We start from the raw sequence: 55543 nt of genomic DNA on the forward strand, positions 1-55543 counted from the left end.
TCCTCGGCATGGGCGAGTCGCTGGACGATCGCGCCGGCCTGCTGATCCAGCTGGCCAACCTGCCGGAACACCCCGAGTCGGTGCCGATCAACATGCTGGTGAAGGTCAAGGGCACGCCTCTGGCCGAGGAACAGGACGTCGACCCGTTCGACTTCATCCGAACCCTGGCGGTGGCGCGGATCATGATGCCCCAGTCCCACGTGCGGCTGTCCGCCGGGCGTGAGCAGATGAACGACCAGATGCAGGCCCTGGCCTTCATGGCCGGCGCCAACTCGATCTTCTACGGCGAGAAGCTGCTGACCACCGCCAACCCCCAGGCGGACAAGGACATGCAGCTGTTCGCCCGCCTCGGCATCAAGCCCGAGGAGCGCGAGGAACACGCCGACGAGGTGCACCAGGCCGCCATCGAGCAGGCCCTGGTGGAGCAGCGCGACTCGCAGCTGTTCTACAACGCTGCCTCGGCCTGACGTTCGCCCGGTGGCGGGTGCTTGCGCCCGCCACCCCATTCCCCGTAAGGCAGGTGCGCCGCCGTAGGTCGCCTGCCCGCTGCCGGTGAGCCATTGCGATGCCTTTCGATCTCGCCTCCCGCCTTGCCGCCCGCCATGCGGAAAACCTCTACCGCCAACGTCCGCTGCTGGAAACGCCCCAGGGGCCCGAGGTGGTGGTGGATGGCCGGCCGATGCTGGCCTTCTGTTCCAACGACTACCTGGGCCTGGCCGACCACCCCGAGGTGAAGGCCGCCTTCATGCGCGGTGTCGAGCGCTGGGGCGCGGGCGGCGGCGCCTCGCACCTGGTGATCGGCCACAGCGGCCCGCACCACGATCTGGAACTGGCCCTGGCCGAGTTCACCGGGCGGCCACGGGCGCTGCTGTTCTCCACCGGCTACATGGCCAACCTGGGCGCCGTGACCGCGTTGGTGGGCAAGGGCGACACCGTGCTGGAGGACCGCCTCAACCACGCGTCGCTGCTGGACGCCGGGCTGCTCTCCGGGGCGCGCTTCTCCCGCTACCTGCACAACGACGTCGCCAGCCTGGAAGGCCGGCTGGACAAGGCCGAGGGCAACACCCTGGTGGTGACCGACGGCGTGTTCAGCATGGACGGTGACCTGGCCGACCTGCCCGGCCTGTGTGCCGCGGCCCGCGCCCGGGGCGCCTGGGTGATGGTGGACGACGCCCACGGCTTCGGGCCTCTTGGCGCCCAGGGCGGCGGCATCGTCGAGCACTTCGGCCTGGGCCTGGAGGACGTGCCCGTGCTGGTGGGCACCCTGGGCAAGGGCTTCGGCACCGCCGGTGCCTTCGTGGCCGGCAGCGACGACCTGATCGAGAGCCTGATCCAGTTCGCCCGGCCCTACATCTACACCACCAGCCAGCCGCCGGCGGTGGCCTGCGCGACCCTGAAGAGCCTGGAACTGCTGCAGCGCGAGCATTGGCGCCGCGAGCAGCTGGATGCGCTGATCCGCCGCTTCCGCGAGGGCGCCGCCGAGATCGGCCTGGACCTGATGGATAGCCCCACGCCGATCCAGCCGATCCTGGTGGGTGACAGCGCCTGTGCGCTGCGGCTGTCGGCCCTGCTGCGCGAGCGCGGGCTGCTGGTCGGGGCGATCCGCCCGCCCACGGTGCCGGTCGGTGCCGCGCGCCTGCGGGTGACGCTCAGTGCCGCCCACAGCGAGGCGCAGGTGGAACGACTGCTGGTGGCGTTGTCCGAAAGCTGGAAGCTGCTGGCCGAAGAAGGACAACCCGATGCGTGACCGACTGATTCTCATCCCCGGCTGGGCCCTGGGCTCGGCTGCACTCGAACCCCTGCGCGACGCCCTGGCCGAGCGCGCCCCGCACCTGGCGGTGCAGATCCAGCCGTTGCCGGAACTGGACGACCCGGCCGCCTGGCTCGACGAGCTGGATGCGCGCCTGCCCGGTGACAGCTGGTTGGCGGGCTGGTCCCTGGGCGGCATGCTGGCCGCCGAACTGGCCGCGCGGCGGGATACGCACTGCCGGGGCCTGATCGGGCTGGCCGCCAATGCCTGCTTCCGCGCCCGCGACGATTGGCCGAGCGCCATGCGCGCCGATGTGTTCGGCGACTTCCAGGAAGCTTTCGGGCTCGACCCGGAGCTGACCCTCAAGCGCTTCCGCCTGCTGGTCAGCCAGGGCGCGCGGGACCCGCGCACTTTGGCGCGGCAGCTGCAGGTGACGCAGCCGGCCACCGAGCCGACGATCCTCGCGGCCGGCCTGCAGCTGCTGGCCGAGCTGGATACCCGCGTGGCCCTGGGCCGCTTCACCGGGCCGCAGCTGCACCTGTTCGCCGGGCGCGACACCCTGGTGCCCGCCTCGGCGGCCGATGCCCTGCTGGAGGAGTTGCCGGACGTGGAGGTGTCGGTGATCCCCGAGGCCAGCCACGGTTTGCCGGTGGAGTGCGCGGATGCCGTTGCGGCGGCGATGCTGGCGTTCATGTTCGAAGGTGACGATGTCTGAATTCCCCGTACCACCCGTGCCCGGCCTGCCGGACAAGCGCCAGGTGGCGGCGTCCTTCTCCCGCGCCGCCGCCAGCTACGACGCTGTGGCCGGCCTGCAGCGCCAGGTCGGTGCCGACCTGCTGGCGAGCCTGCCGGATGGCTTTGAACCGCAGCGCTGGCTCGACCTGGGCTGCGGGACGGGGCACTTCTCCCGCCAATTGGCGGAGCGCTTCCCCCGTGCCCTGGGCCTGGCCCTGGACCTGGCCGAGGGCATGCTCCAGCACGCTCGCCCGTTGGGCGGGGCGGCGCATTTCATCGCCGGTGACGCCGAGCACCTGCCGTTGGCCGACGCCAGCCTGGACCTGGTGTTCAGCAGCCTCGCCGTGCAGTGGTGCGAGGACTTCCCGGCGGTGCTGGCGGAGGCACGGCGGGTGCTTCGCCCCGGTGGCCTGCTGGTGTTCAGCAGCCTCTGCGTCGGCACCTTGCAGGAGTTGCGCGATAGCTGGCGCGAGGTGGACGGTTTCACCCACGTGAACCGCTTCCGCGCCTTCACCCACTACCAGGCGCTGTGCGCCGACAGCGGGTTGCAGGTGCTGCAACTGGAGCGCCGCCCCCACGTGCTGCACTTCCCCGACCTGCGCCAGCTGACCCACGAGCTGAAGGCGCTGGGGGCTCACAACCTCAACCCCGGGCGCCCCGGCGGCCTGACCGGGCGAGCCCGCATGCGGGCGCTGGTCGATGCCTACGAACAGCGGCGCGAGGCCCTGGGGTTGCCGGCGACCTACCAGGTCGTCCATGGCCTGCTACGCAAGGAGACCTGAATGGGCGCTGCCTTTTTCGTCACCGGGACCGACACCGAGATCGGCAAGACCACCATCGCCTGTGGCCTGCTCCAGGCCGCCCGCAATGCCGGGCTGAGCACCGCCGCCGCCAAGCCGGTGGCTTCAGGCTGCGAGCGGACCGCCGAGGGGCTGCGCAACAGCGATGCCCTCAGCCTGCTGGCGGGCTGCAGCCTGCCGCTGCGTTATGAGGAGGTGAATCCCTTCGCCTTCGAACCGGCCATCGCACCGCATCTGGCGGCACGTGAGGCGGGGGTGCAGCTGGATGTCGAAGCGCTGGCAGGGCCGGTCAACGCGGTGCTGGCGCGCAACGCCGACTTCACTTTGGTGGAGGGGGCCGGTGGCTGGCGCGTGCCCCTGGCGGGTGGAGAGAACCTCTCTGACCTGGCGGTGCGCCTGGGCCTGCCGGTCATCCTGGTGGTGGGCGTGCGCCTGGGGTGCATCAACCACGCCGTACTGAGTGCCGAGGCGATCCAGCGGGACGGCCTGGTGCTGGCGGGCTGGGTGGCCAACATCGTCGACCCGGCCACTTCGCGGCTGGAGGAAAACCTCGCAACCCTCGCCGAGCGCCTGCCGGCGCCGTGCCTTGGGCGCGTGCCGCGCCTTGAGGTGCCGTCAGCCGAGGCCGTCGCCGCGCATCTGGACCTGCATCCGCTGAAGCTGCCGCTATAAGCCGTCGGTCGTCCATCGCGTTTTGTTTGTACGTTTTTTAAGCGGCATCTGCTTCAATTACGACGTGGTTCCCCTGGTTCGAGGTTGACGATGGAAATCTCAGGCAGTGCATTCAGCTACGGGCTCAACGCCCTGCAGTCCGGTCAGCAGCGTATCAACAAGGCCGCGTCGGATATCGCCAGCGCGCCGGTCCAGCGTTCGACCGATGCCCAGGCTGCGCGTACCGATGGTGATTCGGATGACCGCAGCAACGCCGACCTGGCTTCCAACCTGGTGGACCTGGACGTCGGCAAGTACCAGGCCCTGGCAGGTGCCAAGGTCGTGAAAACAGCCGACGACGTGCTCGGCACGCTGGTCGACACCAAGGCCTGATCCCCGCTCTCTCTCCCATCTTCGCGGCAGAGGCCGGTGAGCGGGCTCAGGCGCGGAGGGCCTTATGCGGATCGGCAGTCTCGCTCTCGATCCCCTCGTCAGCATCACGCGCTCCCGTCCGTCGGCAGCGGCGGCGGGTGGTTCCTCATCGACTGCCCTCGAAACCCCCGGCCGTTCTTCTGGCACTTCTTCACGTTCGTCTGAGCAGGGTTCATCCAGCAAAAGCACTGAGCTGAGCCAGGAAGACCAGCAGCGCGTCGCCGAGCTGGTCAGTACCGATCGCAAGGTCCGTGCCCACGAGCAGGCACATGCCTCGGTTGGTGGCCGCTATGCCAGCGCCCCCAGCTATGACTTCGAACGCGGCCCCGACGGCCTCGACTATGCGGTCAGTGGTGAGGTCAGCATCGATGCCAGCCCGGTGGCCAATGACCCCGAGGCCACCCTCGTCAAGATGGATATCGTGCAGCGCGCGGCTCTCGCACCTGCCGACCCGTCCGCACAGGACCGCCAGGTGGCGGCACGGGCTGCCGGCCATGCCGCCGAGGCTCGGGTTGAACTCGCCCGGCTGCGCCTGGAAGAGGCAAATGGTGGGCGCGATGCCAACGCGACGCAGCCCTCCAGCACGGCCAATGCCCCCAGCGACCTGAGTCTCTACGCACAAATTGCCCAACCGGAACAGGCACCGCCCCTGCTGGATACCCGCGCCTGACGGCACCGCGTGGATGCTTGACAAGGGTCTGTGCGAAACGTATGTTTCAAACACCTGTTTGATTGCGGGCGGCACCCTGCAGCCGGCAACGACTACCGTGAAGTTGTAAGCGACCGATTCACCGGTCACCTAACTAGGAACCACCGTAGAGGTTTACCGCTATGCCTGATTACAAGGCCCCCTTGCGTGATATCCGCTTCGTTCGCGATGAACTGCTTGGCTACGAAGCGCACTATCAGAGCCTGCCTGGCTGCCAGGACGCCACCCCGGACATGGTCGACGCCATCCTCGAGGAAGGCGCCAAGTTCTGTGAGCAGGTGATCGCTCCGCTGAACCGCGTCGGTGATACCGAAGGCTGCACCTGGTCCGCCGAGGGCGTTAAGACCCCGACCGGTTTCAAGGAAGCCTACAAGCAGTTCGTCGAAGGCGGCTGGCCGAGCCTGGCCCACAACGTCGAGCACGGTGGCCAAGGCCTGCCGGAGTCCCTGGGCCTGGCCATCAGCGAGATGGTCGGTGAAGCCAACTGGGCGTGGGGCATGTACCCCGGCCTGTCCCACGGCGCGATGAACACCATCGAGCAGCACGGCACCGACGAGCAGAAGCATACCTACCTGACCAAGCTGGTTTCCGGTGAGTGGACCGGCACCATGTGCCTGACCGAGCCGCACTGCGGCACCGACCTGGGCATGCTGCGCACCAAGGCCGAGCCCCAGGCCGATGGCACCTACAAGGTGTCCGGCACCAAGATCTTCATCTCCGCTGGCGAACACGACATGGCCGACAACATCGTCCACATCGTGCTGGCCCGCCTGCCCGATGCCCCTGCGGGCACCAAGGGCATCTCCCTGTTCATCGTGCCGAAGTTCATGCCGACCGCCGAAGGCGGCGTCGGTGCGCGCAACGCCGTGACCTGTGGCTCCATCGAGCACAAGATGGGCATCCACGGCAACGCCACCTGCGTGATGAACTTCGACGGCGCCACCGGCTTCCTGATCGGCCCGGCGAACAAGGGCCTGAACTGCATGTTCACCTTCATGAACACCGCTCGCCTGGGGACCGCGCTGCAAGGCCTGGCCCACGCCGAGATCGGTTTCCAGGGTGGCATCAAGTACGCCCGCGAGCGTCTGCAGATGCGTTCCCTGACCGGCCCGAAAGCGCCGGACAAGGCCGCTGACCCGATCATCGTCCACCCGGACGTGCGTCGCATGCTGCTGACCATGAAGGCCTTCGCCGAAGGCAACCGCGCCATGGTGTACTTCACCGCCAAGCAGGTGGACATCGTCAAGTACAGCCAGGACGAGGAAGAGAAGAAAGCCGCTGATTCCCTGCTGGCCTTCCTGACCCCCATCGCCAAGGCCTTCATGACCGAAGTCGGCTTCGAAGCCGCCTCCCACGGCATGCAGATCTACGGTGGCCACGGCTTCATCAGCGAGTGGGGCATGGAGCAGAACCTGCGTGACTGCCGCATCTCCATGATGTACGAGGGCACCACCGGCGTTCAGGCACTCGACCTGCTGGGCCGCAAGATCCTCATGACCCAGGGCGAAGCGCTGAAGGGCTTCACCAAGATCGTCCACAAGTTCTGCCAGGCCAACGAGAGCAACGAAGCCGTCAAGGAATTCGTCGAGCCGCTGGCCAAGCTGAACAAGGAGTGGGGCGAGGTCACCATGAAGGTCGGCATGGCCGCCATGAAGGACCGCGAGGAAGTCGGTGCCGCCTCGGTGGACTACCTGATGTACTCCGGCTACGCCTGCCTGGCCTACTTCTGGGCCGACATGGCTCGCCTGGCTGCCGAGAAGCTGGCTGCCGGCGAAGGCGACGCCGCCTTCTACAAGGCCAAGCTGCAGACCGCGCGCTTCTACTTCAAGCGCATCCTGCCGCGTACCCGCACCCACGTGGAAACCATGCTGTCCGGCGCCAGCAACCTCATGGACCTGGCCGAAGAAGACTTCGCCCTGGGCTACTGAGTTCTGCGCGTCTAGAAGGAGCCCGCCTTTCGGCGGGCTTCTTCATTTCCGGTCCCCTGCCGGGCACCGTGCGTCGTCCGGCTGAGTGCCAGTGATCGGCGGAAGTGCCATCATATGGCCTGCTTTCCAACCTGTCGGACCCAGACGCGTGCGGACACTCCCGTCATTCCGCTTCAGCCATTTCCTGCCGCCGCTGGCCCTGGTGCTCGGCGGTGCGGTGGCGGGGACCCTGGCGGACATGAACGAGTTCTTCGTCTCCCTGTTCAACGTCCTGCCCACCCTGCTGCTGTTGCTCGGTGGCTCGTTCTGCGCCGCCTATGGGCGCCTTCGCCAGCTCTTCCTGCTGGCCTCGATCTACATCGGCTACTACCTGCTGGACACCCAGGTCGACTACTTCCAGGCCGAGCGCGTGGTGCGGGAGGATGCGGCCCTGGTCTTCCACCTCACCAGCCTGGTGCTGCCGCTGCTGTTCGGCCTGTTCGGCTGCTGGCAGGAGCGCACCCACCTGCTGCAGGACTTCGTCGCCCGCAGCGCCGTCCTGCTGGCCACCCTCGGCGTGGTCATGGCCTTGGGGCGGAGCTACCCCGAGGCGATGCTGGCCTTCGTCACCCCTGTGCGCTGGCCGCTGCTGCACGGCAGCTGGATGAGCCTGGTGCAGCTCTCCTACTTCGCCTTCGTCATCGCCCTGCTGGCCCTCGGCATCGCCTACCTGCGCCAGCCCCGGCCGCAGCATGCCGCCCAGGTGATCGCCCTGGCGGGGCTCTGGTGGATGCTGCCGAAGGTGTTCATCCTGCCCCACGCCCTGCATGCGATGACCAGCCTGACCATGCTCGCCCTGACCGCCTCGGTGGCCCACGAGGCCTACCAGATGGCCTTCCGCGACGAACTGACCGGCCTGCCGGGGCGTCGCGCGCTCAACGAACGGCTGCAGCGGCTGGGGCGCAACTACGTGCTGGCCATGACCGACGTGGACCACTTCAAGAAGTTCAACGACACCTACGGCCACGACGTCGGCGACCAGGTGCTGCGCATGGTCGCCAGCCAACTGCGGCGGGTCGGCGGGGGCGGCAAGGCCTACCGCTACGGCGGCGAGGAATTCACCATTGTCTTCGCCGGCAAGAGCATGGAGGAATGCCAGCCCCACCTGGAGGCCGTGCGCGAGGCCATCGAGCGTTATGCCCTGCACCTGCGTGACCGCGACAGCCGGCCGAAGAACGACCAGCAGGGCCGTGCCAAGCGCGGTGCGGCAGCGGCCCAGAGTGTCTCGGTGACCATCAGCATCGGCGTGGCCGAACGCGACGCCGAGCAACGCACCCCGGAAGAGGTGATCAAGGCCGCCGACCAGGCGCTTTACAGCGCCAAGAGCGCCGGGCGCAACCGCGTCTTCCTCCACGGCCAGGCGCGTCGGGGCGCCGTGCGGGTACGCCAGCCAGCCACCTGAACGGCCGGTTATGGCGCTGCATTCAGCGCCCGCAGCGTCGTTGTCGAGGGGGCGCCCAGCCATTAGGGTCCGCAGGATTGGCGCCGAGCCTGGCGCAGCCAAGGAGACCCTGCCATGCCCGAGTACAAGGCCCCCCTGCGCGACATGCGCTTCCTCACCGACGAGCTGTTCGACTTCCCCGCCACCTACACCGCCATCGGCGCCAGCGATGCCAGCCCCGACATGGTCGCCGCGATCCTCGAAGAGGGCGCCAAGTTCTGCGAGCAGGTGCTCTCGCCGCTGAACCGTTCCGGTGACGAAGAGGAATGCCAGTGGAAGGATGGCGTGGTCACCACGCCCAAGGGCTTCAAGGAAGCCTTCGCCCAGTACGTCGAGGGCGGTTGGAACGGTCTCTCCGCCGATCCCACCTACGGTGGCCAGGGCCTGCCGCACTCCCTCGGGCTGATCGTCAGCGAGATGGTCGCCTCCGCCAACCAGTCCTGGGCCATGTATCCCGGCCTGACCCATGGCGCCATGTCCGCCATCCATGCCCACGGCAGTGAAGAACAGAAACAGACCTACCTGACCCGCCTCACCGAAGGCCGCTGGACCGGCACCATGTGCCTCACCGAGCCCCACTGCGGCACCGACCTCGGCATCATCAAGACCCGCGCCGTGCCCCAGGCCGATGGCAGCTATGCCATCTCCGGCACCAAGATCTTCATCTCCGCCGGCGAGCACGACATGAGCGAGAACATCGTTCACCTCGTCCTGGCCAAGCTGCCCGACGCCCCCGCCGGCACCAAGGGCATCTCCCTGTTCATCGTGCCCAAGTTCCTGCCTCAAGGAGACGGCATCGGCGAGCGCAACGCCGTGTCCTGCGGCTCCATCGAACACAAGATGGGCATCAAGGCCTCCGCCACCTGCGTGATGAACTTCGACAGCGCCACCGGCTTCCTCATCGGCGAGGCCAACAAGGGCCTGAACTGCATGTTCACCATGATGAACCACGCCCGACTGGGCACCGGCATGCAGGGCCTCTGCCTCGGCGAGGCCAGCTACCAGGGCGCCGTGCGCTACGCCACCGAGCGCCTGCAGATGCGCGCCCTGACCGGGCCCAAGGCGCCGGACAAGCCCGCCGACCCGATCATCGTCCACCCGGACGTACGCCGCATGCTGCTGACCATGCGCGCCTTCAACGAGGGCAACCGCGCCCTGGCCTACTTCACGGCCCAGCAACTGGACATCGCCCACGGCGCCGAAAGCGCCGAAGAGCGCGAGCAGGCCGAGAACCTGCTGGCCTTCCTCACCCCCATCTGCAAGGCCTTCATGACCGAGACCGGCCTCGAAGTCACCAACCTCGGCATGCAGGTGTTCGGCGGTCACGGCTACATCCGCGAGTGGGGCATGGAGCAACTGGTGCGCGACTGCCGCATCGCCCCCATCTACGAGGGCACCAACGGCATCCAGGCCCTCGACCTGCTGGGTCGCAAGGTCCTGGGCAGCCAGGGCAAGCTGCTGATGGGCTTCACCAAGCGTGTCCACCAGTTCTGCCAGGCCCAGGCCGAGCACCCGCAACTCAAGGTCCAGGTGGCGCAACTGGCCGACCTCAATCGCCAATGGGGCGAACTGACCCAACGCATCGGCATGGCGGCGATGAAGAACCCCGACGAAGTCGGCGCCGCCTCCGTGGACTACCTGATGTACAGCGGCTACATCGTGCTGGCCTACTTCTGGCTGCAGATGGCGGTGGTCGCTCGCCAGCAGCTGGACGCCGGTACTGGCGAAGCCGCCTTCTACGAAGCGAAGCTGCTCACCTGCGACTTCTACTTCAAGCGCCTGCTGCCCCGCACCGCCGCCCACAAGGCCGCCGCGGAAGCCGGCAGCGACTGCCTGATGGCCCTCTCCGCCGAGCAGTTCGCCCTCTGACGGCCTATCGTCAGAACGACCGGGCCCGCCACGTGCGGGCCTTTTCACAAGGGTCAAGTTGTGTGACTCGTGCATTTTATTCGGTCACACACTGACCCTATGTGTCTGTCGAGTTGTTCGGATACACTGCCGGCCTGTTCCGTGAAACCGGCCTGACCGGCCACCTGAGAGTTCCTGCGAGGTTTGCACATGGCTGACTACAAAGCGCCCCTGCGCGATATGCGCTTCGTCCTCAATGAAGTCTTCGACGTCGCCAAGCTCTGGTCCGAAATGCCAGCCCTGGCCGAGGTGGTCGATGCCGATACCGCGTCGGCGATCCTGGAAGAGGCCGGCAAGGTCACCAGCGGCGTCATCGCACCGCTGAACCGTTCCGGCGACGAAGAAGGTTGCCAGTGGAACGACGGCCGCGTGAGCACCCCGGCCGGCTTCCCCGAGGCCTACCGCACCTACGCCGAAGGCGGCTGGGTCGGCGTCGGTGGCGACCCGGTGTTCGGCGGCATGGGCATGCCCAAGGTCATCTCCGCCCAGGTGGAAGAGATGGTGAACTCCGCCAACCTGTCCTTCGGCCTCTACCCGATGCTGACCGCCGGTGCCTGCCTCTCCATCAACGCCCACGCCAGCGAAGAGCTGAAGCAGAAGTACCTGCCGAACATGTACGCCGGCACCTGGGCAGGCTCCATGTGCCTCACCGAGCCCCATGCCGGAACCGACCTCGGCATCATCCGCACCAAGGCCGAACCCCAGGCCGACGGCAGCTTCAAGATCACCGGCACCAAGATCTTCATCACCGGTGGCGAGCACGACCTGACCGAGAACATCATCCACCTGGTGCTCGCCAAGCTCCCCGACGCACCGGCCGGTCCCAAGGGCATCTCCCTGTTCCTGGTGCCCAAGGTGCTGGTGAACGAAGATGGCTCCCTGGGCGAGAAGAACAGCCTGTCCTGCGGCTCCATCGAGCACAAGATGGGTATCAAGGCCTCCGCCACCTGCGTGATGAACTTCGACGGCGCCACCGGCTGGATCGTCGATGCACCGAACAAGGGCCTGGCCGCGATGTTCACCATGATGAACTACGAGCGCCTGGGCGTCGGCATCCAGGGCCTGGCCACCGGCGAGCGTTCCTACCAGAGCGCCATCGAGTACGCCCGCGAGCGTATCCAGAGCCGCGCCCCGACCGGCCCGGTCGCCAAGGACAAGGCCGCCGACCCGATCATCGTCCACCCGGACGTGCGCCGCATGCTGCTGACCATGAAGGCCTTCAACGAAGGCGGCCGTGCATTCTCCAGCTACGTGGCCCTGCAACTGGACACCGCCAAGTACAGCGAGGACCCGGTGGTGCGCAAGCGCGCCGAGGAGTTGGTCGCTCTGCTCACCCCGGTGGCCAAGGCCTTCCTGACCGACCTCGGCCTGGAAACCACCGTCCACGGCCAGCAGGTCTTCGGCGGCCACGGCTTCATTCGCGAATGGGGTCAGGAGCAACTGGTACGCGACTGCCGCATCACCCAGATCTATGAAGGCACCAACGGCATCCAGGCCCTGGACCTCGCCGGCCGCAAGGTGGTGGGTAGCGGCGGCGCGTTCTACAAGCACTTCGCCGACGAGGTGAAGGCCTTCGCCAGCGGCGCTTCGGCCGAGCTGGCCGAGTTCACCGAGCCGCTGAAGGCTGCCGTTGCCAACCTGGACGACCTCACCGCCTGGCTGCTGAAGCGTGCCAAGGCCAACCCCAACGAGATCGGCGCCGCCTCCGTGGAGTACCTCCAGGTCTTCGGCTATACCGCCTATGCCTACATGTGGGCACTGATGGCCCGCGCCTCCCTCGGCAAGGAAGGCCAGGACGAGTTCTACGCCAGCAAGCTCGGCACCGCGCGCTTCTACTTCGCCCGCCTGCTGCCGCGCATCCACTCCCTGACCGCCTCGGTCAAGGCCGGCAGCGACTCGCTCTACCTGCTGGACGCCGCGCAGTTCTAAGGCGCAGCGTGAATGAAGAAGCCCCGCCTTGGCGGGGCTTTTTCATATCCGCGCCAAGGGGCGCCTGATCCATTCCGGCAGCAACGGTCCCCGGCGCCGGAAGGCCGCCTCCAGCTCCTCCAGCCCAATGCAGCGCGCCGTGGCCGTCGGTGCCAGGGCGGCCCGCAAGGCGCGCCCGGCTCTCAGGGGCAAGGCACCGGGTGCTTCCAGTCGCCGGTGGCGGTGCTGCTCCAGGGCCTGGCGGGCGTCCAGCCGGCCATAGGGGTGGCGCCCCGTCGCCAGTTCGTAGAGCACGCAGGCCAGTGCGTAGAGGTCACTGGCGGGGCTCGGCCTGTCGCCGTCGAGCAGCTCCAGGGCGGCGTAGCGGGGCGTCCAGGCGCCGATCCGTTCCCGGGCCAGGGTGGGCAGGCCGCCGTCGGCGTGGGCCAGGCCGAAGTCGAACAATCGTGGCCCCGCGTCGGTGAGTATCACGTTGCTCGGCTTCAGGTCGCCGTGCACCACACCGCAGCGGTGAGCGTGGGCGACGGCGCCGAGCAGCGGCACTGCGATCTCCCGCAGCTCCGACCAAGGCAGCCCGGTCGGACGGTCGCAGAGCAGGTGATCCAGGGGTAGCCCTTTGAGCAGCTCCTGGGTGATGAAGGCACGCCGGCAGGCGGTGTCCACCTCGAAGGCATGCAGGCGGACGATGGCCGGATGACGCAGGCGTACCGCCAGGGCGTACTCGCTGTAGAGCAGCGCGCTGGCATCGGGGATGGTGGCGAACTCCTCGTTCAGCAGCTTCACCGCCACCCAGGGCGACGGTTCGCCGAACTGTTCCCACAGCAGGTCCCGTGCCCGGTGCACCGAGCCCATGCCGCCGATGCCCAGCAGGCGCTCCAGGCGGTAGCGTCCGTTGAGCACGGTCGGCAGTTCGCCGAGGTCGGCCGCCGGCGCGCTGCTGGCACAGGCGAAACTCTCGTGCGATGCCGGCGTGGTAGGTGGACGTGGCTTGCGGCGGCGTCTGGCTTTGCTCATCGGCGCGCCACCACGGCGGTGAGGTTGTCCGGGGCCGCCCCCTGCAGGGCCTGCTCGAAGAGCTGCTCCAGGGTGGCGATAGGCGAGGCGAGGCTGAGTGCCTGGCTCAGGGCCACCTCGTCCAGCTCGCGGTACAGCCCGTCGCTGCAGAGCAGGAAGGTGTCGCCGGGGTGCAGTTCCAGTTCCAGCACATCCAGGGCGAAGTCGCCGTCACCGCCCAGGGCGCGGGTCAGGGCATGGGCGGAGGGGTGGCGGCCGGCCTGCTCCGGGCTCATGCCCCGGTCCTCGATCAGCTCCCGCAGCAGCGAGTGGTCGCGGGTGAGCTGGTAGAGGCAGCCCCAGCGCCACAGGTAGCAGCGGCTGTCCCCGGCCCACACGCAGGCGGCGCGGCTGCCCTCCACCAGCAGGGCGGCCACCGTGCTGCCCATGATCCGCCGCTGGCCGTCGGTGACGGTGAGTTCGTCTGCCAGCCTGCGGTTCAGCCAGTGCAGGTGGCGGCGCAGGTGCTGCAAGCGGTTGGCGAAGTCCCCTGTGGCAGGCAGCTCGGCCAGGCTTTCCACCACCAGGCGGCTGGCGCGGTCACCGGCGTGGTGGCCGCCCATGCCGTCGGCCACCACCCACAGGCCCTGGCCCGGGTTGTCCAGGAAGGCGTCCTCGTTGCGCGCCCGCACCTTGCCAGGGTGGGTGCGGGCGGCGCTGGTCCAGGCGGCGCCCGGCATCAGAGGCTCACCGGCAGGCGGAAGGCACGCAGCATGCCGAGGTCGAAGGGGTTCGGCGAACGCTGGCTCTGCACCAGGTAGTGAGCCCGCAGGCCGTCGACTTCCGCCTTGAGCATCAGCACGTCGCGGCCGCTGTGGTATTCGGCCTGCATCTGATCGAACAGGCGGAACAGCGACCAGGGGCCGGTGTTGCGCTCGACGCCGATGCGACGCCCGCTGAGCTCCTCCAGCACCAGGCTGCTGCGCCCTTCCTCGGCCTCCGTGGGCCACTTGAAGGACATGGGCACGATGGGCCCATGGCGGTACTCCATCAGCCGGTCGCCGAAGCGGAACTCCGCACGGCTCAGGGCCGGGTCGATGGAGTAGGGCTCCAGGCGGAAGCGCACCTGCGGCTCGTTGGGGTTGTCGGCGAAGAAGCTCAGGCGGATGGCCTGGGCGTTGGCCATCTGGTCGAGGAAGCCACGGGCGATGGGCAGGCTGCCGCCGTCCACCGAGCGCACGCGGTACTCGCCGGGCGTGCCGATCACGAAGGGCTTGAGGTAGGTGTCGAAGAAGCGCTCCGCCAGGCCCTGGGTCTTGAAGAACTCGCGGAAGTCGCTCAGCGCGACGTCGCTGTGGCTGCGCGGGTTGAACGGGTAGCGCTTGTCCAGGGCCTTCAGGTAGAAGCCGTACAACTCGCTCTGGTAGCGCTGGTTGAGGTACTGGTGGGCACCGCTGAGGATCAGGTGCCAGCTTTCCCCCGCCATCATCGCCAGCCAGCCGCCGATCGGCTGGGGCAGCCGTGAGGCGCTGCTGCGCAGGTTGGCCAGGGCGTCGCTCTGGCCGCCCATGCGGTTGCGCGCGAGGTCGAAGGCGGCCTGCTCCGGCTGGCTGGAGCGGGCCAGCGTGGCCAATTGCAGCTGCAGTTCGTTGAGCGCACGCATGACCGGGACCAGGTCGGCTGCGGCGCCGCCATTGTCGTCCAGCAGCAGGTGCAGGGCTTCGAAGCGGCGCTCCATGGTCAGCCGCGCAGTGTCCGGCAGGTTGCTGGCCAGGGCATCCCGGGCTTTCTCCGCGACGGCGGCGACCTTGCCCAGAGCGCCATCGGCCTTGGCGCCTTCGGCGGGTGCCTCGGGGGTGGCGTCGGCGATGCCCGGCAGGCGGGTGTGCTCGCGCACCTCCACCAGCAATTGCAGCAGCGGCGAGTTGGCTGCGGTCAGCCCGGCCAGTTGCTCGGCACCCTGGTAGGTGTCCAGCAGGGGCTCCAGCTTCAGGCGGTTGATCGCCTCGCTCCAGTGGTTGGCGTAGTCGCGGAAGTACAGCTGCTGCAGCTCGACCATCAGGCGGCCGAGGTCCTGCACGCTGAGGTTGCCGCCTTCGCCCATCACCCAGTTGTCCCGCAGCAGCTCACGCACGGTGGGCAGGCCCTTGGCGGAGAAGAACTGCTGGTAGCCCTGGCGGGTGTAGAAGCCCGGGATGCGGTAGTCGGTGCCGGAGAACAGCGCGCCCTGTGGCCCCAGGCGCTGGGCGAAGCTGTACTCCGGCAGGCTGCGGGCCTGGTCGCGGAGTACTCGGTAGACCACGGCGGCCAGGGATTCGCTGCGCAGGCGCTGGCGGGCCTGGGCCACCAGGGGCTCGTTCAGCGGGTGGACGAAGGGGCGCGCCAGCAGGCGGTCGAGGTGCTCGGTCAGCGCGGCCTGGGTTGCGGCATCGCCGCCGTAGCGCAGCGACCATTCGGCCTGCAGCTGGCTCTTGAGGAAGGCCGCGTCGCGCCGTTCCGGCAGGTTCAGCATGAGGTAGGCGCGCAGGCTGGCCAGCAGGCGCTCGCGGTTGCCCAGGCTGGCGCGTACCTGGCCCTCCAGGCTGGTGGCGATGCGCGGCAGCAACTGCTGCTCCAGGGCGCGGCCGTAGGCGTCGTCGAGCACGGGCTGGCTGCGTCCGCCCTGGTAGAGGCCGTTGTGCTCCAGCAGTGAACGCTCGGCGGCGCTGGGGAATACGCGGGTGGCGGCGAAGCTGTGGTCCAGCAGCGTGAGGGCTGCGCGGGCGTCTTCGCGAGGGTCGAGCAGGGCCTGTTGGGTCTCGATCACCCGACCATGGTCGCGCACGGCTTCCAGGCGCTGGTGGTTGCTGCTGAAGCCCGCCGCCCAGGCCAGGCCGAACAGCGCCACGCAGCCGAACGCGCCGGCGTAGAGCCCGCGCTGACCCCAATCGATGCGGCGCTTTTCGCGTGGATCGAGCCCGGCCAGGTCGGCCTCCGGGAAGATCACCTGGCTGAACAGCTGGTGGATGAAGCGCGCACGCCCCCCGCGCAGGGTGGGCAGGGCACTGCTGCGCAGGCCCAGGTTGGCGCCGACCCGGGCGGTGCTTTCGTCCAGCTCCTGGAGCAGGTGCGGCGCGCTGGTGAAGTAGAAACCGCGCAGCAGGCTGGCGCGCTGGTAGCGGTTGCCGGTGAAGGCCATGTCGATGAACACGCACAGCGGTTCGCCGATCCGCCCGAGCTGGGTGGGGAAGTCGAGGATGCGCCCCCGCCGGCCGGTGTCCCGCTCCTGGTGCATGCGGGTGATGACCTGGCTGGTGAGGCGCCGCAGCAGGGCTTCGAACTCCTGGCGCACCACCTGGCCGCTGGTGCCGTTCTGCCCCTCGCGGAAGGTGGCGCCGAGGACCTGGTCGCTCTCCTCGCGGGACAGGTGATCGAAGAACTCGTCGAAGCCGGGCAGGGTATCGGCCTTGCCGAGGACCAGGTAGACGGGCACTTCCGCATGCAGGCGCTGGTGGATCTCCTGCAGGCGCTTGCGGACCTGCCGCGCCAGGGCGTCCAGGGCCTGCTCATCGCCGCTCGCCAGCAGGTCGAGGGGCAGGTTGACGATCACGCCATTGAGCGGGCGGGTGCGACGGCGCTTGCGCAGCAGGGCCAGCAGGCTGTTCCAGGCGCCGCCGTCCACCTCCGGATCACCCTGGGTGAGGTAGCGCCCGGGGCTGTCGATCAGCACGCCCTGCTCGGCGAAGTACCACTCGCAATAGCGGGTGCCGTGGGTGTCGCGGGTGAGGGTGCGGTCGTTCTGGTTGAGCGGCAGGTCCAGCCCGGAGAAGTCCAGCAGGGTGGTCTTGCCGCTGCCCTGGGGGCCCAGCACCAGGTACCAGGGCAGGTCCCGGCGGCGCTGTTCGCCCTGGCCCTTGTACAGGCTGGAGCGCTGCACGGTGCGCAGTGCGTCCTTGAAGCGGGCGGCGAGTTCGCGCTGTTCCTCGCTGGCCTCCTCCTCACGGCGCAGTTGCTCCTGGCCGTCTTCGGTGGCCTGTTGCGCCTCGCGCTTGCGGTTACCTCGCCAGGTGCTGAAGACGATGAACAGCCCCCAGCCGAGGAACAGTACGGCGATGCTCAGCAACCGGCTGCCGGCGTCTTCCCACGGCTTGTGGTCGGCGATGCCGAGCAACGGGCCGGCGAACCACACCAGCAGGGCCAGCATCAGCACCAGCAGCAGGCTCCAGACCCAGGTCCGGCGCAGCACGGCGCCGAGCTTCTTGAAGAAATCTTTCATGACACGGTCCCTGTGTTACGGCGTGAGGTCCAGTGGGCCGGAGGCGGCCGGGAGGAAGGGCTGCAGCACGGCTTCGCGCTGATCGTCGAGCACCCAGGCGAAGCCGGCGTAGATGGCCAGCAGGCAGGCCAGGGTGAGGGCTGCCACCAGCCAGGCCGGGACGCTGCGTACCAGGCCGCGCCCGGGCTCCTGCAGGCCCTGCCATTGGGGCGACAGCTCGCGGGGCACGTCGCCGCGCAGGTGGCGGATCTGCCGGTAGAGGCTGTCGCGGATGGCCTCCAGTTCGAGCATGCCGCGGGCCGCCACCCGGTACTTGCCCTCGAAGCCCAGGGCCAGGCAGAGGTACATCAGCTCCAGCATGGCCAGGTGCTTGACCGGGTTGCGGGTCAGGCGGTCCAGCAACTGGAAGAACTTCTCGCCGCCGAAGGTTTCGTTGTGGAACTGGCTGAGCAGGCTCATCTGTGCCCAGGTGCTCTGGTCGCCCCAGGCAGTGGTGACCACGGCTTCATCCAGCACGGTGCAGAGCACGTAGCGGGCGGCCATCACATCGCCGTTCTCCAGGCCTTCCTGCAGGGCGTGCTGCTCGAACTGGCGGACGCCGTCGGCCAGCGCCTGGTTGAGGACGGCGAGGTCCTCCCCCTGCTGGCTGTGCTTGAGCCGCACGATCTCCGACAGCAGGCTGGCGGCGGCGGAGACCAGCGGGTTGAGGCTGATGTTGAAGGCCTCGGCCGGTCGCAGCCGGGCGGCATGCACCATGCGGCTTTCCAGCTGTTCGAGGCGCGGGGCGTCGGCCAGGTCGGTGAGGGGGCCGCGATGGGGGGCGTCGCTGCGGCGGTCGAGCAGGACGGTGCGGTCGTCCTGTGGATAGTCCATTTCCTTGTGCATGCGCTCAGTTCCTGATGGCCCAGAACTTCAGGTCCAACCCGGCGAATTCGCCGGATACGTGGAAGGCGAAGCCGCCGGAACGCTCCAGCTGGCTGCGCTCCTCCGCGGTGATTTCCAGGACGAAGTAGGTCTTGTTGGCGTGGAAGGGGATCTGCCGGGGTGCCACGGGCAGCGGGCGCACGCGGATGCCGGGCAGGTGCAGGTTGACCAGTTGGCGGATCTGCTCCACCGCGCCGGCCTTGAGGTGCGAGGGCAGGTTCTGGCGCAGTTCCTCGGGCTCGCATTGCGCGCTGGCGGCGAGCACGAAGGAGGAGGTGGAGAGCAGCGTGTGGTCCTTCAGCGGCGACACGAGGATGCCGTACTGGCGCTGCTGCAGGGCCAGTTCGATGGCGTGCTGCTCCAGCACCATGGACAGCGCCTGGCGCAGGGCATCCATCAGGGCGCGGAAGCTGGCGCCCTGGTCGTTGTGCTGGTAGCGGCTGTCGAGGCGGGCACGCTTGCTGTCGCTGGAGAAGGTGGTGATTTCGCCCAGCATGGCCAGCAGGGTGCGGTACAGCTCCTCCGGGTGCACGTGCTCCTGGTCGAGGTAGTGCCGGAGCAGCAGGTCGGTGCGGTTGATCAGCTGCAGCATCATGAAGTCACCGACCTCGGCACCGGCCACCTGGCCGTTGGAGCGTATGCGCTCGGCGAGGGTGTCGCCCCGGTGGCCGAGCATGCCGATGACTTCCTTCAGGCAGGACAGCAGGTAGGCGGAACCGGTCAGGTGCAGGTGGCTGGGGATGAAGGCTGGGTCCAGGGTGATGCGCCCTTCCGGGGAGGTGTCGAGCACGTCGCAGAGCTTCAGCCGTACGTAGGCTTCGTCGTTGCGCTGCTCGCCGAGGAGCAGGCGGAAGTCGGGGCGGGCGCAGGTGATCTGGGTGCTGGAGTCCTCGCCGGCGTTGGAGTCGGCCACGTCGAGGTCATGGCCGGTGTAGCGCGCCAGCACGTCGGCCTGGTCGCTGCGGCGGGCCTCGATGTGGTTGCCGGTGACCAGGGGCAGGGCCAGGTACACCGGGGTCTGGTTGGTGTTGGGCGGGATGTCCAGTGCCAGCGGTTCGCTGCGGCTGCGCAGGTCGAACAGGCTGCCGTCGGGCATCACGCCGGCGGCCTGGCTCAGCACCAGCTTGCCGGTGGCGAGGAACTGCGGGTCGATCTCCAGGTGGAAGAAGCCCCAGCAGTAGCGGCTGAGCAGGCGTGTGCGCTGGCGGATCTGGTTGTCGTGGTAGCGGTCGTTCTGCTGGAAATGCTGGGGGCGCAGGAGCATGCCTTCGCGCCAGATGACCTTGTGGGTGTGCATGTCAGCGCACCTCGCGGTTGGGCAGGTCGTGGGGTTCGAACAGGCCGCTGCGCTCCAGGTGCAGGGTGATCCGGGTGCGCTCCTGGGGCGGCACGGCGATCACGTAGCGCCAGCGGGTCTCGGGCAGGTCGCGGTAGGCCGCGAGCAGGGCTACGTAGCGGCTGTCCTTGTCGATGCTGAGCTTCAGTTCGCGGCGCTCGCCGGGGCGGATCTCCAGCTCTTCGCTGGCCACCATGTCGAGGGCGAGGGTTTCCCGGGCGCGTTCGTAGAGGCTGAAGAAGTCGGCGTTCTCGAAGGCCACCGGATGCTTGAGTTCCAGCAGGCGTAGCACCACGGGGGAGGGGCGGCCGTCGAGATCGGGGTTCAACTGGTCGCTGGCCTGCAGGTCGAGGTCCAGCTTGGTCAGCTCGGAGTAGGGCGACAGGGCCGAGCAGGCGCTGAGAAGCGCCAGCACGGCCAGGAGGGTGAAGGATTTGAAGCGGGGCATGGCGATCATTCCCTTGGGTTGCCGTGAAGGGTGGCGATGAGGCGGACCTGTTCCTCGTAGGCCTGCGCGAAATCGCGTGCCAGCAGGCGTTCGGTCCAGTCGTCGTCGTGGCGCAGGCGCTGGTGGTAACGCTGGTAGGCGCGCCAGCGGCCGCCGGCTCCGCTCAGCCGCGAGAGGCGTCCGTCGCGCTCCAGGCGAAGGGCCAGCGGCTCGGGCGCGAAGTGGTCGAGGGTGGCGCGGACAGCGGCGCGGCTGGCGCTGAGCAGGGCCACCTGGTGGGCCTGCAGGTCGCGGAAGGCCCGCGCCACCGCCTGCCGTGCGGTGGGTGCGCCGGTCTGTACGGGGGCGAGCAGGGCGCCGAGGCTGTCGCGGCCGTCTAGGGGCGTGCGCAGGGGGCCGAGGTCGGTGTTCTGCACCGAGGTGAGGGGCAGGCGCAGTTCGTTCTTGATTTCCGCACGGGTCCTCAGGCTCTGCTGCAGGCCCTGGACGCACTGGCGCAGCAGGTGGGCGGCTTCCAGAGCCAGAGCTTCGCGCTCGGCCGCATTGAGCCGGGCGAGGTCGACACCCAGGGCGTCACCCAGGCGCTCCCAGAAACTGGCCGGCACCTCGGCGGCAGCAACGGGCGCTGCAGGGGGCTCGGTTGGTGGCACCAGCTCCGGCAGGGGCAGGCTGTCCCGCTCGATGGGCGCGTGGTCGTGGGGCTGGCGCAGGGGTTCGGCAGGGGCCTGGAGCAGCCCGTGGAGGTCGTCCCGGTCGGCTTCTTCTTCCTGGTCGAGGCTCGCCAGGGGGTCGAGCTCGAGGAAGGAGTCGTCGGGGATGATGCTGCCGGCCGGGGTCGGCCGCCCGATGTCCTCCAGCGGTATGTCCTGGGTGGCCACCAGGCGGGCCTGGATGTCGAAGCTGCCCATGCAGAACACCGTGCCGTTCTCGATGGGGTGGGCCTCGCCCTTGGGCAGGTGGGCCCCCGAGTCCTTGAGACGGATGCCGTTGCTGCTGGTGTCGGTGAGGAAGTAGCGCCCGTCGCGGTAGCTCACGCGGGCGTGGCGGTTGGACAGGTGGCGCTGCTGGTCGGGGATCACCCAGTCGCAATCTTCGGCACGGCCGAGGCTGCCGCCTGCGCGGAGGAAGCGTCGGCGACCGGAGGTGGTCGGGACGAGCTGCTGGGCACCAACGATTTCTAGAACCAGTTCCATGGCGGGTCGCTCCCTGGCGGTCAGTTGCCGCGGTTGAGGATCTGCGGGGTGCCGAGCGGGCGGTAGTCGCCGTCGTCGAACTTGTAGTTGCCGCTGCAGCCGGCCAGGGCGATGCACAGCGCCAGGCCTGCGAGGGCATGTAGGGTGCGGGGGAACATCGGGCATCCTCCTTTGGAAGTCGGGTGTGAGTGGGGTAGGGGCATGGCCGGGCGCTTCAGAGATCCGCCGTGCCGATGCCGAGGCGGTCCATGCGGTAAAGCAGGGTGCGGCGGGGCAGGCCCAGCTCGCGGGCTGCCTGTGCACGGTTGCCGTCGTGGCGGCGCAGGGCGTCGATCAGTTGGCCGCGCTCGTAGTGGTCGAGGCGCTCACGCAGGCTCAGGGGCTGCCCGCTGGGCAGGGGCGTGCCACGCAGGCTGAAGTGGGACGGCAGCAGCTCGCCGTCGCAGAGCAGCACGGCACGCTCCACCAGGGCCTTCAGCTCGCGCACGTTGCCTGGGAAGGGGTGCCGGGCCAGTCGCTCCAGCGCCTCCTCCGACCACAGGCACGGCGAGCGCTGGAGAAAGCGGCAGGCCTGGTTGGCGAAGTGGCGCGCGAGGTGGGGGATGTCTTCGCCCCGCTGGCGCAGCGGCGGCAATTCGATGGGGAACTGGCACAGCCGGTAGAACAGGTCTTCGCGGAACTCGCCGGCGGTGATCATGGCCTGCAGGTCACGGTGGGTGGCGGCGATGATGCGCACGTCGATCCGGTGCGGGTGGGGCGTGCCCAGCGGGCGGACTTCGCCTTCCTGCAGTACCCGCAGCAGCTTGGCCTGGAGCGCCAGGGGCATGTCGCCGATCTCGTCGAGGAACAGCGTGCCGCCGTTCGCCGCATCCAGCAGCCCTTCGCGGTCCGCGTCGGCGCCGGTGAAGGCGCCCTTGCGGTAGCCGAACAGTTCGCTTTCCAGCAACTGCTCCGGCAGGGCCGAGCAGTTCTGCACGATGAAGGGGGCTTCCCGCCTTGGGCCGTGGTCGTGGATCGCGCGGGCCACCAGCTCCTTGCCGGTGCCCGTCTCGCCGTGGATGAGCACGGTGTAGGGGCTGTGCAGGACCTTGCCGATCAGGCGGTAGGTCTGGCGCATCACCTTGCTCTCGCCGATCAGGCCGAAACCGCGCGCGCAGGGGCGGGGCGTTGTGCTGCGAGAGCTGTCGCCACGGGCGGCAGGCTGCAACCGCTGGAACAGGTCGAGCTGGGCCAGCATGAGACGGCCCATGCGCTCCAGCGAGCCGGTGAAGGCCGCCAGTTCGCGGGCCTGGCGGGTGGCGCAGAGCAGCAGGCCGCGAATGGCGCCCTGGTGCGCCCGCAGGGGCAGGCACAGCAGCGCCCGCCAGGGGCCGCCTTCCTCGGGGAGAAAGCTGGTGTCGTGCAGGCCCGGGTTGAGTTCTGCCAGGGCGAGGGGCTGGCCCTGGCACAGGCTGTACTGCAGCAGCTGCTGGTCGTGGTAGTCGGCGGGCAGGGTGGCGCGGTCCCGGGGTTGCAGGCGGGGTTCGAGGTATTCCGCCGTCAGCCCCAGGTGCGTACGCGCCGCGTCCAGCAGGTAGAGCTGCGCCAGTTCGCAGCCGCTCAGTTCGGCGGCGGCGCCGACGAAGCTGCCCAGCAGTTCGTCGCTGTCACTCAGCCCGACGAGCCGGTCGTACTGCCCGAGCAGGGTTTCGGCGTAGTCGAGCGGCTGCGGCATCTGCGCAAACATGCCTATCTCCTCAACACAGCTCGCAGACGATGGTGCCGTGCTCGGCCAGGCGGGCGTGGGCGCGGCTGACTGGGGTGCCGGTGGCCATGGCCGCGAGCAGCTGGTCGGCCACCTGGGGCAGCAGGCGGGACTCCACCACCTGGTCGATCAGCCGGGCACCGCTCTCGGCCTGCTGGCAGAGGCTGGCGATGTGCGCGACCAGCTCCGGGCAGTGGCTGAATTCCAGCTGGCGGCGCTGCAGGCGGGTGCCCAGGCGTTGGAGCTTGAGCCCCACCAGTTCTTCCAGCAGCGCACCGCTGATGGGGTAGTAGGGGACGACGCGCATGCGGGCCAGCAGCGCCGGCTTGAAATGCCGCACGAGCTGCGGACGGATGGCCTCTTCCAGCGCCTCGGGCGTGGGCTGGTGGCCGTCGGCGCAAAGGCTGTCGATGCGCTCGCTGGCCAGGTTGGAGGTCATCAGGATGAGGGTGTTGCGGAAGTCGATCTCGCGCCCCTCGCCGTCGTTGGCGATGCCCTTGTCGAAGATCTGATAGAAGAGGTTCAGCACGTCGGGGTCGGCCTTTTCCACTTCATCCAGCAACACGACGGAGTAGGGCTTCTGGCGCACCGCCTCGGTGAGCATGCCGCCTTCGCCATAGCCGACGTAGCCGGGCGGGGAGCCGATCAGGCGCGAGACGGTGTGCTTCTCCTGGAACTCGGACATGTTGATGGTGGTGAGGAAGCGCTCGCCGCCATACAGCAGGTCGGCCAGGGCCAGGGCCGTCTCGGTCTTGCCCACACCGCTGGGGCCCACCAGGAGGAACACGCCCACCGGGGCGTCGTGCCGGTTCAGGCCGGCGGCGGTGGCACGCACGGCGCGGTCCAGTGCCTGCACGGCCTGGTCCTGGCCGCGGATGCGCTGGCGCAGGTCGTCGGCGAAGCTGAGCACCCGGGCGTTGTGTTCACGGGCCAACTGGGCGAGGGGGATGCCCGTCCAGTGGCTGATCACCTCGGCCACCAGGCGTGGGCAGACTTCGAAGCTGACCAGCGACTCGGTGGCCTGCAGGTCCCGCAGGGCGCCGTGGGTGTCCTGCAACTGTGCTTCCAGCTCGGCCAGGCCCGGTGCTTCGGCGGGCACCGTTTCATCGCCCTGGCGCAGCCGGGCGATGCGCTGGCGCAGGTCCAGCAACTGTTCGGCAAGGGTGCGCTGGCGGTCCCAGCGGGCCTCCAGGGCGTGCAGTTCGTCCTCGCGCTGGCGAAGGCGCGTGGCCAGGTCGTCGAGGGTCGTACCATCCACCGGCAGCCCGGCATCCAGGTCGCGGCGCAGGGCCTGGTGCTGGCGGGTGTCCTCGGCCTGTTCGCCGCGCAGGCGTTCGAGGGCCTCGGGGGCGGCCGCGAGGCTGATGCGCACCCGGGCGCAGGCGGTGTCGAGGACGTCCACGGCCTTGTCCGGCAGCTGGCGGCCAGCGAGGTAGCGGGCGGAGAGTTCGGCGGCGGCGACCACGGCGTCATCACGCAGGTAGATGCCGTGGCTGCGTTCGTACACCCGGGCGAGCCCGCGCAGGATGGTCACCGCTTCGGGCACGGTGGGCTCGTGGAGCTGTACGGGCTGGAAGCGCCGGGCCAGTGCAGGGTCCTTCTCGAAGTACTTCTTGTACTCGGCCCAGGTGGTGGCGGCGATGGTACGCAGCTCACCCCGGGCCAGGGCCGGTTTGAGCAGGTTGGCTGCATCGGAGCTGCCCGCCTGGCCACCCGCACCGATGAGGGTGTGGGCTTCGTCGACGAACAGGATGATGGGCATCGGGGCGTTGCGGACCTCGTCGATGACGCCCTTCAGGCGTCGCTCGAATTCGCCCTTCACGCTGGCGCCGGCCTGCAGCAGGCCGAGGTCGAGGGACAGCAGCTCGACGTCCTTGAGGGCGTCCGGTACTTCGCCGTTGGCGATGCGGCCGGCCAGGCCCTCGACCACGGCGGTCTTGCCCACCCCGGCCTCGCCCACCACGATCGGGTTGTTCTTCCGGCGCCGGGCGAGGATGTCGATCATCTGGCGGATGGCGGAGTCCCGGCACAGCACCGGGTCCAGCTTTCCGTCCCGGGCCTGTTGGGTCAGGTTGTGGGTGAAGCGCTTGAGCAGCGATTCCCCTGTGGACGGGGCGCTGGCCGTGCCCGGCTCTGCCTGCTGGGCACGGGCGAAGTCCCGCAGCCGTTCGGCGCTGATGCGGCCGAGCAGGGCGTGGTAGCGGGTGCCCGCATGGCGCAGAGGGTTTTGCAGCAGCGCCAGGAGCAGCGCGGCCTGGTCGATCAGGCTGCGCTGCAGTTCCAGGTTGGCCACCAGCAGGGCGTCCTGCAGCCACTGCACCAGTTCGGTGGCGAACACCGGGTTGCGCGAGGCGCTGTGCTCCGGGTTGGCCTGGAGTGCGGCGGTCAGTTCGGCTGCGTCCACCTCGCCGTCCTGCAGGGCGCGGTGGATCAGGCTGCCAGTGCGCTCCAGCATGGCCAGCAGGAGGTCTTCCACCAGGATGCGGCTGCCGCCCCGGCCGACGCAGCGCTCGGCGGCGATCTCCAGGTCACGGCGGGTGTCGGCGTCCAGGGCCTGGACGAGTTGTTGCAGGTCGATATTGATCATGGGCTCATCGGTCCTTAATGAGTGCGGCTGCGCAGCGAGACGATGCCGTCGGCACGTTCGCGGCCCAGCCAGCTGGTCCAGCCGAGGCGGCAGGGGTTGTCGGCGCCGACCCGCAGTTCGCGGATGGCGTCGTGGCGCAGTACCAGGCGGAGGTCGTAGTCCAGCGGGTCGCGCAGGGTGAAGCGCACCAGCGCGCAGAGGGGCTGGTAGCCGGTGCCGATAGGCAGGAATTCGTGGAAGCGTTCCCAGTCCAGCTGGCGGATGTGGATGCGGAACTTGCCGCCGCGATCGCGCACCCGCTCCCCCAGTACCAGGTCCTCGCCCAGTTGGCTGTTGGCCTGGCCCAGGCGGTTGAGCTGCTCCTGGAGGATGTCGACGCTGCGCTCGATGCATTGCTCGATGAACAGCTCGGCATGCTTGAAGTAGTAGCGCAGCACGGCCTCGATCAGTGCCGCCGAGTGGGCGCGCAGGCTGAGCAGCCCGAGGTAGGGCAGCAGGCGCTTCCAGTTCAGCTCCTCGGCGCTGCGCAGTTCCTCGCTGCCCAGCCCGATCAGGGCGAACAGCCGTTCGGAGAAGGCGTCCCGGGCGCCGCTCTGGAAGCTCGACCGGTAGCGGTACTTGCGCCAGATCGGCAGCAGCAGCCGCTGCAGCCGGTGGTGGAACAGGTCGAGGAAATCCCGGGTGGGGTTGTCGTCGTCCCCTTCGCCCAGCACCTGCTCGGCATAAAAGGCAGGCAGCGGCGAGCCCGAGCCGGAGAGACGGACGAGGTTCAGGCAGATGCGCGCGCGCGTCTCGCCCCCTTCTTCGAAGAAGGTCAGGCTGTGGATATCGGTGCCGGGGAAGCCCAGGCTCGGGTTGGCCTGGAATTCGATGCGCTCGTAGAGGTGCTCCTCGTCGATGCCCTCGTCCGTGCCGTCCGCCTGGTGCAGGCGCTCCATCGCCAGGAGTACGGCCTGGAACAGCGCGTATTCCCGGATGCCCTGGCTCAGGCGGCTCAGAGCAAGGGCTGCTGGCCCATGCGTGGTGTCCATTGGTACACCTCTCCCTGTGTGCTGCGGACCCGTAGCTCGTGGTACGAGTTGAGGCTTGCGTAGAGTGCGAAGAATTCGTTGAGCACCGAGGCGAAGACGAAGAGGTCGCCGTCGCAGATGTAGCCTTCGGGGTCGATGCTCATCTCGGTGCGCAGGCCCCGGACCGGCAGGCCGCGGTGGAGCCTGTCCACATGCTGGTGGCGGATCGACTTGAGGCCGTTGAGCAGGCGCTTGCTGACCTTTTCCGCGTGCTGGTCGTAGTAGCGCGGCAGGTCGTAGGTTTCGAGGATCACTTTCAGCGCGCCGACGTTGGCGAGCGAGAGGTAGTTCAGTGACATGTTGCTGATCAGCTTCCAGAGGAACTCGCGGTTGATCGGCGGTGCGTAGCTGGCGGTCACGGCGGTGATGTTGCGGAAGGTGAGGAAGTCCGGTGCGCCCTCGCCGGGACGGCAGATGTCGCCCAGGCGCAGCCGGCGCGGCAGGTTCTGGTTGGTGCAGGTCAACTCCACGGAGAGGGTTTCCTGTTCCTGGCTGCTGCGTGCACCGAAGCTGAGGTAGGTGTCCAGCCCGTCGTGCAGCAGGGAGTTGCGCTGGCGCACGCTGTAGTGCGGCCGGGGCATCGGCACGTCGAAGCTGGCGTCATGCTCGAAGGATTCGAACTGCACGTAGTCGCGATGACCGACCCCGCCGGGCAGCCAGCCGCTGACGGTATCGACGGAGAACACGCCGCAGTGCTGCGGGTCGTACTCGGCCGGGAGGATCAGGTATTCGTCCTGCTTGCCGTCGAGGCGGATGGGCAGGGCGTCGTGGCGGAACAGGTTGGCTACCGGGGTGCAGTAGAGCTTCAGGTTGTCCAGGGTCGGGCGCAGGCGCTGGATGCCGCTGCGACGGATGTCGAAACGCAGCTCCAGGCCCCTGGCCTGTTCCAGCTGCTCCTTGGGCAGGCCGCCGAGGCAGGCCAGGCCGGTGAGGTCGACGAAGAGGAACTTGTCCTGGAAGGCGAAGTACTCCTGCAGGTAGCGGTAGCCTCGGAAGGTGTTCAGCGGGTAGGGGATGAGCGCCTCTTCCTCGGCGAAGCCCACGGGGCGAATGCTGGTGGATGGCAGGCGCAGGCCGATGGGCTGGCCGCGCTCGTCCTGCAGGGCGACGTTGTTTGCGTCCAGCGGCACCAGCTCGACGTTGTCGAGGTCGTGCACCAGCCCAAGGTAGAGCGTCTGGCTGATGTAGCGCTCGCCCGCCAGGTGCAGGCGCAGCCGGTCGAAGGGGACGTCGCCCAGGTGGCCGTCGCCGATCAGGGCCAGGCGCAGGCTGAGCAAGGCGCCATCCCCGGTGACGGAATAGCTCAGGCCATCGGTCCGCAAGGGCAGGATCTCGGTGGGGAAGCAGGTCTTGAAGCGGCAGCGCACGCCATCCACCGGGTTGCTTTCCACGCAGGTCTCACGGGGCACCACCAGGGCCTCACCCGCGCCGTCATGCGGATCGAACTGCAGGATGCTGAACGCCGGCAGGGGGCGCATGTAGTTCGGCCACAGCAGGTGCATCAGCGAATGGGTCAGCTCGGGCAGCTCGTCGTCGAGCTTCTGCCGAAGCCGGCCAGTCAGGAACGCGAAGCCCTCCAGCAGGCGTTCCACGTCCGGATCCCGCCCCGCCTGGGCGAGAAATGGCGCCAAGGCCGGGCTGCGCTCGGCGAAGCGGCGCCCGAGCTGGCGCAGGGCGGTCAGCTCGCTTTGGTAGTAGTGGTTGAAGGACATGGAGGACTGTGTTCCCGGTGTTCCTGGGCGAAGACTGGCGAAAGGGCCAGGGCGCTGTATTCGTCAGCCGATCAGTACGGTTCCCGAACCGCTGAGGACGACGTTGCCGTGACTGCCGATGCTTCCCACGGTGGCAGCGGGACGCCCATTGATCAGTACGGTGGCGGAAAGGTTGGCCGCCATGGCCCCGCCGCAGGCCGACGGGTCGCCCTGGCGCGCTGCGGGCAGGCCGTCGAACAGCACGTCGGGTGACCCGACGGCGATCGGGTTGATCAGGTGGAACGGGATGGGGCATGCCGTCGGGTCGGACAGGCGTGCGGCGGGTTTGCCGGACATGGGGAATCTCCTTACTGGACCTTGACCTTGCCGCTGCCGTCGAGGTGGGCGGCGAAGCTGACCTGCCGCCGCGTGCCGTCGATGTTCAGCGTGCCTTCGATGGAGAAGGACAGGTTGAGTGGGTCGTGCCGACGCGGCAGTGCGACCACGCGGACGTCCTGCAGCCGTGGCTCGTAGGCCTCGATGAAGCGCTCGATGGCGGCACGGGCCTGGTTGAGGGCGTCGTGCAGGCTCATGCGCATGTCGTTGAGGTCGGGCAACCCATAGTCGGGCAGCGTTTGCACGCTGCCCGCCCGGGTGCTGAGCATCTTGGCCAGGTGGTCGGCGACGGATGACATGACGGCGACTTCGCGGCTCAGCCCGACGCGTTCGCGTGCCTTGCCGCCCAGTCGTTCGAACAGGCTGCCGTAACCGTCCATCTGCCGGCCCTTATTCCTTGTCCAGCTTGCCGACCAGGGACAGGGTGAAATCCGCCCCCATGTACTTGAAGTGCGGCCGAATGCTGAGGCTCACGCGGTACCAGCCCGGTTCGCCTTCGACATCGGTGACCAGCACCTGGGCTCCGCGCAGCGGGCGGCGGCTACGGACTTCGGAGCTGGGGTTCTCCTGGTCGGCCACGTACTGGCGAATCCACTTGTTCAGCTCCAGCTCCAGGTCGGAGCGCTCCTTCCAGGAGCCGATCTGTTCGCGCTGCAGCACTTTCAGGTAGTGGGCCAGGCGGTTGACGATGAACAGGTAGGGCAGCTGGGTGCCGAGCTTGTAGTTCAGTTCGGCGGTGCGGCCTTCTTCGCTGATGCCGAAGAACTTCGGCTTCTGGGTGGAGTTGGCGGAGAAGAATGCGGCGTTGTCGCTGCCCTTGCGCATGGTCAGGGCGATGAAGCCTTCTTCGGCCAGCTCGTACTCGCGGCGGTCGGAGACCAGGACCTCGGTGGGGATCTTGGTTTCGATCTCGCCCATGCTCTCGAAGTGGTGCAGCGGCAGGTCCTCGACGGCGCCACCGCTCTGCGGGCCGATGATGTTCGGGCACCAGCGGAACTTGGCGAAGCTGTCGGTGAGACGGCTGGCGAAGGTGTACGCGGTGTTGCCCCAGAGGTAGTGCTCGTGGTCGTTGGCGACGTTCTCCCGGTAGACGAAGGTCTTCACCGGGTTCTCTTCCGGGTCGTAGGGGTTGCGCAGCAGGAAGCGCGGCAGGGTCAGGCCGACGTAGCGGGCGTCCTCCTGTTCGCGGAAGCTCTGCCACTTGGCGAACTGCGGGCCCTCGAAGTGGTCCTTCAGGTCCTTGAGGTCGGGCAGGCCGGTGAAGCTCTCGATGCCGAAGAACTTCGGCCCGGCGGCGGCGATGAAGGGCGCGTGGGACATGCAGGCGACGCTGGCGACGTACTGCATCGTCTTGATGTCGGGGGCGCTGGGGTTCATGTAGTAGTTGGCGATGATCGCGCCGACCGGCTGGCCACCGAACTGGCCGTATTCCGCGGTGTAGATGTGCTTGTAGAGGCCGGACTGGACCACCTCCGGGGAGTCCTCGAAGTCATCCAGCAGGTCCTGCTTGGAGACGTTGAGGATCTCGATCTTGATGTTCTCGCGGAAGTTGGTGCGGTCGATCAGCAGCTTGAGGCCGCGCCAGGAGGATTCCAGTGCCTGGAACTCCGGGTGGTGGAGGATCTCGTCCATCTGGCGGCTGAGCTTGGTGTCGATCTCCGCGATCATGCGGTCCACCAGGGCCTTCTTGACCGGCTCGCCCTGGTTCTGGGGCTTCAGCAGTTCTTCGATGAAGGCCGAGACGCCGCGCTTGGCGATGCCGTAGGCCTCGTCCTCCGGGGTCAGGCTGGTTTCGGCGATGATCCGGTCGAGGATCCCGTGTTCGGCGGCCTTCGCCGACTGTTCCTGTGCTGCGCTGATGCTCATGGTTCGCGTCCTTTCAATCTGTTCCGGTTGTTACTCGTCCTGGCTGGTACCGAGGCCCAGCTCACCCAGTACGCGGGTGCGGGACTCCTCGTCGGCCAGTACGCCTTCGATCGCCTTGCGGAAGGTGGGGGCGTTACCCAGCGGGCCCTTGAGGGCGACCAGGGCGTCGCGCAGCTCCATCAGCTTCTTCAGCTCGGGCACCTGCTCGACCAGGTTGGCGGGGTTGAAGTCCTTCATGGAGTTGACCGACAGGCTGATGCCCAGCTCGTCGTCTTCCTTGTCCTCCTGGAGGCGGTTCGGCACGTTCAGCGTGAGGCTCAGCTCCTGCTTGGCGAGCACTTCGTCGAAGCTGTTCTTGTCGATGCCGATCGGTTTGCGGTCCTCGACCTTGCGGTCGTCCGCACGCTGGGTGAAATCCCCCAGCACGAGCAGCTTGAGGGGCAGCTCAATTTCTTCCTGGGCGTTGCCCGTGGCGGGCTTGAAGGTGATGTTGATGCGTTCCTTGGGGGCGACCGAGCCTTCTTTGGCCATGATATGTCTCCTTTGCGTGGGGGCCCGAGGGCCTAGTCGAGTACCACCTCGAGATCGAGATGGCACAGCCTGCGGTGAACCTCGTCCTTGCGTTCGCGCACGCTGTGGTTCTGTGGCAGCAGCTCGCAGCAGCTGTGCAGGAGGTTGAGCACCTGCAGGACGAGGTCGGGTTCCCAGGCGTGCAGGCCACTGTCCTGCAGGTCCTGGTCGAGGTTTTCGAGCTGGATGCGGGCCAGCTCGTATTTCTTGGCGTGGTAGCAGAGCCGGGCCATGGCCAGTTGCCAGAAGAAGCGCTGGCGGCCGCCATGGGCTGATTGCAGGCCGTGCTTGAGGTGCTGGGTGGCGGCCTTGAGGCCGTCCTTGCGCAGGATGGCCAGGGCCTCCTGCAGGGCCTGCTCCCAGGCAGGCGCATCGTGCCCGCTGGTGGGCGTCGGGGCGGCGTCGACGGTCTGCAGGTGGGGCAGGACGTGTGCGCTGATCCAGCTGCGGGCAGCCGGGTCGGCGAACGGGCTGCCATCGTGGAAGCGCAGTTCGACGATGCCGGGCAAGCGGTGCAGGAACAGCGCGCACTGCAGTTCGACTTCGAGCATGGCGGCCTCCGCTCCCAGGCCCTGGAGGCATTCCCAGGCCATGTGCTGGCCGTCCAGCCAGAAGGGCGCGCGGGCGATGCTGCCTTCCAGTTCGGCGAGCAGGTCGGCGTATTCGCCCTTGGCAAGCCGATCCCGGTAGTTCTCCAGCTTGTCCTTGGGCAGGTTGCGCAGGGGTGTGATCTGTTCGGCGTTGCGCTCCGGGAGGCTGTCGATCGCCAGCCAGAGCAGCGTGCGGTTGAGACGCAGGGCACGGATGTCCGTGGTGTTCTGGCGCAACCACCAGGTGTTCAGGGGGCGGGCGGCGTCCTGTAGGGCGCGCAGGTTCTTCTGTGCGTCCCGCTCGCTCCCCACGGCGCTGGGGGAGGACAGCAACTGGCTGGCCACCTGCTTGACCTGGGCCACGGTGGCGCTGACCGCGTTGTTCTCCGGCTGGCCCTTGGCGGCCTGATTCACCCGTTCGTTGAGCCGTCGACACAGGGGCAGGAGCAAGGGCGCATCGGCCTCCAGGCGCTGGCTCAGGCACTGGTCCAGGCGGGCGAGGGCGCTCGCCAGGTCGCGGAACAGGGGTAATTGCTCCTTGATCGGCACGGCTTCGTCGAACGCGGGCTCAAGGCGCGTGGCCAGCCAGGCCAATGCGGCGGCGCGGGTGCGCGACTTGCGCGGATGCAGGTCGTCCCAACGTTCTTCGCAGAGGTGCAGCAGCAGTGCCAGCCCGGCGTGGAGGCCCTGGAAGGATTCGCACTGATAGAGCGCCCAGGTCAGCCAGGCGGCTGCGCGCAGGTCCTTCGACTGAGCGCGGAGCAGTGCCTCGCTCTGTTCCCGGATCATCTGCCAGTCGATGGGGGCGCTGGTATGCAGGGAGGCAGCCTTGCCCAGCTCGTTTTCCAGGGCTTCGAATTCCGGCGAGTAGCGGACGTCTTCACCCGCAAAGCTCTCCGCCGAGACGGGCTTGGCAGCCAGCTCCTGATAATGGACGGCGAGTTTTCCGGAGTAGCTCATCCCTGCTGGGCTCCAATTGAAGTTGACTTCCTGTTGGGCAATTGAGCGTTGCTGGAGCCGAGTGCGCGAGGCGAAGACTCGGTCGTAGCCAATTGCCATCTTCAAGGGCGACCGATTATGGAGGGGAGGTTAAAAAGTGTGTTCGCCAATACCTGTAGGAAACAAAGACAGGTGTTGAGCGCGGCGTCTTTGCGAGCCTGTAGTTGCCTGTAAGGTCTTTTCTAGAGCGGTCTGTTGGCTACTTTCAGTTGATTGAAAGTGCGCAAGAAGTTGCGCTTTGAATGCGTTGAAAATTGCCCGTCATGTTTGGATTTCTTGTTGGTTTATTGGGCGAGAGCTGCACTTTTATTTGCAACCTGTTGGTTTGAATGAAGTTTCCAGAGTTGGCATGTGCCTTGTTTGTAGTAAGGGGCCTGAAGTCATCAGGCCATTCATCAACCACGGCAAGGAGACTGCCATGCCAACTCCCGCGTACCTGTCCCTCGAAGGCACCAAACAAGGCCTCATCACCGCCGGCACCTTCACCGAAGACTCGGTCGGCAACATCTTCCAGGAAGGCCACGAGGACCAGATCCTGGTCCAGGCCTTCAACCACCAGGTGATCATTCCCCGTGATCCCCAGTCCGGCCAACCCACCGGCCAGCGTGTCCATAAGCCGCTGATGATCACCAAGGTGTTCGACAAGTCCTCACCGCTGATCTTCAACGCCCTGACGTCCGGCGAGCGCCTGTCCAAGTGCCGCCTGGAGTGGTACCGCACCTCCTCCACCGGCACCCAGGAGCACTACTTCACCATCGAGCTGGAAGACGCGGTGATCGTCGATGTGCAGTCGCGCATGCCGAACTGCCAGGACCCGAACATGGCGCACTTCACCCACCTGGAAGACGTGTACTTCACCTACCGCAAGATCGTCTGGACCCACGAGGTCTCCGGCACCTCCGGCTCGGATGACTGGCGTACGCCGATCTCCGCCTGACCCTTCGGCCGGGGTTCCCCGGCCGAACTCCTTCCGCCCCGACCGGGGCGGACCTATTCCGGAATCAGTTTGTCCACCAGCGCCGGGTCATCGATGAAGCGATTGCGCGTGCCCTGCAGGGCGGCGATGCGGTCGTTGCGGGCGCGCTCGGCGGCGTTGGGTGGGTCCTGGCGGTGCCACTGCTTGAAGACCTGCACCTGGCCGACGATGGGCAGGCCGTACTCCACATGCATATAGAAGATGGCGCGGGCGACGTTGCCCTTGGCTTCGTCCCTCGGCTCCATCAGCTGGAAGCTGCTCTTCAGCGGGCAGTCATCGATGGTGCGCGCGGAGGCGGCGTCACCCACCACGCCGAACAGCGCGTTACGTCGCGCCAGTTCCACCCGTGCCAGCTCGGGGTAGAGGTTGTGCAGGTCGGCCAGCATGTAGGGGTACTGCGGGTTCGCCTCGCGGCACTGGGCGTCGGTCACGCAGCGCAGGGCGCTCTTGATCTGCTTGATGGCGTAGACTGGGCTGGCCGCCAGCAGGCCGCTTTCGCCCTGGAAGGGCTTGCCGCAATAGAGCGTGGTGTCGGGGCCGGCGTAGAGCTGTTTCCAGAAGGCCTCGCGGATCGCGGCCTTGGGGTCTGGCAAGCGATTCTGGCCACCGGCAAAGAGTGGGCTGGAGACGGCAAGGGCCGCCAGGGAGAGGGCTATCGCAACGACGCGCATGGTGATGACCCAGGGTGACGCCCCTTGTAGGGCTTGTTGTTATTCGGGACTGGCGGAGTCTAGCAAGTGGGTTTTGCCAAGACAAAACCAAGCGATCGCTTGCTTGGGTTCGCAAATTGCCCCGTATGAATCGATTGAATGTGATGGACGCACCATTTGTAGGGGCATGTAAGAGAATGCTTACAAGATCTGACGGCTATAGCTGCTATCGCCGCTTGGTGGGCCTCACTAATCTACACGCCATAGGACGCCGCGCAGGAAGCGCACTGAAAAACACGGATGCAGTGGATTCTCCGCCAGGATGGCGGTTGATCAGGGATGTCAGGGAAACAAGTCTGCAGAAACCCCGCTTCGGCGGGGTTTTTCTTTTGCGCGTTCAAACGCCTTCCCAGGGCGGCGCCGGGACTTTCTCCAGCAGGCTGTGCAGCAATTCCAGGGTGGCCTGCTGGCGCTGGGCATCGCGGAACACCAGCCCCACCTTCAGCGGCACGCGCGGTTCGCTCAGGGGCTTCCACAGCAGGTACTGGTTGGCGTGCATCTGCCGCGCTCGTCCGGGCAGCACGGTGGCCAGTTGGGTATGGGGCAGGCTGTCGAGGATGCCGGCCATCTGGTTCAGCTCTGCCTGCACGTTGGGCCGGCGGCCGATCAACGCCAGTTGCTCCTGCCAGATCTGCCGCACGCGGAACTCCTCGCCCAACAGCAGCATCGGCAGTTCCGCCGCCTGGCTCAGCGACACCTTCTTGAACTCCCGCAACGGGTGCTCCGTGGGGATCACCAGTTGCAGCTCGTCTTCGTAGAGCAGCCGGCTGTGCAGGCCGGGCTGTCGCGGTGGGAGGAAGCCGATGCCGATGTCCAGGGTGCCCGTCAGCAGGCGCCGCTCGATGTCCAGCCCGGACAGCTCGTAGATCTGCACCACCAACTGCGGCTGGGCCTCCCGAAGCCGCTCCAACAACAGTGGCACCAGGCTGGCGTTGACCGTCTGCAGCACGCCGATGGCCAGGCTGCGCGGTGCCTGGCCGCGGAACCCGCGCAGCGCCTCGCGGGCACGTTCCAGGCCATCCAGCAGCGGTAGCGCATGGCTGTACAGCGTGTGGGCGGCGAGGGTCGGCAGCAGGCGCTTGCCGCTGCGCTGGAACAGGCTCACGTCCAGCCCCTGTTCCAGTTGGCGGATCTGCTGGGAAAGCGCCGGCTGGGACAGGCTCAGGCGCTCGGCTGCCCGGCCCACATGGCCCTCTTCATAGAGCGCGACGAAGTAGCGAAGCTGGCGAAAATCCATAAGCCCTGCTTATCGATAAAGCTGGAAAATCGAAATGGCCCGGCAACCCCGAAGCCCCTAGCCTAAGCAGCACAGAGACTGTATCTCGCGCTGGAGAGGGCGAATGTCCGGGATCGTAGTGCAAGGCGTTTTCATAGGCAAAGCCGAAGATATCGGCGGTGGGCTCAGCAGCGCGGTCGACAAGCAGCCGGTGAACCACCGGCTGTGGCTGTGGCCCCAGGGGCTCGGCAGCGATGAGCAGGGCGACCAGCGTTTCCACGGCGGCCCCGAGCGCGCCCTGCACCATTACCCGGCCGAGCACTACCGCTACTGGCGCAAGCATTACCGCCACCTGGCCTGGAAGGCGCCGAGCTTCGGCGAGAACCTTTCCACCTACGGCCTCACCGAAGACCAGGTGTGCATCGGCGACATCTTCCGCTGGGGCGGCGCCCTGCTGCAGGTCAGCCAGCCGCGCTCGCCGTGCTATCGCCTGAGCCGTCGCTGGGGCATCCCGGCGCTGCCGGAGCAGGTGCAGGAGACCGGCCGTTGCGGCTGGTTCTACCGCGTGTTGCGTCCCGGCTTCGTCAGCCTCGACAGCACCCTGGAACTGGTCCAGCGCTCCTACCCGGGTCTGACCGTCGCCCACGCCATCCAGAGCTACTTCCACTACCCGCTGGAGCACGCCGGCCTGCAGCAGCTGCAGCAATGCTCGGCACTCTCCTCCCGCTGGCGCGACACCGCCGCCCGCCGCCTCGCCACCGGCGTGGTGGAGGACTGGAGTGCCCGCCTGCAAGGGCTGCCGCTGGAGGGGATGCGGGCATGAGCGACTACCGCATCGGCCTGCGCCGCGACCAGGTGCTGCTGGCGGAGCTGTCGGTCAACCAGGCCCGCTACGTCGAAGTGACCCGCGAACTGCGCGCCCGTTTCCCCCGGGAAGAAGGCTTCAGCCTGCACATCGAGCGCCGCCGCGAATTGCGCCGCATCCTCGAACAGGGCCCGGAAGGGTTGCGCCTGCTGGGCATCGAATACCGCCATGAAGAGGTACCCGACCATGCGTGACCCGCTCGCCGGCATGCGCCTGATGAAGACCGTGGAGCGTCCCGAGCAGGTCTTCGTTCGTGGCCAGGGCTCCTGGCTCTGGGATGCCGACGGCCGCGCCTACCTGGACTTCACCCAGGGCTGGGCGGTGAACAGCCTCGGCCACAGCCCCAGCGTCGTGGTGGACGCCCTGCGGCGCCAGGCCGAAGCGGTGATCAATCCCGGACCGGCGTATTACAACCGCAGCCTGCTCAAGCTGGCCTCGCGCCTGTGCCAGGCCACCGACAGCGACCAGGTCTACTTCCTCAACAGCGGCGCCGAAGCCAACGAAGGCGCCATCAAGCTGGCGCGCAAATGGGGCCAGGTGCACCGGGGCGGCGCCTACCGCATCGTCACCGCCTGCAACAGCTTCCACGGACGCACCCTGGCCACCATGTCAGCCTCCGGCAAGCCGGCCTTCGAGCACCTGTTCGAGCCCAAGCTGCCGGGCTTCACCAAGGTGCCCTACAACGACCTGGAGGCCCTCGAAGCCGCCGTCGACGACGAGACCGTGGCCGTCATGCTGGAGCCGGTCCAGGGCGAGGCCGGGGTCATCCCCGCCACCCTCGACTACCTGCAGGGCGCCGAGCGCCTGTGCCGTGCCAGGGGTGTACTGCTGATCCTCGACGAGGTGCAGACCGGCGTCGGCCGCTGCGGCACCCTGCTGGCCGAGGAGCTGTATGGCATCCGTGCCGACGTCATCACCCTCGGCAAGGGGCTGGGCGGCGGCGTACCCCTGGCCGCGCTGCTGGCCCGGGGCAATGCCTGCTGCTTCGAACCCGGCGAGCAGGGCGGCACTTACCACGGCAATGCCTTGATGACTGCTGCGGGGTTGGCGGTGCTGAAGACCGTGCTGGAACCCGGCTTTCTCGAACAGGTGCGCGAGGTGTCCCAGCACCTGCGCGAGGGGCTCGCCCGGGTGGCGCGCCGCCACGGCCACGGCCCCCTGCGTGGCCATGGGCTGATGGTGGGCATGCCGTTGATCCACCAGTCGGCCACGCGGGTGGCCCGCCAGGCGCTGGAGGACGGGTTGCTGATCAACGCGCCCCAGGCCGACTGCCTGCGCTTCACCCCGGCGTTGAACGTCAGCCTCGCCAACGTCGACGAAATGCTCAAACGCCTCAATCGCGCGCTTTCCCTGGCCCGCAGCAAAGAACCGGAGATCGCCTGACATGCGTGTCGCCATCCTTCAGCACGTCCCCTTCGAAGGCCCCGGGCGTATCGCCCAATGGCTGGAGCTGCGCGCCGCACAGGCGCGGATCTACCCCCTCCACGCCGATGGTCGCCTGCCCGCGCTGGAGGACTTCCACCTGCTGGTGGTGCTCGGTGGCCCGATGAGCGTGCACGACGAGGCGCTCTACCCCTGGCTCCGGGAAGAGAAGGCGCTGATCCGTGCGGCGCTGGAGGGCGAAAAGCGCGTGCTGGGCATCTGCCTGGGTGGCCAGTTGCTGGCCGAAGCGCTGGGCGCCGAGGTACGCCCCGGTGAGGTTGAGATCGGCTGGTGGCCCCTGGAGAAGAACCTCCTGGCCGACCGCTCTCCGCTCGGACGAATGCTGCCCCAGCGCCTGCTGGCGCTGCATTGGCACGGCGAGACCTTCGGGCTGCCGGATGGCGCGATCCCGCTCTACGGCTCTGCCGCCTGTGCCAACCAGGGGTTCGTCTGGCGCGAGCACGCCATCGCCCTGCAATGCCACCTGGAAAGCACCCCGGAGAGCATCGAAGCCTTGTTGCAGGCCTGTCCGGAGGACCTGGCGCGACCGGGCTCGGTGGAGGATGCCGCCGCGATCCGTGATGGCTACCCCCAATGCAGTGCCTTGGCGCCGACGCTGTTTCGCCTGCTGGACTACCTCACCGGTCCCCACGCCGTACTGACCTGATTCCCTTCTCGAGTCCTTTTTCTCAACCGCCCGGCGGCCCTGCCCTTTGCCCCGGGCGGTTTTTCTTGGTGCGGACCTGACGCGGTTCGCGCAGCTCGCCGCATCCTGCGGACGCAACCGTGGCGTAGGGGGGGATCGCGCGTCATCAACCCACCGCTTCCCTGGGCTGAAGCCCAGGCTACGAGGGCGTCACCACGGGGTTGAGGCACACGGGCCCAGCCGCGATTGGTGGATGGAAAAAAGCGCTATCCACCCTGCGCCGTGGCCATCGCGGCCGGAGGCGAGGGATGCGGCGGAGTCGCCGCAGGATGGGCTGAGCTGTGCGAAGCCCATCATTCCCGGCTCGCTTCAGACTAGGGGACCGTAGAGGGCGGCGCGGCGGTCGTTGAGGTAGGTCAGGGCCTGGCGGGAGCGCTCCAGCAGGTCCCGACGCAGGTCGGCGAAGGCCAGGGTTTCCTCGCGGCCGCACACGGCGGCCAGGTTGCCGTCCGGGGCGCTGACGCTGGAGAGGCCGCAATAGCGGATCTCGCCTTCGGCGCCACAGTAGTTGGCGTAGGCCAGGTAGCACTGGCTTTCGTAGGCGCGGGCGCGCACCAGCACCTCGCAGACGAAGTCGAAGGGCACCATGTTCGCCGTGGGCACCAGCACCGCGTCTGCGCCGGCCAGGGCCAGGCGGCGCACGTTTTCGGGGAATTCCACGTCGTAGCAGACCAGCAGCCCCAGCTTCCAGCCCTCCAGTTCCACCAGCGGGGACAGGTCTTCGCCTGCGCTGAACATGCCCCGGTCCAGCTCGCCGAACAGGTGGGTCTTGCGGTAGTGGCCGAGGCGTTCGCCCCGGGCATCGATCAGTTGCACCGCGTTGTACAGCGCGCCGGTGTCATCCCGCTCCGGGTAGCCGTAGAGCACGGCGATGCCGTGCTCCCGGGCGATGCCGGCGATGCGCGCGGCCCAGTCGCCGTCGGCCGGCTGGGCCAGGCGCTGCACAGCCTCCAGGCCGATGTCGTAGCCGCTGAGGAACATCTCCGGCGTGACCAACAGCCGTGCCCCATGCCGCGCCGCTTCGGCCGCCCGTTGGTGCAGGCGTTCAAGGTTGGCGTCCGGGTCCAGGGGCTGCGGCGGGCATTGGTAGAGGGCGATGCGCATGGGGCTCTCCTGTCAGTCCGGCAGGGCGATGGGGCCGAGTTCGGCGAAGCAGTCGCCCGGGCCGGGGTTGTCCGCCGGGGTGCTGCCGCCGAAGTGGCGCATGATGCCCCACACCGCGTTGAGCGAGGTCTGCACCGCGCCTTCGACCCAGGCCGGCGTCCAGGACACATCGTCGCCGGCGATGAAGATGCCGCGCTGTTCGGCGGGCATGTCGTCCTGCATGAAGTGGGCGTACATGCGCTGGTTGTAGCGGTAGTGGCCCGGCAGCGCGCCCTTGAAGGCGCCGAGGAAGTGCGGGTCGGCCTCCCAGGACACGGTGATCGGGTCGCCGATGATGTGGCTGGCGATGTCCACGTCCGGGTAGATCTTCTTCAGCGCGTCGAGGGCCAGCTTCACGCGCTTCTCCACCGGGTGCGGCAGCATTTTCAGGGCGTCGCTCATCCAGGAGTAGGAGAGGCAGATCACCCCCGGCTTGTCGTCGCCGTTATCGAACAGGTAGGTGCCACGGGTGAGGCGGTCGGTGAGGGTCATGCTCAGGGTGTCACGGCCGGTCTGCGGGTCCTTGTCCTTCCAGAACGGCCGATCGACCATCACGAAGGTTTTCGAGGACTGCATGTAGCGGGTGCGGTCCAGGGCCATCCACAGCTTCTGCGAGAACAGCGACTCCTCGCATTCGATCTGGGTGGTCAGCAGCCAGGTCTGGCAGGTGGCGAGCACGGCGGCGTAGTGGCGGGTGTCGCCCCAGGTGTCGGTGACCGCCAGGCGACCGTCGGCGGCGCGGACGATGCGCTTGACCCCCGGCCGCGCCGCGCCGTTGTGCAGTGACGCCAGGCTGGTGCCCGCCGGCCAGTGCTCGCAGCGTTCCGGCGCATGGCGCCAGATGCCCATGGGCACTTGCTGCACACCGCCGACGATCAGGTGCTGGTTGTCGTCGCAGGCGGTCATCACCACGCGGAAGATCTCCAGCATGGAGTTGGGGAAGTCCGAGTCCCAGCCGCCGGTGCCGAAGCCCACCTGGCCGAACACCTCGCGGTGGTGGAAGGAGAGCTGGGCGAAGGCCTTGGAGCTGGCGACGAAGTCATAGAAGGTGCGGTCGTCCCAGAGCGGAACCAGGGTGTTCCACAGCGCTTTCAGGCGCTTCACGTCGCGGTCGCGGATGGCCTGCTGGATCTCGCCGAACTGTGCGCCGTCCTCCAGGGCATCGGCCCAGGCGTCGGCCACTTCCTGGAACAGCGCCGGCAGGTCCGCCAGCTTCTCCGCGTAATAGGTCTTGCCCTCGATGTCGATCACCGTGCTGCCGGAGGCGGGGGTGAGCGGGTTGGGGAAGGGCTGGGTCTTGAGGCCGAGCATGTCCACGTAGTGGTAGAAGGCCGTGGACGAGGCCGGGAAGCGCATGCCGCCCAGCTCGGCGATGATCCCGTCGGTGCCCTCGAAGGCCTGCGAGCGCAGGCGCCCACCCATCTTCGAGGCCTCGTAGACCACCGGCTTCAAGCCCATCTTCATCAGCTCGTAGGCCGCCACCAATCCGGCGATGCCAGCACCGACGATGGCTACCTCGGCGCCGTGGTGCTCGGCCGGGATGCTGCCCAGGCCGGCGGGGTGGCGGATCCAGTCATCGAAGGCGAAGGGGAAGTCCGGGCCGAAGATGGTGATGGGGTTCTTGCCGTCGGCGGGGTGGCGGTTGTTGTTGTGCATGGCGACCTGCGAAGGATGTTGGAGGGGCTGTCTGTGCAGCGTTGGCGCCATTCTAGGGAGGCTGAATTTCGTCCATAAGACGATTTATGTCGTCATTAAGCTGGTTGTTCATTCAAAACGACGAGAGATTTTTGCTAAGTGACGAGGTGATCTAGGTGGATATCGGATTCCTAGGAAATTTCCATTAAGTCGTAGGTTTACGGCTTTCACGAAGAAGGGAGTCACCTCGGAACGTCCCGACAAGCTGATCAGCCATCATGCGGGCCTTCATATCCGGGACACAGGGAGATGCCTCATGCGCACATGGGTTTGCCGTTCGCTCGTTTTTTTCAGCATGGTGCTGGGGTTTCATGGGCAGGCAGCATGGGCGTTCCCTGCGACGTGCAAGGGGGCGTTCGCCATGACCACCTACACATTGCCCACAAGCTTGACGGTTCGCCGGGATATGAATGTTGGCGATGTGCTGTTCGACACCCAGGGTTGGGTCGGCGGAGGCCAGGCTGATATCACCTGTGGCGGCTTCCTGCAGCACGGTGACCTGTGGCTCGATCGGGGCTTTACTGGAACCCCCGCGCCTGTCCCCGGATTGCCTTATGTCTATGCCACTGGAGTGCCTGGGGTTGGGATTCGCGTAGCCTGGTCTCGAAACGCGTCTGCCCCGGCGCAGATGTCGGGTGGGCAGTACATGACCAGCCCGCGCATCAGTAACGAGAGGCTCGAATGGGGTCGCTACACGCCGGCCAACCTCTGGTGGATCCAACTGATCAAGACCGGCCCCATACGCAGTGGCACCTACTCCATCCCGATTGTCGAGGTCTACTATCACAACCAGATTTCCAATCGACTGGCCTTCACAGGGGCGAATCTGGTCGTGCAGACCCAGGGCTGTCGCCTCCTCAACCCCTCGCAGAACGTGCTGCTCGGCAAATCCTGGATGAAGGATTTCAAGGGCGTGGGCAGCACTGCTTGGCCGAAGGATTTCGATATCGATCTCCAGTGCGAGCCTGATATCGCAGTCTCCTACCGAATCGATGGGCTCAAGGTTGACGACTCCACACTGAAGAACAGCGAAGGCCGTGACATGGCTAAAGGAGTCGGTGTCCAGCTGCTTAGCCGACATGGCTTTGTGGGACCGTTGGCCATGGGCAGGGAAGTGCTCCTTGGGCGCACCGCCGCGTCAGGTACGTCCGTGGTGCGCATCCCACTGACGGCTCGCTACCGTCAGGTCGACAGTGCGGTCGGCCCAGGTCAAGTGGTGACTTCAGCCACCATCACCCTGTTCTACCGCTGACCCCTCAGGCCGGCCCCGGCAGGGGCTGGCCGCGGTCGATCTTGCAACTGAGGATGATGGAGGTGGTGGTGCGCTCCACCCCCTCCACGTTGCCGATCTCGTCCAGCAACTGGTCCAGCCGCTCTGGTGATTCGGCGCGCAGCCAGGCCACGTAGTCGAACTCCCCACTCACCGTGCACAGCAACTGCACCTCGGCCATGCCGGTCAGGCGGCGCAGCACGTCCTTGCCGCTGCGTGGCCGCACGGTGATGCCCACGTAGGCCTGCAGGCCGCCTTCCGCCACGCGCTGGCCCAGGCGCACGCCATAGCCGCTGATCACCCCGCTGCGCTCCAGCCGCGCCAGGCGCGAGTTCACCGTGGTGCGGGCGATGCCGAGGCGGCGGGCGAGGGTGGCGACGCTTTCGCGGGCGTTGATCTGCAGCGCGGCGATCAGCTGGCGGTCAGTTTCATCAAGGGCGTGCTGGGTGTATTCGGGCATCGTGGGTATCGGTTACCGGTTGGGCCAATGGCGCACAGGTTGATGTAAGTGGTGAAACGGGTCGGTGAGGTATTGATAGGGCCCTACGGCTGGAGGGGCCAGGGCCGATTTACCGCACTGTGACGGATACCTAGCATGCCTGCTCCGCTTGATGTACGGAGAGCACAGTTGATCACGCCGTCTCGACTTCTGATGTATCTCTTGGTGATCGCGCTGTTCCCCGTGATGGGGGGGGGGGTGAGCCCCCATGCGCTGGGCTGCAGCCTGAAGCGCGGCCAGAGTACCAACTTCACGTTCCCCAGCCCCCTCCATGTGCCCCGTGACCTGCCGATCGGTGGCGTCATCTACGACACCCATGGCTGGATCGGCTCCGGCGATGCCTATGTGGACTGCATGGGGCTCTTCCAGCACTACATCGGGACGGGCTTCGTTTCCGGCCCCGGCGAGGTCACGGTTCCTGGCAAGACGGATGTCTACGCCACCGGCCTGCCGGGTGTCGGCATCCGGGTTGCCTGGTCCAGCAACCTGGACACCCCCGGCCACATGGAAGGCGGGGAGATGATGCGCTCTGCACGGCGCCGAACGCCAATCCCGCGAAACCACTATTCACCCGCGCAACGCTGGTGGATCCAGCTGATCAAGACCGGCCCGATCAACTCGGGCGTCCTCAGCATGAATCCGGTGCGGATCTACTACGACGATGAGCTGACCAACCAGCTCAACTTTCTCTCGTCGCAGGTGGTGTTCCAGAAGCGTGGCTGTGTGGCGACCGGCGCAACGCAGACGGTCATGCTGCTGCAGTCCAATATCGGCCAGTTCAAGGGGATCGGCTCAACGGCGCGCCCCCGAATCTTCAGCATTGATCTGGACTGCGATGAAGGGGTCAATGTGTCCTACCGCATCGATGGGTTGCCTGCTACCGAGTCGGTACTCAAGAACAGCACAGGCTCTGGACAGGCAAACGGTATCGGCGTTCAGCTGCTGAAAGGAGATGGGGTGCAGCCGTTATTGCTGGGGGAAAAACATGTTCTGGGTACAGCTGACAGGCCGAACAGCAATATGAAAATCGAACTCCAGGCCCGCTACTACCAGTTCCAGGAGCAGATCAGGCCGGGATTCATCGTGACCAATGCAACGGTCACCCTGTACTACGAGTGACGGCCGGGTCTCCGATACGACGTACGCACCCGCTGCCGAGCCCTGGCTTGGCCAGGGCCTGTTTTCGGCAGCGCTCACGGCGCTGCTCGCCTCACTCGTAATACAGCGTCAGGTGCACCAGCGCCTCTACCGTGCCCGGCACCACCTCGGTGTCGAGCTGGTAATAGCGTGCCGTGAGCGGGATGTTGAGGAGCGCGCCCCGGTCTGGCCCCAGGGCGGTGTAGAAGACCTTCTCGCCGAACACCACCGGGGCGCCGTTGCTGTCCTTGAGCAGTTGCACCCCCACTCCCCGCGCCGTGCCCCGTGTATCGCTGCTGTGCACCACCGAAGGCGATGCCTTGAGCGGCGCGTCCAGGCTGTAGGAGAGGCGCAGGTCCGGGTCGCATTCCAGGGGAATCTGGAAATTCGTCGGCCGCGCGGTTGAGCCTGGCCCGGTGAAGTCCCGCAGCTGGGCCTTGGCCATGCGCACGTCTAGGGACGAGTTCTGCAACCGGCACCCGCGTTTCTGGTAGATCACCTGGCTCGCCGGGAACACCAGCTCGTTGGTCAGGAGGTTGTGGTAGTAGTTGCGGATCGGCGCGATCTGGTAGGTGCCCGAGGCGATGGGCCCGGTCTTGATCAACTGGATCCACCAGCGCTGGGCCGGCGCATAGGTGTCCCGCGAAATCTGTGTGGTGGAGCGCGGGATGGTCATGTAGATCCCGCCGTCCATGCCCGCCGGACGGGACTGGGGGTTGTTGTTCCAGGCCACCTTGATGCCGACCCCTGGCACGCCGGTCTCGTAGACATGCTCCAGGCCGGTGGCCTTGGTGTTGCCGGTGAAGCCCAGATCGAGCCAGAAGGTGCCGAAGCCCGAGCAGCGCGCCGACGCCTGACCGCCACCGACCCAGCCCCCCGAGTCATGCAGCACGGTACCGACCGGCGCGTCCCGCTGGATTGTGAGGGTGGCGGGGAGTGGGTAGCTGGTCTTCAACCCTGACCCTGAGCAGTTGGCTCCCAGGGCGAGGCCGGACATTGCCAGCAGCGCAAGCACACTGCCGGACGCAAGGCACAGGGATGTGTTCATGGAAGGCACCGTGAACGAGGAGGAGGGGATTCTTAGAGAGCGACCGGAATGAGTCCGCGCCATAGCCTTTGTCCCGGGGCTGGGCATCGGACGGCACTGGCTCCAAAAGCCGGTGATTGCTTGATGAGAGGGGATATCCGGCGAATCGTGGCAGGCCGGCCATTCGATTTCGTGGGTTGATTGACTACGAATGTAGTGACGATGGCCTACGGGGTTGCAAGGCTTGTGTGAAGGGCGGCCGACACGGTGATGTTGATGGCATCGGTAAAATTCCCACCCCCTTTTACTACCCTGTTGGTCATCCCCCATGAAGCACGCCGCATGCCGCACGCTGGCAGGTGCCCTGGCGCTCCTGCTGATGTCCAGCCTTGCCTGGGGCGCCAGTTGCACGGGCTCGGGGCACAAGACCCAGTTCCCGCTGCCTACCACGCTGTCCCTGCAGCGCGACGCCCCCATCGGTTCGGTGCTCTATGACACCCATGGCTGGATCGGCACGGGCGTGGCCTCTGCCTCCTGCTCCGGGCCGGGCACCATCTGGCAGGACCATGGCTACAGAGCGGCCATGACAGCCACCTCCCTGCCGGACGTCTATGAGTCGGGTGTTCCGGGTATCGGTATCCGAGTGGCCTGGGCGAACAACGCCAACCGTCCGCCGCCCACCATGAGCGGGGGCTCTTACATGAGGTACCCGCGCACTGAAACACAGATATCCGCCAACACCTACGCGCCGGCCCAGCGCTGGTGGATCCAGTTGATCAAGACTGGTCCCATTGCCTCGGGCACCTTTCAGATCGCGCCGATCCAGGTCTACTACCACAACCTGCTGACCAATGAACTCACCTTCCCAGCGAGCCAACTGGTGTTCAACAAGCAGGGTTGCCGAATGCTCAACCCTGCCATCACCGTGACGTTGCCTACTGCCAACCTGCATCACTTCGATGGTTACGGCAGTTCGGCACAGGAGCGCCCGTTCACTATCCCCTTGGATTGCGACCCCGACATCCATGTCTCCTACCGGGTGGACGGGCTCCAGATCACCGATTCGGTGCTGAAGAACAGTGAGGGTGCCGGCATGGCCAAGGGCGTAGGCGTGCAGCTGCTCAAAGGCGCGGGCGGGGGCACACCGCTGGTGCTGGGTGCCAAGGCCTATCACCTGTACACCGGGGAGATGGCCGGCCTCAGCGTGATTCCGCTGATCGCCCGCTATTACCAGGTCGACACCGCAGTCACCCCCGGCCAAGTGATCACCACCGCCACCCTCACGATGTTCTACGAATAGGGCACTCGATCGTCCTACGGCGCTTGCCTACAGACGCGGCGGTCACGCCGGACGCCCGGCCGACAGGGAGAGGCAGAACGAATCATTAGAATTCGCCCCCCATTTTTCCCCCGGCCACCTTCATGAACCCGCGTCCTTTCTCCCGGCTGGCCAGCGCCCTGGCGCTCCTGCTCGCGTCCGGCATGGCCTGGGGGGGCAGCTGCAGCGGGTCGGGACACAAGAACCAGCTGCCGCTGCCCACCACCCTGACCGTCCACCGCGACGCGCCGATCGGCACCGTGCTGTACGACACCAACCGCTGGATGGGCGGCGGCAGCGCCAGCGCCACCTGCACGGGGCCCGGCACCCTGTGGATGGACCACGGCTACAGCGCCACCATGCAGCGGACGGCCCTCGAACATGTGTATGAAAGCGGCGTGCCGGGCATCGGCGTCAAGGTGGCCTGGGCCAACAACGGCAGCCGTCCGCCCGCCACCATGAGCGGCGGCATCTTCATGGGCCACCCGCGCACCGAGACGCAGATATCCGCCACCACCTACGCACCCGCCCAGCTGTGGTGGTTCCAACTGATCAAGACCGGCCCCATCGAGTCGGGCACCTTCGCCATCAAGCCGATCCAGGTCTACTACCACAACCTGCTGACCAACGAACTGACCTTCCCGCCGACCCGCCTGGTGTTCAACAAGAAGGGCTGCCGGCTGCTCGAACCCACCCTCACCGTGCACCTGCCCACCGCCAACCTCCACCACTTCGAGGGGGTGGGCAGTTCCGCCCGGGAGCGGCCGTTCGACATCCACCTGGATTGCGATCCGGACATCCGCATCCACTACCGCGTGGACGGGCTGAAGGTCGCGGACTCGGTGCTACAGAACAGCACCGGCGCCGGCATGGCCAGGGGCGTGGGCGTGCAACTGCTCAAGGGCGCTGGCAACGGCGAGCCGTTGGTGCTCGGGAGCAAGGCCTTCCATCAGGCCAGCGGCACCCAGGGTGGCCCCAGCGCCATCCCGCTCATCGCCCGTTACCACCAGCACGAGCCGGACATCGCCCCCGGCGCGGTGATCACCACCGCCACCCTCACGCTGTTCTACGAGTAGTCCGAGACGCCCCCATGGCCCGTAACGACGCCGGCAGGATCGGCAACTGAAGGACCTCAGGGTGTAGAGGCGAGGATGGCGCGAGCCAGGGCCAGGTCGTCGGTGCCGGTGGGCAGCGGCTGTTGGCGCAGCTCCCGCAGGGCCCGTTCCAGCTCGGGGCCCCGGATGTCGCCGTCGCTGGCGACGAAGGCGGCGGCATCGTCCCGCGCCCGTGCCTTGTGTCCCGAGTTCATGAGGGCCCGGTCGAGTAGCTCGGAAGGCAGAGGGTGCCTAAAGCGACAAGGGTGATGCTCATTGCCACCCCATCCAGCTTCTCCCCGGCATGGCTCGGCAATGAACCGGCAAGCAGTGCAACAGCAAGCGCTTTGCGCATCGGGTTTGCTCTCAATCGCCCGGCAGCGCCTGCACCGCCTTGCAACTGGCCTCGTAGTGCTGGGCGCAGGCCGCCTGGTACAGGCGGCGGGCCTGGTCCGGGTCGCGCGGCACGCCTTCGCCCCGCAGGTACAGGCTGCCGAGCACGTGCTGGGCCATGGGGTTGCCGGCGGCGGCGGACTGGTTCAGGTAGCGCAGCATCTCCGGCTGGTTGGCCAGGGCCGGGTCGTTGCGGCCGGTGTAGAGGAAGGCCAGGCTCACGGCCGCCACGGCGTTGCCCTGGTCGGCGGCGCGGGCCCACCAGTACTGGGCCTGGCGGTAGTCCTTGGCCACGAAGAAGTGGCTGCCCAGCTTGAACTGGCTCTCCGGGTCGCCGCGCTGGGCCTGCACTTGCAGCACCTCCAGCTCGCTGGGCGGCGTTTCGCGGATGACGTTGGCCGGTGCCTGCGCCTCGGCAGGGCGCTCCGGTGTCTTGGCGGTGTGGGTGCAGCCGGCCAGCAGGGCGACGGCCAGCAGCGGGGCGGACAGGCGGGACAGTGACGGACGCATGGAGGCTCCTCGGCCAGGGCAGTGATGGGCGGCGGCGCCGGGCGTACAGGGTGATCGGCTTCCGCTCGCGCTTCAAGGTGTTGCAGCCAGTGGGACCGGCCCCGCGTGAAAGGGTTCTCGCCGGTTCGTCCCGGGGTTGGCTTTGTGAAATTTATTGGATAGATTTTCATGAAATTAAATCTACAAAATTTCACGAGGCCCCCATGTTCAAGCAATCCGCCCAGCATGTCGGTACCTGGTACGCCGCCGCGTTCCCTGGCCCCATCCCGCTGCGCCCACGTCTGCAGGCGAGCCAGGACTGCGACGTGGTGGTGGTCGGCGGCGGCTTCAGCGGCCTGCACACCGCCCTGCGCCTGGCCCTGGCCGGCAAGCGCGTGGTGGTGCTGGAGGCCAGCCGGCTGGCCTGGGCAGCCTCCGGGCGCAACGGCGGGCAGGCCTTGCTGGGCTGGTCCTGCGACATGCCCCCGCTGGAGAAGGCGCTCGGCGTCGACGGCGCCCGCCAGCTGTGGGACAGCATGCGCTGGGCCGCCGAGGAGATCCGCGAGCTGCCCGCCCGCCACGGCTTCGAGGTGGACTACCGCAGCGGCAGCCTGTGGGCCGCCGTGCTGCCGCGCCGGGTCGGCCAGCTGCACGAGGCCCAGCGCGAGGCCGAGGCGAAGTGGGGCTACGACGCCTTGCGCGTCATCGAGCGCGACGAACTGCCCGAATGGATCGGCAGCCCGCGCTACCAGGCCGCCCTCTACGACCCCGAGGCCGGCCACCTCGACCCGCTGAAGCTCGCCCACGGCCTGGCCAACGCCCTGGAAGCGGCCGGCGGGCGCATCTTCGAACAGACCCAGGCCCTGGAATACCGCACCCGCGGCGAGGGCTACAGCGTGCGCACCGCCGAAGGCGAAGTGCGCGCCGACGTGCTGGTGCTGGCCTGCAACGCCTACATCGACCGCCTCGACCCGGCCCTGGCCCGGCGCGTGCTGCCGGTGGGCTCCTACCAGGTCGCCACCGAACCGCTGGACCCGGCGCTGGCGCGCTCCCTGCTGCCGCGCAACAGCTGCGTGATCGACAACCAGTTCGTCCCCGACTATTTCCGCCTCACCCCCGACAACCGCCTGCTCTTCGGCGGTGGCTGCACCTACCTGGGCGGCCTGCCCAGGGACGTAGCGGCCGCCACCCGGCCGCACCTCGAGCGGGTCTTCCCGCAGCTGCGCGGCGTGGGCATCGAGTACGGCTGGGGTGGGCACCTGGACTGCAGCATGAAGCGCACCCCGGACATCGGCCGCAGCGGCCAGCGCTACTGGCTGCAGGGCTTCTCCGGGCACGGCGTGCTGCCGACCCTGGCCGGTGCCCGCGCCGTGGCCGACGCCATTCTCGGTGACGACCGCCTGCTGGGGCTCTACCAGAGCCTGAACAACCCCGGCTTCCCCGGTGGCGCGCTGCTGGCGCCGCCGCTGGAGGCCATCGGCAAGGCGTACTACCGCCTGCGCGACGTGATCTGAAGGGCCGCCCGCCGGCACCCGGCGGGCACCACGGAGATTCCAGATGGACAAGCAAGACGAAATCGAAGGCCTCGCGATCCTCATCCGTGACCTGCGCAAGCACAAGAACGTGACCTTGGGCGACCTGGCCACCCGCATCGACCGCTCGGTGGGCTTCCTCTCCCAGGTCGAGCGCGGTCTCTCGCGTCCCACGGTGGCCGACCTCACCGCCATCAGCGAAGCGCTGGGGGTGCCGACCACCTACTTCTACAGCCTCAGCAAGCCCCGCGAGATCCCCTGGGTCACCCGCCCCGACGAGCGCCGCACCCTCTACTACGCCGGTGGTATCACCGACGTGCTGGCCTCGCCGACCATGTCCGGCGGCTTCTCCATGCTCGAAAGCCACCTGGAGCCCGGCGCCACCAGCGGCGAAGGGCACCTGGACGACAGCTCCGAGCAGGGCGGCTTCGTCCTCGAAGGCGAGCTGACGCTCTGGTACGGCGACGACGCCGAGCCGGTGACCCTCTACGCCAACGACAGCTTCCAGCTGCCGCCCCATGCGCAGTTCCGCTACGCCAACCTCTCCGAACGGCCGACGCGGGTGCTCTGGGTCTTCACCTGACACCCGGCTGCTTCTCCCCCGAACACCCCTTTCCCTTGCAGGACCGCAGTGATGACAACAACAAGACACCCCGATCTGCTCAGCGAAGTCCGCGCCTTCCGCGAACGTCACCCGGACATCCGCTACGTCGACCTCATCTGCCTGGACATCCCCGGGCACTTCTACGGCAAGCGCTACCCCATCGACATGCTGGAGAAGGTGGCCGCCGGCGGCCCGCTGAAGGTCCCGCAGAACTGCGTGCTGCTCGGCACCCAGGGTGGGCTGTACCCCATCGGTGACTACTGCTTCGCCGATGGCGACCCGGACGCCCCGCGCCGCCTGGTGCCGGGTACCCTGGTGCCGGTGCGCTGGGAGAAGGAGCCCCTGGGGCAGATGCTGATCACTTCCGACGGCACCGAAGCACCCATCGAATTCGAGCCCCGTGAAGTGCTCGCCCGCGTGCTGCAGCGCCTGGAGCGGCGCGGCATCCGCCCGGTGGTGGCCTTCGAGCTGGAGTTCTACCTGTTCGACCGCAAGCTCGACGCCGGCCTGCCGCGCTTCCCCCGCGACCCGCTGTGTGAAGACGAGGACGACCAGCCGAACATGCACATCGAGCGCCTCTCGCGCTTCTCCAGCGTGCTGCACGAAATGGTCGACGCCGCCAATGAACAGGGCGTGGCCGCCAACGTCATCACCGCCGAACTCGGCCCCGGCCAGTTCGAGATCAACTTCGGCCACTGCGACGACGGCCTCAAGGCCGCCGACTGGGCTGCCCTGTTCTGCCGCAGCACCCGTGGCGTTGCCCTCAAGCACGGCCTGCGCGCCAGCTTCATGAGCAAGCCCTACCTGCAGGCACCGGGCAGCGGCATGCACGTGCACGTCAGCCTCTACGACCGCGACGGCCACAACCTGCTGGACGCCCAGGGCCAGCGTCCGCTGCGCCACGCCGTGGCCGGCTGCCTGGACCTGCTGCCCCACTGCATGCCGATCTTCGCCGCCAACCACAACGCCTTCCGTCGCTACGGCGCCATGGTCAACGCCGCCAGCCGCGCCAGCTGGGGCTTCGAAGACCGCGACGCGTGCATCCGCATCCCCGAGTCCGATGGCCGCAACCTGCGCATCGAACACCGCCTGGCCGGCGCCGACGCCAACCCCTACCTGGTGCTGGCGGCCATCCTCACCGGCATGGAGCACGGCCTCGACGCCGCCCGCGACCCCATCGCCCCGCTCAACGAAGACCGCGCCAGCGGCATCGACTTCCCCAAGGACATGCTCACCGCCGTCGCCGCCATGCGCGACCACCCCGTGGTCAACCAGGGCCTGGGCAGCGAATTCGTCATGGTCTATTGCGAGAACAAGCGCCAGGAGTACCTCGACTTCATCAACGAAGTCAGCGCCCGAGAATACCGCTGGTACCTGTAGCGAGACGCGCCGGGTGCGGGTGGGTGGCGCGCTTTCCATCCACCCGCGGTGCTCCCGGGGCACCGAGTCGGGCAGCGCTGCGCACTGCTTGGGCGAATGAATTCGCCCCTACACACCGGCACGTCGTTGATCGGGGCGTAGGGTGGATAGCGCTCTTTCCATCCACCAATGGCGCCCGCTATGGGCAGAGAACCCGGTGGTCACGCGGTGTCATTCACCGCCCCCTTTCTGATTGACGAAACCCGGCGGACGTTCGTCGCTGGACTGTTAGCCTCCCGTGCAGGATTTCAGGGAGGTACCGCCATGCCACAAAAACCTGCTGGGCCATCGGTGCGCGAGCGTCTGCTCCAGGCGGCCCGGGCCTGCTTCCTCGGGGATGACTACCACCAGGTCACCACGCGCCAGATCGCCGAGATGGCGGGCGCCAACCAGTCGATGATCCGCTACTACTTCGGCAGCAAGGAGGGGCTCTACGAAGAGATGTTGCGGGAGGCGTTCAATCCCCTGCTGGAGGTGCTCGACGGCCCCCTGCTGGCCAGCGTCGACGGGTTTGCCGGCTTCCTCCGGCTCTACTACGACGCCATGGCGTCCCAACCGGAGCTGCCTCGCCTGGTGCTCAAGGTGCTCGCCCTCAACCGAGGGCCGGGGCGTCGCTTTCTCCAGCAACTGCTGGAGCGAGGCCGAAGCGGCGGTGCGCGCAGGGTCGCCGATCTCAAGCAGGCCGGTCGAATCGACCCGGAGATCGACCCCGACATGCTGCGCATGGCTTTCGTCAGCCTGGCCATGACCCCAATGCTGCTGCGGGACGTATTCGAGGAACAGATGGACAGACCGATGGATGCCGACTTCCTCGCCGGCCTGGCGTGCCTCAATGGCCGGCTGTTCAGTGCCGGGCTCAGTCCCCAGGTGAGCGGGGAGGAGAGGGCATGAGCCTCCAGCGCAATTCCATGGCCGTACGTGGCTTCCGGTTGTCGATGCGCGCCGTCGCCGGGTTGCAACGGCTCGTCGCGCAATTGCTGCCTGCGCCTTTCCGCCTGATCCAGATGGGCTCGGCGTTCTGGCTATCGCGAGCGTTGGATGTCGCCACTCGTCTGGATATCGCCAGCCAGCTTGGCGATGACACCCTGGCCGTCGGAGAGCTTGCCGAACGTCTGCAGGTGTCCCCGGATGCCCTGGCCCGCCTGCTTCGTCTGCTGGTTGCAAGCGGCGTGTTCGCCGAGCCGCAACGCGGCTGCTTCTGCAATTCATCGACCTCCGCCTGGCTGCGCCAGGATCACCCCCGCAGCGTGCGGGCCATGGTGTTGCTGCATAACAGCCGAGCCATGAGTGCCCCCTGGTACTGGCAGCTGGAAGAAGGCATTCGCCAGGGCGTCCCACCCTTCGTGCTCTGCCATGGGCAGGAGCTGTTCGAGCGCCTGAATACGGATGCACCATTCGACGCCCTGTTCTCGGCCGCCATGGACAGCGTCGAAGCCCTGGCCGGCGACAGCTTCACCACGGACATGGATTGGCAGCGGGTGGACCGCATCATCGATGTCGGCGGCTCGCGTGGGCGCAAGTCCCTGGCCCTGTTGAGGCGCCACGGCCACCTGCGTGCCTGCGTGGTCGACAGGCTAGGGGTGGTTGCCGAGGCCCTCCGTTATTGGTGCGAACACCCTGAGCCGGCGCTGGATCGCCTGCAGTTCGTGGCCGGTGACCTGTTCGAGATGCTGCCCGAGGCGCAAGACGAGGGTGATCTCTACCTGCTGTCCGCCGTACTTCATGGCTTTGGCGAGGCTGACTGCCTGAAAGGGCTCGCGACCCTGAGGCGGGCTATCGGCCAGAGCGGAGCACGGGTGGTGCTCATGGAAATGGTGCTGGCGGACGACCACCCCGACGTCCCCGGAGCGTTGTGCGACATGCAGATGTTCATGGCAGGGCAAGGGCGTGAGCGCACCCTGGACGAGTGGCGAACGCTCTGCCTGCGTGGTGGTTTTCAAATCGAGGAGGTGGTCGAGACCCGATCCCTGGCGAAGCTGCTGGTGCTGCGTTTGGCCCAGCAAGGCTAGGCCAGCCCGACGCCGCGCAAGCGTTCTCGGCCCCAGTGCCCACAAGGCCCCATAGGATGCGGTGAGCTGTACCAACCGCCCCCTATGGCCAGGTCTTGAGCGCGAATGAATTGGCTCCCCACGGTCGGCATTTCACCGGGCGCTGCGTAAGGTGGGTGGCGCTTTTTCCATCAACCAGCAGCGCTCCCGGGGGCACCGAGTCGGGCAGTGCTGCGCACTGCTTGGGCGAATGAATTCGCCCCTACACACCGGCACATCGCCGGCCGGGGCGTAGGGTGGATGGCGCTCTTTCCATCCACCAATGGCGCCCGCCATGGCCACGAATGGTGGACCGATGAAGCGCGGTCCATCCTACGCCCGATCCACCCCGCCGAAGGCGGCCAGGAGGTCTTCGACGAACGCCTGCTGCGCTTCGCTGGGTTCGCGGCCGCGGTGGTGGGTGAGGCGGAATTCCACGTCGAAGCCCAGTCGTTCCGGCAGCAGGGCGCGGAGTAGCCCGCGTGCCTCCCAGGGCGCGGCGATGTGGCGGGGGAGGTAGCCGATGTGGGCGCCGGAGAGGATCAGCGCCAGGGTGCCTTCCACCTGCTCGGTCACCGCGCTGCTGGCGGCGGACTGGAAGGGCTCGGCCTCGCCGATGAAGCGGTAGGGGTGCAGCACCCGGTCGCATTGGCGCAGGTCGCTCTCGGTCACGCGCGTGCGGTCGAACAGCGGGTGCCCGGCGCCGCAGAACAGCAGCTGCTCCTCGACGAACAACGGCTGGTGTTCCAGCGCCTGCTGGTTGCCGGAGAAGTAACCGATGGCCAGGTGCAGCTGGTCCTGCAGCAGGCGCCGCTCCAGTTCGGCGGGCATGGCGCTGAGCAGCTCGATGCGCACCGCCTGGCGGCGCGAGCGGAAGCGCCGGATGGCATCGGCCAGGCGCTGCATCACGGCATCGTCGAGGGACTCGGAGAGGCCGATGCGCAGCTCGCCCAGGAGCATGTCGGCCATGCCCCGCGCCTCGCCCTTGAAGGTCTCGATGGCGCCGAACAGCCGCCG

51 protein-coding genes (2 of these 51 cut by a window edge) are annotated in these 55543 nt (G+C 67.5%); 25 read left to right on the forward strand and 26 right to left on the reverse strand.

Annotation, left to right across the window (positions count from 1 at the left end; all coding sequences use genetic code 11):
* The 11 genes from bioB to PotMrB4_RS02690 form a co-directional block, all read left to right on the forward strand.
* Positions 1–467: the 3' portion of a biotin synthase BioB gene (bioB, locus tag PotMrB4_RS02640; protein WP_172432431.1), read on the forward strand. Its footprint begins 592 nt before the window's first position; 467 of the gene's 1059 nt are visible here — the last part of the coding sequence; the start codon falls outside the window, past its left edge; it ends in the stop codon at positions 465–467.
* Positions 468–565: 98 nt separating this feature from the next.
* The gene (bioF, locus tag PotMrB4_RS02645; RefSeq protein WP_172432432.1) at positions 566–1747 is read left to right on the forward strand and encodes an 8-amino-7-oxononanoate synthase; all 1182 of its coding nucleotides are present in this window, start codon (positions 566–568) and stop codon (positions 1745–1747) included.
* Positions 1740–2465 carry an alpha/beta fold hydrolase gene (locus tag PotMrB4_RS02650; RefSeq protein ID WP_172432433.1) on the forward strand — a complete coding sequence of 242 codons (726 nt, stop codon included), beginning with the start codon at positions 1740–1742 and terminating at the stop codon, positions 2463–2465. The genes bioF and PotMrB4_RS02650 overlap by 8 nt, the downstream gene beginning before the upstream one ends.
* Entirely contained in the window at positions 2458–3267 is an 810-nt protein-coding gene (gene bioC, locus PotMrB4_RS02655; protein WP_172432434.1) for a malonyl-ACP O-methyltransferase BioC, read from the forward strand. Before PotMrB4_RS02650 ends, bioC begins: the two co-directional genes overlap by 8 nt.
* The gene (gene bioD / locus PotMrB4_RS02660; RefSeq protein ID WP_172432435.1) at positions 3268–3957 is read left to right on the forward strand and encodes a dethiobiotin synthase; all 690 of its coding nucleotides are present in this window, start codon (positions 3268–3270) and stop codon (positions 3955–3957) included.
* A gap of 90 nt (positions 3958–4047) precedes the next feature.
* Positions 4048–4329: a hypothetical protein gene (locus PotMrB4_RS02665; protein WP_172432436.1), complete on the forward strand. Its 282-nt coding sequence runs from the start codon at positions 4048–4050 to the stop codon at positions 4327–4329.
* Positions 4330–4393: 64 nt separating this feature from the next.
* Positions 4394–5038, forward strand: coding sequence for a putative metalloprotease CJM1_0395 family protein (locus PotMrB4_RS02670; RefSeq protein WP_172432437.1), 645 nt, complete (start codon positions 4394–4396; stop codon positions 5036–5038).
* Between the two features lie 161 nt (positions 5039–5199).
* Positions 5200–7005 (forward strand): phenylacyl-CoA dehydrogenase, encoded by a 1806-nt coding sequence (locus PotMrB4_RS02675; RefSeq protein WP_044411932.1) that lies wholly within the window; start codon positions 5200–5202, stop codon positions 7003–7005.
* A gap of 148 nt (positions 7006–7153) precedes the next feature.
* The gene (locus tag PotMrB4_RS02680) at positions 7154–8446 is read left to right on the forward strand and encodes a GGDEF domain-containing protein (protein ID WP_232060786.1); all 1293 of its coding nucleotides are present in this window, start codon (positions 7154–7156) and stop codon (positions 8444–8446) included.
* A gap of 114 nt (positions 8447–8560) precedes the next feature.
* Entirely contained in the window at positions 8561–10354 is a 1794-nt protein-coding gene (locus PotMrB4_RS02685; RefSeq protein WP_172432438.1) for an acyl-CoA dehydrogenase C-terminal domain-containing protein, read from the forward strand.
* Positions 10355–10543: 189 nt separating this feature from the next.
* A complete protein-coding gene (locus PotMrB4_RS02690) occupies positions 10544–12322 on the forward strand; it encodes an acyl-CoA dehydrogenase C-terminal domain-containing protein (protein ID WP_172432439.1) in 1779 nt (592 codons plus the stop codon).
* A 42-nt stretch (positions 12323–12364) separates the two neighbouring features.
* Here PotMrB4_RS02690 and PotMrB4_RS02695 read toward each other — a convergent pair whose 3' ends face one another.
* The 17 genes from PotMrB4_RS02695 to tssA all read right to left on the reverse strand — a co-directional run bounded on the left by PotMrB4_RS02695 (position 12365) and on the right by tssA (position 32945).
* The gene (locus tag PotMrB4_RS02695; RefSeq protein WP_172432440.1) at positions 12365–13336 is read right to left on the reverse strand and encodes a serine/threonine-protein kinase; all 972 of its coding nucleotides are present in this window, start codon (positions 13334–13336) and stop codon (positions 12365–12367) included.
* Complete coding sequence (locus tag PotMrB4_RS02700) at positions 13333–14058, reverse strand: PP2C family protein-serine/threonine phosphatase (protein ID WP_232060831.1); 726 nt, start codon at positions 14056–14058, stop codon at positions 13333–13335. Before PotMrB4_RS02700 ends, PotMrB4_RS02695 begins: the two co-directional genes overlap by 4 nt.
* Positions 14055–17570, reverse strand: coding sequence for a type VI secretion system membrane subunit TssM (gene tssM, locus PotMrB4_RS02705; RefSeq protein WP_172432442.1), 3516 nt, complete (start codon positions 17568–17570; stop codon positions 14055–14057). The genes PotMrB4_RS02700 and tssM overlap by 4 nt, the downstream gene beginning before the upstream one ends.
* 15 nt (positions 17571–17585) lie before the next feature.
* A complete protein-coding gene (gene icmH, locus PotMrB4_RS02710) occupies positions 17586–18455 on the reverse strand; it encodes a type IVB secretion system protein IcmH/DotU (protein WP_044411949.1) in 870 nt (289 codons plus the stop codon).
* A 4-nt stretch (positions 18456–18459) separates the two neighbouring features.
* Positions 18460–19791 carry a type VI secretion system baseplate subunit TssK gene (gene tssK, locus PotMrB4_RS02715; RefSeq protein ID WP_172432443.1) on the reverse strand — a complete coding sequence of 444 codons (1332 nt, stop codon included), beginning with the start codon at positions 19789–19791 and terminating at the stop codon, positions 18460–18462.
* Position 19792: 1 nt separating this feature from the next.
* Positions 19793–20278, reverse strand: coding sequence for a type VI secretion system lipoprotein TssJ (tssJ, locus tag PotMrB4_RS02720; RefSeq protein ID WP_044411955.1), 486 nt, complete (start codon positions 20276–20278; stop codon positions 19793–19795).
* A 5-nt stretch (positions 20279–20283) separates the two neighbouring features.
* Positions 20284–21471, reverse strand: coding sequence for a type VI secretion system-associated FHA domain protein TagH (tagH, locus tag PotMrB4_RS02725; RefSeq protein ID WP_172432444.1), 1188 nt, complete (start codon positions 21469–21471; stop codon positions 20284–20286).
* 20 nt (positions 21472–21491) lie between these two features.
* Positions 21492–21629 (reverse strand): type VI secretion protein, encoded by a 138-nt coding sequence (locus PotMrB4_RS02730; protein ID WP_172432445.1) that lies wholly within the window; start codon positions 21627–21629, stop codon positions 21492–21494.
* A gap of 56 nt (positions 21630–21685) precedes the next feature.
* Entirely contained in the window at positions 21686–23197 is a 1512-nt protein-coding gene (locus tag PotMrB4_RS02735; RefSeq protein ID WP_172432446.1) for a sigma-54 interaction domain-containing protein, read from the reverse strand.
* A 10-nt stretch (positions 23198–23207) separates the two neighbouring features.
* Positions 23208–25802, reverse strand: coding sequence for a type VI secretion system ATPase TssH (gene tssH, locus PotMrB4_RS02740; protein ID WP_172432447.1), 2595 nt, complete (start codon positions 25800–25802; stop codon positions 23208–23210).
* Positions 25803–25816: 14 nt separating this feature from the next.
* Positions 25817–26833 (reverse strand): type VI secretion system baseplate subunit TssG, encoded by a 1017-nt coding sequence (gene tssG, locus PotMrB4_RS02745; protein ID WP_172432448.1) that lies wholly within the window; start codon positions 26831–26833, stop codon positions 25817–25819.
* Positions 26797–28584 carry a type VI secretion system baseplate subunit TssF gene (gene tssF, locus PotMrB4_RS02750; protein ID WP_172432449.1) on the reverse strand — a complete coding sequence of 596 codons (1788 nt, stop codon included), beginning with the start codon at positions 28582–28584 and terminating at the stop codon, positions 26797–26799. Before tssF ends, tssG begins: the two co-directional genes overlap by 37 nt.
* 63 nt (positions 28585–28647) lie before the next feature.
* Complete coding sequence (locus PotMrB4_RS02755; protein ID WP_044412074.1) at positions 28648–28920, reverse strand: PAAR domain-containing protein; 273 nt, start codon at positions 28918–28920, stop codon at positions 28648–28650.
* Positions 28921–28931: 11 nt separating this feature from the next.
* Positions 28932–29339 (reverse strand): type VI secretion system baseplate subunit TssE, encoded by a 408-nt coding sequence (gene tssE, locus PotMrB4_RS02760; protein ID WP_160479418.1) that lies wholly within the window; start codon positions 29337–29339, stop codon positions 28932–28934.
* A 10-nt stretch (positions 29340–29349) separates the two neighbouring features.
* Positions 29350–30825, reverse strand: coding sequence for a type VI secretion system contractile sheath large subunit (tssC, locus tag PotMrB4_RS02765; protein WP_044411975.1), 1476 nt, complete (start codon positions 30823–30825; stop codon positions 29350–29352).
* Between the two features lie 30 nt (positions 30826–30855).
* A complete protein-coding gene (gene tssB / locus PotMrB4_RS02770; protein ID WP_044411980.1) occupies positions 30856–31356 on the reverse strand; it encodes a type VI secretion system contractile sheath small subunit in 501 nt (166 codons plus the stop codon).
* Positions 31357–31388: 32 nt separating this feature from the next.
* Positions 31389–32945, reverse strand: a complete 1557-nt coding sequence (gene tssA, locus PotMrB4_RS02775; RefSeq protein ID WP_172432450.1) for a type VI secretion system protein TssA — start codon at positions 32943–32945, stop codon at positions 31389–31391.
* A 457-nt stretch (positions 32946–33402) separates the two neighbouring features.
* Here tssA and PotMrB4_RS02780 point away from each other — a divergent pair, with 457 nt between their 5' ends.
* Complete coding sequence (locus PotMrB4_RS02780) at positions 33403–33921, forward strand: Hcp family type VI secretion system effector (RefSeq protein WP_044411986.1); 519 nt, start codon at positions 33403–33405, stop codon at positions 33919–33921.
* Between the two features lie 53 nt (positions 33922–33974).
* Here PotMrB4_RS02780 and PotMrB4_RS02785 read toward each other — a convergent pair whose 3' ends face one another.
* Both PotMrB4_RS02785 and PotMrB4_RS02790 read right to left on the reverse strand, forming a co-directional pair.
* Positions 33975–34631 (reverse strand): endonuclease I family protein, encoded by a 657-nt coding sequence (locus tag PotMrB4_RS02785; RefSeq protein ID WP_172432451.1) that lies wholly within the window; start codon positions 34629–34631, stop codon positions 33975–33977.
* Positions 34632–35007: 376 nt separating this feature from the next.
* Positions 35008–35907 (reverse strand): LysR family transcriptional regulator, encoded by a 900-nt coding sequence (locus PotMrB4_RS02790; RefSeq protein ID WP_074967382.1) that lies wholly within the window; start codon positions 35905–35907, stop codon positions 35008–35010.
* A gap of 103 nt (positions 35908–36010) precedes the next feature.
* On the opposite strand from PotMrB4_RS02790, the gene PotMrB4_RS02795 reads away from it, so the two are divergent.
* The 4 genes from PotMrB4_RS02795 to PotMrB4_RS02810 are packed head-to-tail and all read left to right on the forward strand — an operon-like array spanning position 36011 to position 38840.
* Positions 36011–36709, forward strand: coding sequence for an MOSC domain-containing protein (locus PotMrB4_RS02795; RefSeq protein ID WP_044411995.1), 699 nt, complete (start codon positions 36011–36013; stop codon positions 36707–36709).
* Positions 36706–36945, forward strand: coding sequence for a hypothetical protein (locus PotMrB4_RS02800; RefSeq protein WP_044411998.1), 240 nt, complete (start codon positions 36706–36708; stop codon positions 36943–36945). The genes PotMrB4_RS02795 and PotMrB4_RS02800 overlap by 4 nt, the downstream gene beginning before the upstream one ends.
* Positions 36938–38134, forward strand: a complete 1197-nt coding sequence (locus PotMrB4_RS02805; RefSeq protein WP_074967384.1) for an acetylornithine transaminase — start codon at positions 36938–36940, stop codon at positions 38132–38134. Before PotMrB4_RS02800 ends, PotMrB4_RS02805 begins: the two co-directional genes overlap by 8 nt.
* A 1-nt stretch (position 38135) precedes the next feature.
* Positions 38136–38840, forward strand: a complete 705-nt coding sequence (locus tag PotMrB4_RS02810) for a type 1 glutamine amidotransferase (RefSeq protein ID WP_172432452.1) — start codon at positions 38136–38138, stop codon at positions 38838–38840.
* Positions 38841–39188: 348 nt separating this feature from the next.
* Here PotMrB4_RS02810 and PotMrB4_RS02815 read toward each other — a convergent pair whose 3' ends face one another.
* On the reverse strand, positions 39189–39983 hold the full coding sequence (locus PotMrB4_RS02815; protein WP_172432453.1) for a carbon-nitrogen hydrolase family protein: 795 nt from the start codon (positions 39981–39983) through the stop codon (positions 39189–39191).
* A 12-nt stretch (positions 39984–39995) separates the two neighbouring features.
* Positions 39996–41678 carry a flavin monoamine oxidase family protein gene (locus tag PotMrB4_RS02820; RefSeq protein ID WP_172432454.1) on the reverse strand — a complete coding sequence of 561 codons (1683 nt, stop codon included), beginning with the start codon at positions 41676–41678 and terminating at the stop codon, positions 39996–39998.
* 295 nt (positions 41679–41973) lie between these two features.
* On the opposite strand from PotMrB4_RS02820, the gene PotMrB4_RS02825 reads away from it, so the two are divergent.
* Complete coding sequence (locus PotMrB4_RS02825; RefSeq protein WP_172432455.1) at positions 41974–42969, forward strand: fimbrial protein; 996 nt, start codon at positions 41974–41976, stop codon at positions 42967–42969.
* Between the two features lie 4 nt (positions 42970–42973).
* Here PotMrB4_RS02825 and PotMrB4_RS02830 read toward each other — a convergent pair whose 3' ends face one another.
* The gene (locus PotMrB4_RS02830; RefSeq protein ID WP_044412011.1) at positions 42974–43447 is read right to left on the reverse strand and encodes an Lrp/AsnC family transcriptional regulator; all 474 of its coding nucleotides are present in this window, start codon (positions 43445–43447) and stop codon (positions 42974–42976) included.
* Positions 43448–43615: 168 nt separating this feature from the next.
* On the opposite strand from PotMrB4_RS02830, the gene PotMrB4_RS02835 reads away from it, so the two are divergent.
* The gene (locus PotMrB4_RS02835; RefSeq protein ID WP_172432456.1) at positions 43616–44605 is read left to right on the forward strand and encodes a fimbrial protein; all 990 of its coding nucleotides are present in this window, start codon (positions 43616–43618) and stop codon (positions 44603–44605) included.
* Between the two features lie 91 nt (positions 44606–44696).
* On the opposite strand, the gene PotMrB4_RS02840 is transcribed toward PotMrB4_RS02835, so the two are convergent.
* Positions 44697–45671: a fimbrial protein gene (locus PotMrB4_RS02840; RefSeq protein ID WP_172432457.1), complete on the reverse strand. Its 975-nt coding sequence runs from the start codon at positions 45669–45671 to the stop codon at positions 44697–44699.
* Between the two features lie 307 nt (positions 45672–45978).
* Here PotMrB4_RS02840 and PotMrB4_RS02845 point away from each other — a divergent pair, with 307 nt between their 5' ends.
* Entirely contained in the window at positions 45979–46950 is a 972-nt protein-coding gene (locus PotMrB4_RS02845) for a fimbrial protein (protein ID WP_172432458.1), read from the forward strand.
* A 122-nt stretch (positions 46951–47072) separates the two neighbouring features.
* Entirely contained in the window at positions 47073–48044 is a 972-nt protein-coding gene (locus PotMrB4_RS02850; protein WP_172432459.1) for a fimbrial protein, read from the forward strand.
* Between the two features lie 56 nt (positions 48045–48100).
* Here the strand turns inward: PotMrB4_RS02850 and PotMrB4_RS02855 are convergent, their stop codons facing one another.
* The gene (locus tag PotMrB4_RS02855; RefSeq protein ID WP_172432460.1) at positions 48101–48277 is read right to left on the reverse strand and encodes a DUF2388 domain-containing protein; all 177 of its coding nucleotides are present in this window, start codon (positions 48275–48277) and stop codon (positions 48101–48103) included.
* Positions 48278–48428: 151 nt separating this feature from the next.
* Entirely contained in the window at positions 48429–48965 is a 537-nt protein-coding gene (locus tag PotMrB4_RS02860) for a tetratricopeptide repeat protein (protein WP_172432461.1), read from the reverse strand.
* Between the two features lie 203 nt (positions 48966–49168).
* On the opposite strand from PotMrB4_RS02860, the gene PotMrB4_RS02865 reads away from it, so the two are divergent.
* The 5 genes from PotMrB4_RS02865 to PotMrB4_RS02885 all read left to right on the forward strand — a co-directional run bounded on the left by PotMrB4_RS02865 (position 49169) and on the right by PotMrB4_RS02885 (position 54508).
* Positions 49169–50458, forward strand: a complete 1290-nt coding sequence (locus PotMrB4_RS02865; RefSeq protein WP_172432462.1) for an NAD(P)/FAD-dependent oxidoreductase — start codon at positions 49169–49171, stop codon at positions 50456–50458.
* A 43-nt stretch (positions 50459–50501) separates the two neighbouring features.
* Entirely contained in the window at positions 50502–51059 is a 558-nt protein-coding gene (locus tag PotMrB4_RS02870) for a helix-turn-helix domain-containing protein (protein ID WP_044412049.1), read from the forward strand.
* 51 nt (positions 51060–51110) lie between these two features.
* A complete protein-coding gene (locus PotMrB4_RS02875; protein WP_172432463.1) occupies positions 51111–52460 on the forward strand; it encodes a glutamine synthetase family protein in 1350 nt (449 codons plus the stop codon).
* Positions 52461–52763: 303 nt separating this feature from the next.
* Complete coding sequence (locus PotMrB4_RS02880; RefSeq protein ID WP_172432464.1) at positions 52764–53390, forward strand: TetR/AcrR family transcriptional regulator; 627 nt, start codon at positions 52764–52766, stop codon at positions 53388–53390.
* The gene (locus tag PotMrB4_RS02885) at positions 53387–54508 is read left to right on the forward strand and encodes a methyltransferase (RefSeq protein WP_172432465.1); all 1122 of its coding nucleotides are present in this window, start codon (positions 53387–53389) and stop codon (positions 54506–54508) included. The genes PotMrB4_RS02880 and PotMrB4_RS02885 overlap by 4 nt, the downstream gene beginning before the upstream one ends.
* A 351-nt stretch (positions 54509–54859) precedes the next feature.
* Here PotMrB4_RS02885 and PotMrB4_RS02890 read toward each other — a convergent pair whose 3' ends face one another.
* A protein-coding gene (locus tag PotMrB4_RS02890; protein ID WP_172432466.1) for a LysR family transcriptional regulator crosses the window boundary here: on the reverse strand, positions 54860–55543 show its 3' portion. The gene runs 225 nt beyond the window's last position; only the last 684 of its 909 coding nucleotides appear in the window; the start codon falls outside the window, past its right edge; the stop codon is at positions 54860–54862.

Source organism: Metapseudomonas otitidis (assembly GCF_011397855.1).
Taxonomy (GTDB): domain Bacteria; phylum Pseudomonadota; class Gammaproteobacteria; order Pseudomonadales; family Pseudomonadaceae; genus Metapseudomonas; species Metapseudomonas otitidis.

Excerpts from the sequence above, each read along its gene's own strand:
- PotMrB4_RS02875 (WP_172432463.1), top strand. The coding sequence starts at position 51,111 with ATGACAACAACAAGACACCCCGATCTGCTCAGCGAAGTCCGCGCCTTC.
- PotMrB4_RS02880 (WP_172432464.1), top strand. The coding sequence starts at position 52,764 with ATGCCACAAAAACCTGCTGGGCCATCGGTGCGCGAGCGTCTGCTCCAG.
- bioD (WP_172432435.1), top strand. The coding sequence starts at position 3,268 with ATGGGCGCTGCCTTTTTCGTCACCGGGACCGACACCGAGATCGGCAAG.
- PotMrB4_RS02860 (WP_172432461.1), bottom strand. The coding sequence starts at position 48,965 with ATGCGTCCGTCACTGTCCCGCCTGTCCGCCCCGCTGCTGGCCGTCGCC.
- PotMrB4_RS02825 (WP_172432455.1), top strand. The coding sequence starts at position 41,974 with ATGCGCACATGGGTTTGCCGTTCGCTCGTTTTTTTCAGCATGGTGCTG.
- tssM (WP_172432442.1), bottom strand. The coding sequence starts at position 17,570 with ATGAAAGATTTCTTCAAGAAGCTCGGCGCCGTGCTGCGCCGGACCTGG.
- tssF (WP_172432449.1), bottom strand. The coding sequence starts at position 28,584 with ATGTCCTTCAACCACTACTACCAAAGCGAGCTGACCGCCCTGCGCCAG.
- tssJ (WP_044411955.1), bottom strand. The coding sequence starts at position 20,278 with ATGCCCCGCTTCAAATCCTTCACCCTCCTGGCCGTGCTGGCGCTTCTC.
- PotMrB4_RS02865 (WP_172432462.1), top strand. The coding sequence starts at position 49,169 with ATGTTCAAGCAATCCGCCCAGCATGTCGGTACCTGGTACGCCGCCGCG.
- PotMrB4_RS02755 (WP_044412074.1), bottom strand. The coding sequence starts at position 28,920 with ATGTCCGGCAAACCCGCCGCACGCCTGTCCGACCCGACGGCATGCCCC.
- PotMrB4_RS02785 (WP_172432451.1), bottom strand. The coding sequence starts at position 34,631 with ATGCGCGTCGTTGCGATAGCCCTCTCCCTGGCGGCCCTTGCCGTCTCC.
- PotMrB4_RS02795 (WP_044411995.1), top strand. The coding sequence starts at position 36,011 with ATGTCCGGGATCGTAGTGCAAGGCGTTTTCATAGGCAAAGCCGAAGAT.
- tssC (WP_044411975.1), bottom strand. The coding sequence starts at position 30,825 with ATGAGCATCAGCGCAGCACAGGAACAGTCGGCGAAGGCCGCCGAACAC.
- PotMrB4_RS02650 (WP_172432433.1), top strand. The coding sequence starts at position 1,740 with ATGCGTGACCGACTGATTCTCATCCCCGGCTGGGCCCTGGGCTCGGCT.
- PotMrB4_RS02670 (WP_172432437.1), top strand. The coding sequence starts at position 4,394 with ATGCGGATCGGCAGTCTCGCTCTCGATCCCCTCGTCAGCATCACGCGC.
- PotMrB4_RS02870 (WP_044412049.1), top strand. The coding sequence starts at position 50,502 with ATGGACAAGCAAGACGAAATCGAAGGCCTCGCGATCCTCATCCGTGAC.
- PotMrB4_RS02805 (WP_074967384.1), top strand. The coding sequence starts at position 36,938 with ATGCGTGACCCGCTCGCCGGCATGCGCCTGATGAAGACCGTGGAGCGT.
- PotMrB4_RS02850 (WP_172432459.1), top strand. The coding sequence starts at position 47,073 with ATGAACCCGCGTCCTTTCTCCCGGCTGGCCAGCGCCCTGGCGCTCCTG.
- tssB (WP_044411980.1), bottom strand. The coding sequence starts at position 31,356 with ATGGCCAAAGAAGGCTCGGTCGCCCCCAAGGAACGCATCAACATCACC.
- PotMrB4_RS02790 (WP_074967382.1), bottom strand. The coding sequence starts at position 35,907 with ATGGATTTTCGCCAGCTTCGCTACTTCGTCGCGCTCTATGAAGAGGGC.
- PotMrB4_RS02815 (WP_172432453.1), bottom strand. The coding sequence starts at position 39,983 with ATGCGCATCGCCCTCTACCAATGCCCGCCGCAGCCCCTGGACCCGGAC.
- PotMrB4_RS02845 (WP_172432458.1), top strand. The coding sequence starts at position 45,979 with ATGAAGCACGCCGCATGCCGCACGCTGGCAGGTGCCCTGGCGCTCCTG.
- PotMrB4_RS02820 (WP_172432454.1), bottom strand. The coding sequence starts at position 41,678 with ATGCACAACAACAACCGCCACCCCGCCGACGGCAAGAACCCCATCACC.
- PotMrB4_RS02730 (WP_172432445.1), bottom strand. The coding sequence starts at position 21,629 with ATGTTCCCCCGCACCCTACATGCCCTCGCAGGCCTGGCGCTGTGCATC.
- tssA (WP_172432450.1), bottom strand. The coding sequence starts at position 32,945 with ATGAGCTACTCCGGAAAACTCGCCGTCCATTATCAGGAGCTGGCTGCC.
- PotMrB4_RS02855 (WP_172432460.1), bottom strand. The coding sequence starts at position 48,277 with ATGAACTCGGGACACAAGGCACGGGCGCGGGACGATGCCGCCGCCTTC.
- tssE (WP_160479418.1), bottom strand. The coding sequence starts at position 29,339 with ATGGACGGTTACGGCAGCCTGTTCGAACGACTGGGCGGCAAGGCACGC.
- PotMrB4_RS02840 (WP_172432457.1), bottom strand. The coding sequence starts at position 45,671 with ATGAACACATCCCTGTGCCTTGCGTCCGGCAGTGTGCTTGCGCTGCTG.
- PotMrB4_RS02885 (WP_172432465.1), top strand. The coding sequence starts at position 53,387 with ATGAGCCTCCAGCGCAATTCCATGGCCGTACGTGGCTTCCGGTTGTCG.
- PotMrB4_RS02810 (WP_172432452.1), top strand. The coding sequence starts at position 38,136 with ATGCGTGTCGCCATCCTTCAGCACGTCCCCTTCGAAGGCCCCGGGCGT.
- PotMrB4_RS02735 (WP_172432446.1), bottom strand. The coding sequence starts at position 23,197 with ATGTTTGCGCAGATGCCGCAGCCGCTCGACTACGCCGAAACCCTGCTC.
- PotMrB4_RS02665 (WP_172432436.1), top strand. The coding sequence starts at position 4,048 with ATGGAAATCTCAGGCAGTGCATTCAGCTACGGGCTCAACGCCCTGCAG.
- bioF (WP_172432432.1), top strand. The coding sequence starts at position 566 with ATGCCTTTCGATCTCGCCTCCCGCCTTGCCGCCCGCCATGCGGAAAAC.
- bioC (WP_172432434.1), top strand. The coding sequence starts at position 2,458 with ATGTCTGAATTCCCCGTACCACCCGTGCCCGGCCTGCCGGACAAGCGC.
- tssH (WP_172432447.1), bottom strand. The coding sequence starts at position 25,802 with ATGATCAATATCGACCTGCAACAACTCGTCCAGGCCCTGGACGCCGAC.
- tssK (WP_172432443.1), bottom strand. The coding sequence starts at position 19,791 with ATGCACACCCACAAGGTCATCTGGCGCGAAGGCATGCTCCTGCGCCCC.
- PotMrB4_RS02830 (WP_044412011.1), bottom strand. The coding sequence starts at position 43,447 with ATGCCCGAATACACCCAGCACGCCCTTGATGAAACTGACCGCCAGCTG.
- PotMrB4_RS02675 (WP_044411932.1), top strand. The coding sequence starts at position 5,200 with ATGCCTGATTACAAGGCCCCCTTGCGTGATATCCGCTTCGTTCGCGAT.
- icmH (WP_044411949.1), bottom strand. The coding sequence starts at position 18,455 with ATGCACAAGGAAATGGACTATCCACAGGACGACCGCACCGTCCTGCTC.
- PotMrB4_RS02800 (WP_044411998.1), top strand. The coding sequence starts at position 36,706 with ATGAGCGACTACCGCATCGGCCTGCGCCGCGACCAGGTGCTGCTGGCG.
- PotMrB4_RS02695 (WP_172432440.1), bottom strand. The coding sequence starts at position 13,336 with ATGAGCAAAGCCAGACGCCGCCGCAAGCCACGTCCACCTACCACGCCG.
- tssG (WP_172432448.1), bottom strand. The coding sequence starts at position 26,833 with ATGGACACCACGCATGGGCCAGCAGCCCTTGCTCTGAGCCGCCTGAGC.
- PotMrB4_RS02685 (WP_172432438.1), top strand. The coding sequence starts at position 8,561 with ATGCCCGAGTACAAGGCCCCCCTGCGCGACATGCGCTTCCTCACCGAC.
- PotMrB4_RS02780 (WP_044411986.1), top strand. The coding sequence starts at position 33,403 with ATGCCAACTCCCGCGTACCTGTCCCTCGAAGGCACCAAACAAGGCCTC.
- tagH (WP_172432444.1), bottom strand. The coding sequence starts at position 21,471 with ATGGAACTGGTTCTAGAAATCGTTGGTGCCCAGCAGCTCGTCCCGACC.
- PotMrB4_RS02690 (WP_172432439.1), top strand. The coding sequence starts at position 10,544 with ATGGCTGACTACAAAGCGCCCCTGCGCGATATGCGCTTCGTCCTCAAT.